Annotated in this window: 44 protein-coding genes and 1 other RNA gene (2 of these 45 cut by a window edge); 24 read left to right on the forward strand and 21 right to left on the reverse strand. The window is 42.1% G+C overall.

The genetic code is table 11. From position 1 onward, the window contains the following. Positions 1-206, reverse strand: partial view of an alpha/beta hydrolase family protein gene (locus AC57BQ_RS06110; RefSeq protein ID WP_496405426.1) — the 5' end (the start) only. The gene continues 853 nt to the left of window position 1, outside the view; the window shows 206 of its 1,059 coding nt (coding positions 1-206); the start codon lies at positions 204-206; its stop codon lies beyond the left edge, outside the window. 329 nt (positions 207-535) lie between these two features. Here AC57BQ_RS06110 and AC57BQ_RS06115 point away from each other — a divergent pair, with 329 nt between their 5' ends. Continuing rightward, positions 536-3,721 carry a SusC/RagA family TonB-linked outer membrane protein gene (locus tag AC57BQ_RS06115; RefSeq protein WP_496405427.1) on the forward strand — a complete coding sequence of 1,062 codons (3,186 nt, stop codon included), beginning with the start codon at positions 536-538 and terminating at the stop codon, positions 3,719-3,721. An 11-nt stretch (positions 3,722-3,732) separates the two neighbouring features. Further along, the gene (locus AC57BQ_RS06120) at positions 3,733-5,157 is read left to right on the forward strand and encodes a SusD/RagB family nutrient-binding outer membrane lipoprotein (protein WP_496405428.1); all 1,425 of its coding nucleotides are present in this window, start codon (positions 3,733-3,735) and stop codon (positions 5,155-5,157) included. A 389-nt stretch (positions 5,158-5,546) separates the two neighbouring features. On the opposite strand, the gene AC57BQ_RS06125 is transcribed toward AC57BQ_RS06120, so the two are convergent. Further along, positions 5,547-5,735, reverse strand: a complete 189-nt coding sequence (locus tag AC57BQ_RS06125; protein WP_496405429.1) for a hypothetical protein — start codon at positions 5,733-5,735, stop codon at positions 5,547-5,549. 544 nt (positions 5,736-6,279) lie between these two features. Here AC57BQ_RS06125 and AC57BQ_RS06130 point away from each other — a divergent pair. The 9 genes from AC57BQ_RS06130 (at position 6,280) to AC57BQ_RS06170 (ending at position 22,622) form a co-directional block, all read left to right on the forward strand. After that, positions 6,280-6,795 carry an RNA polymerase sigma-70 factor gene (locus AC57BQ_RS06130; protein WP_496405430.1) on the forward strand — a complete coding sequence of 172 codons (516 nt, stop codon included), beginning with the start codon at positions 6,280-6,282 and terminating at the stop codon, positions 6,793-6,795. A gap of 171 nt (positions 6,796-6,966) precedes the next feature. Then, the gene (locus AC57BQ_RS06135) at positions 6,967-7,938 is read left to right on the forward strand and encodes a FecR family protein (protein ID WP_496405431.1); all 972 of its coding nucleotides are present in this window, start codon (positions 6,967-6,969) and stop codon (positions 7,936-7,938) included. A 240-nt stretch (positions 7,939-8,178) separates the two neighbouring features. Beyond that, a complete protein-coding gene (locus tag AC57BQ_RS06140; protein ID WP_496405432.1) occupies positions 8,179-11,751 on the forward strand; it encodes a SusC/RagA family TonB-linked outer membrane protein in 3,573 nt (1,190 codons plus the stop codon). A gap of 36 nt (positions 11,752-11,787) precedes the next feature. Next, entirely contained in the window at positions 11,788-13,386 is a 1,599-nt protein-coding gene (locus tag AC57BQ_RS06145; protein ID WP_496405433.1) for a SusD/RagB family nutrient-binding outer membrane lipoprotein, read from the forward strand. A 67-nt stretch (positions 13,387-13,453) separates the two neighbouring features. Then, positions 13,454-14,074 (forward strand): hypothetical protein, encoded by a 621-nt coding sequence (locus AC57BQ_RS06150; RefSeq protein ID WP_496405434.1) that lies wholly within the window; start codon positions 13,454-13,456, stop codon positions 14,072-14,074. Positions 14,075-14,119: 45 nt separating this feature from the next. Beyond that, complete coding sequence (locus tag AC57BQ_RS06155) at positions 14,120-15,457, forward strand: M20/M25/M40 family metallo-hydrolase (protein WP_496405435.1); 1,338 nt, start codon at positions 14,120-14,122, stop codon at positions 15,455-15,457. Positions 15,458-15,493: 36 nt separating this feature from the next. Beyond that, complete coding sequence (locus tag AC57BQ_RS06160; protein WP_496405436.1) at positions 15,494-18,271, forward strand: M14 family metallopeptidase; 2,778 nt, start codon at positions 15,494-15,496, stop codon at positions 18,269-18,271. Between the two features lie 49 nt (positions 18,272-18,320). Beyond that, positions 18,321-19,769 carry an amidohydrolase gene (locus tag AC57BQ_RS06165; RefSeq protein WP_496405437.1) on the forward strand — a complete coding sequence of 483 codons (1,449 nt, stop codon included), beginning with the start codon at positions 18,321-18,323 and terminating at the stop codon, positions 19,767-19,769. Between the two features lie 48 nt (positions 19,770-19,817). Further along, on the forward strand, positions 19,818-22,622 hold the full coding sequence (locus tag AC57BQ_RS06170) for a M14 family metallopeptidase (RefSeq protein ID WP_496405438.1): 2,805 nt from the start codon (positions 19,818-19,820) through the stop codon (positions 22,620-22,622). A 248-nt stretch (positions 22,623-22,870) separates the two neighbouring features. Here AC57BQ_RS06170 and AC57BQ_RS06175 read toward each other — a convergent pair whose 3' ends face one another. After that, positions 22,871-23,791: an NADP-dependent oxidoreductase gene (locus AC57BQ_RS06175; protein ID WP_496405439.1), complete on the reverse strand. Its 921-nt coding sequence runs from the start codon at positions 23,789-23,791 to the stop codon at positions 22,871-22,873. 272 nt (positions 23,792-24,063) lie between these two features. Between AC57BQ_RS06175 and AC57BQ_RS06180 the strand changes: the two genes are divergently transcribed. Beyond that, a complete protein-coding gene (locus tag AC57BQ_RS06180) occupies positions 24,064-26,463 on the forward strand; it encodes an ABC transporter permease (protein ID WP_496405440.1) in 2,400 nt (799 codons plus the stop codon). Between the two features lie 77 nt (positions 26,464-26,540). Here AC57BQ_RS06180 and AC57BQ_RS06185 read toward each other — a convergent pair whose 3' ends face one another. Beyond that, positions 26,541-27,293 (reverse strand): SDR family NAD(P)-dependent oxidoreductase, encoded by a 753-nt coding sequence (locus tag AC57BQ_RS06185; RefSeq protein ID WP_496405441.1) that lies wholly within the window; start codon positions 27,291-27,293, stop codon positions 26,541-26,543. 109 nt (positions 27,294-27,402) lie between these two features. On the opposite strand from AC57BQ_RS06185, the gene AC57BQ_RS06190 reads away from it, so the two are divergent. The 3 genes from AC57BQ_RS06190 (at position 27,403) to ssrA (ending at position 29,390) form a co-directional block, all read left to right on the forward strand. Beyond that, positions 27,403-27,765, forward strand: a complete 363-nt coding sequence (locus AC57BQ_RS06190) for a winged helix-turn-helix transcriptional regulator (RefSeq protein ID WP_496405442.1) — start codon at positions 27,403-27,405, stop codon at positions 27,763-27,765. 106 nt (positions 27,766-27,871) lie between these two features. Then, positions 27,872-28,933 carry an acyltransferase gene (locus AC57BQ_RS06195; RefSeq protein ID WP_496405443.1) on the forward strand — a complete coding sequence of 354 codons (1,062 nt, stop codon included), beginning with the start codon at positions 27,872-27,874 and terminating at the stop codon, positions 28,931-28,933. A gap of 88 nt (positions 28,934-29,021) precedes the next feature. Further along, positions 29,022-29,390, forward strand: a transfer-messenger RNA (tmRNA) gene (gene ssrA / locus AC57BQ_RS06200). 80 nt (positions 29,391-29,470) lie between these two features. Here the strand turns inward: ssrA and AC57BQ_RS06205 are convergent. From AC57BQ_RS06205 to AC57BQ_RS06215, 3 genes are all read right to left on the reverse strand, one after another. Continuing rightward, the gene (locus AC57BQ_RS06205) at positions 29,471-30,364 is read right to left on the reverse strand and encodes a glycoside hydrolase family 16 protein (protein ID WP_496405444.1); all 894 of its coding nucleotides are present in this window, start codon (positions 30,362-30,364) and stop codon (positions 29,471-29,473) included. Between the two features lie 574 nt (positions 30,365-30,938). After that, entirely contained in the window at positions 30,939-31,853 is a 915-nt protein-coding gene (locus AC57BQ_RS06210; RefSeq protein WP_496405445.1) for a DMT family transporter, read from the reverse strand. A gap of 1 nt (position 31,854) precedes the next feature. Beyond that, a complete protein-coding gene (locus AC57BQ_RS06215) occupies positions 31,855-32,496 on the reverse strand; it encodes an FMN-dependent NADH-azoreductase (protein ID WP_496405446.1) in 642 nt (213 codons plus the stop codon). A 77-nt stretch (positions 32,497-32,573) separates the two neighbouring features. Here AC57BQ_RS06215 and pdxR point away from each other — a divergent pair, with 77 nt between their 5' ends. Both pdxR and AC57BQ_RS06225 read left to right on the forward strand, forming a co-directional pair. After that, the gene (gene pdxR, locus AC57BQ_RS06220; RefSeq protein ID WP_496405447.1) at positions 32,574-34,037 is read left to right on the forward strand and encodes a MocR-like pyridoxine biosynthesis transcription factor PdxR; all 1,464 of its coding nucleotides are present in this window, start codon (positions 32,574-32,576) and stop codon (positions 34,035-34,037) included. Positions 34,038-34,124: 87 nt separating this feature from the next. Beyond that, the gene (locus tag AC57BQ_RS06225; RefSeq protein WP_496405448.1) at positions 34,125-34,559 is read left to right on the forward strand and encodes a carboxymuconolactone decarboxylase family protein; all 435 of its coding nucleotides are present in this window, start codon (positions 34,125-34,127) and stop codon (positions 34,557-34,559) included. Between the two features lie 97 nt (positions 34,560-34,656). Here AC57BQ_RS06225 and AC57BQ_RS06230 read toward each other — a convergent pair whose 3' ends face one another. Together AC57BQ_RS06230 and AC57BQ_RS06235 are read right to left on the reverse strand one after the other, a co-directional pair. Continuing rightward, a complete protein-coding gene (locus tag AC57BQ_RS06230) occupies positions 34,657-35,883 on the reverse strand; it encodes a pyridoxal phosphate-dependent aminotransferase (RefSeq protein ID WP_496405449.1) in 1,227 nt (408 codons plus the stop codon). Between the two features lie 137 nt (positions 35,884-36,020). Beyond that, positions 36,021-36,419, reverse strand: a complete 399-nt coding sequence (locus tag AC57BQ_RS06235) for a DUF1573 domain-containing protein (protein WP_076370587.1) — start codon at positions 36,417-36,419, stop codon at positions 36,021-36,023. A gap of 133 nt (positions 36,420-36,552) precedes the next feature. Between AC57BQ_RS06235 and AC57BQ_RS06240 the strand changes: the two genes are divergently transcribed. The 3 genes from AC57BQ_RS06240 (at position 36,553) to AC57BQ_RS06250 (ending at position 40,914) form a co-directional block, all read left to right on the forward strand. Then, positions 36,553-38,985 (forward strand): alpha-ketoacid dehydrogenase subunit alpha/beta, encoded by a 2,433-nt coding sequence (locus tag AC57BQ_RS06240; RefSeq protein ID WP_496405450.1) that lies wholly within the window; start codon positions 36,553-36,555, stop codon positions 38,983-38,985. A gap of 174 nt (positions 38,986-39,159) precedes the next feature. Further along, complete coding sequence (locus AC57BQ_RS06245) at positions 39,160-39,741, forward strand: nitroreductase family protein (RefSeq protein ID WP_496405451.1); 582 nt, start codon at positions 39,160-39,162, stop codon at positions 39,739-39,741. Between the two features lie 387 nt (positions 39,742-40,128). Beyond that, positions 40,129-40,914, forward strand: coding sequence for a murein L,D-transpeptidase catalytic domain family protein (locus AC57BQ_RS06250; RefSeq protein WP_496405452.1), 786 nt, complete (start codon positions 40,129-40,131; stop codon positions 40,912-40,914). Between the two features lie 94 nt (positions 40,915-41,008). Here the strand turns inward: AC57BQ_RS06250 and AC57BQ_RS06255 are convergent, their stop codons facing one another. Beyond that, entirely contained in the window at positions 41,009-42,553 is a 1,545-nt protein-coding gene (locus AC57BQ_RS06255) for a L,D-transpeptidase family protein (RefSeq protein ID WP_496405453.1), read from the reverse strand. 74 nt (positions 42,554-42,627) lie between these two features. After that, a complete protein-coding gene (locus AC57BQ_RS06260) occupies positions 42,628-42,840 on the reverse strand; it encodes a hypothetical protein (RefSeq protein WP_496405454.1) in 213 nt (70 codons plus the stop codon). A gap of 22 nt (positions 42,841-42,862) precedes the next feature. Between AC57BQ_RS06260 and AC57BQ_RS06265 the strand changes: the two genes are divergently transcribed. Both AC57BQ_RS06265 and AC57BQ_RS06270 read left to right on the forward strand, forming a co-directional pair. Next, a complete protein-coding gene (locus AC57BQ_RS06265; protein WP_496405455.1) occupies positions 42,863-44,377 on the forward strand; it encodes an alpha/beta hydrolase-fold protein in 1,515 nt (504 codons plus the stop codon). A 555-nt stretch (positions 44,378-44,932) separates the two neighbouring features. Continuing rightward, on the forward strand, positions 44,933-45,451 hold the full coding sequence (locus tag AC57BQ_RS06270) for a DinB family protein (protein WP_496405456.1): 519 nt from the start codon (positions 44,933-44,935) through the stop codon (positions 45,449-45,451). Here AC57BQ_RS06270 and AC57BQ_RS06275 read toward each other — a convergent pair. The 9 genes from AC57BQ_RS06275 to AC57BQ_RS06315 form a co-directional block, all read right to left on the reverse strand. Further along, positions 45,448-46,074, reverse strand: a complete 627-nt coding sequence (locus AC57BQ_RS06275; RefSeq protein WP_496405457.1) for an HAD family hydrolase — start codon at positions 46,072-46,074, stop codon at positions 45,448-45,450. The genes AC57BQ_RS06270 and AC57BQ_RS06275 overlap by 4 nt on opposite strands. A gap of 7 nt (positions 46,075-46,081) precedes the next feature. After that, entirely contained in the window at positions 46,082-47,314 is a 1,233-nt protein-coding gene (locus AC57BQ_RS06280) for an MFS transporter (RefSeq protein ID WP_496405458.1), read from the reverse strand. 114 nt (positions 47,315-47,428) lie between these two features. Continuing rightward, a complete protein-coding gene (aroC, locus tag AC57BQ_RS06285) occupies positions 47,429-48,523 on the reverse strand; it encodes a chorismate synthase (RefSeq protein WP_496405459.1) in 1,095 nt (364 codons plus the stop codon). A gap of 168 nt (positions 48,524-48,691) precedes the next feature. Continuing rightward, a complete protein-coding gene (gene aroA / locus AC57BQ_RS06290) occupies positions 48,692-49,984 on the reverse strand; it encodes a 3-phosphoshikimate 1-carboxyvinyltransferase (protein WP_496409460.1) in 1,293 nt (430 codons plus the stop codon). 9 nt (positions 49,985-49,993) lie between these two features. Next, the gene (locus tag AC57BQ_RS06295) at positions 49,994-51,121 is read right to left on the reverse strand and encodes a chorismate mutase (protein ID WP_090470406.1); all 1,128 of its coding nucleotides are present in this window, start codon (positions 51,119-51,121) and stop codon (positions 49,994-49,996) included. Positions 51,122-51,196: 75 nt separating this feature from the next. Next, positions 51,197-52,099: a prephenate dehydratase gene (locus AC57BQ_RS06300; RefSeq protein ID WP_370997784.1), complete on the reverse strand. Its 903-nt coding sequence runs from the start codon at positions 52,097-52,099 to the stop codon at positions 51,197-51,199. A gap of 235 nt (positions 52,100-52,334) precedes the next feature. Continuing rightward, entirely contained in the window at positions 52,335-53,234 is a 900-nt protein-coding gene (locus tag AC57BQ_RS06305) for a sterol desaturase family protein (protein ID WP_496405460.1), read from the reverse strand. 1 nt (position 53,235) lies between these two features. Next, positions 53,236-54,294, reverse strand: a complete 1,059-nt coding sequence (aroB, locus tag AC57BQ_RS06310; protein ID WP_496405461.1) for a 3-dehydroquinate synthase — start codon at positions 54,292-54,294, stop codon at positions 53,236-53,238. Positions 54,295-54,296: 2 nt separating this feature from the next. Continuing rightward, a complete protein-coding gene (locus AC57BQ_RS06315) occupies positions 54,297-54,503 on the reverse strand; it encodes an RNA-binding S4 domain-containing protein (protein WP_496405462.1) in 207 nt (68 codons plus the stop codon). 58 nt (positions 54,504-54,561) lie between these two features. Here AC57BQ_RS06315 and AC57BQ_RS06320 point away from each other — a divergent pair, with 58 nt between their 5' ends. Beyond that, on the forward strand, positions 54,562-55,764 hold the full coding sequence (locus AC57BQ_RS06320; RefSeq protein WP_496405463.1) for a proline dehydrogenase family protein: 1,203 nt from the start codon (positions 54,562-54,564) through the stop codon (positions 55,762-55,764). A gap of 401 nt (positions 55,765-56,165) precedes the next feature. After that, positions 56,166-57,551, forward strand: coding sequence for a DNA/RNA non-specific endonuclease (locus AC57BQ_RS06325; RefSeq protein WP_496405464.1), 1,386 nt, complete (start codon positions 56,166-56,168; stop codon positions 57,549-57,551). Positions 57,552-57,582: 31 nt separating this feature from the next. Here the strand turns inward: AC57BQ_RS06325 and AC57BQ_RS06330 are convergent, their stop codons facing one another. Beyond that, a protein-coding gene (locus tag AC57BQ_RS06330; protein WP_496405465.1) for an alkaline phosphatase family protein crosses the window boundary here: on the reverse strand, positions 57,583-57,671 show its end. It continues 1,261 nt past the right edge of the window; the window shows 89 of its 1,350 coding nt (coding positions 1,262-1,350); its start codon lies beyond the right edge, outside the window; it ends in the stop codon at positions 57,583-57,585.

Consider the following 57,671-nt stretch of genomic DNA (forward strand, 5'->3'; position numbering starts at 1 on the left):
TAAATAAAACCATGTTCGATTATAGCCGAATCTGTTTTGGTTACTTCAAAAGAGGGGTTTAACGGAACGCGCGGCCTCTCCAGCAACTTTTTAAAATCGGCCGCCACCTGATCTGTGGAAGGATAATCTATTTGCTGTGCAGTTGAAAGCAGCGCGCATAGCGATAACAGCACGCTGCTGCAAAACACCTTGATCTTAAACAGCATATTAGTATGGATTTACTGGTACAAGGTATAAAACATAGCGCTTAATTATTGTAACAATATGAATATGACAAGGCGAGAATCAGCATGGCAAGATTTATCGAAAAGTCTGGACGATGGCGCCTAGGTAAATCGGGTGTTTTGATTTTTTAAAGGCAATGTCCCGGCAAAGTGGGGAACAAATGGACAAAGGTTACACATACATTAGAAGCGATAATGTAGATGTATTTTTCATTGATGCAATCAATGTGGAAAATTTATTTCTATAAAATTAATAAAGTAGTCATTGAATGTTAAACTTTTGTTAATTTCAATTCTAAAACCTACCACTTATGAAAAAAAACCTACAACTTTTAGGGATTCTGCTGTTTTTTTCTGCATCTAACTTGTTTGCACAACGCACAATTAAAGGGAATGTAACCGACTTCAGAGATAAACTCCCGATACCGGGTGTATCTGTTTCTTTGAAAGGCACAGCAACAGGCTCTATTACTAACAACAATGGCGATTTTAGTATTACAGTTAATGCTGATAACCCCATCTTAGTATTTAAATTCATTGGGTACCTGACACAGGAAGTGCCTCTGGGCCACGAATCTGTAATCAACATTCAGCTAAAGCAAGATAATAAACAGCTTAATGAAGTTGTTGTTACCGCGCTGGGTATCAAAAGAGATCAGAAATCTTTAGGATACTCCGCTCAACAAATAAAAGGGTCGGATCTTACTGTTACCAAAGATCAAAACGTCATCAATGATTTAGCCGGTAAAATTGCCGGTGCCCAGGTAACTGGTTCGTCCGGCGCGAATTTAGGTGGAACAGCCAAAATAAAGCTAAGGGGTATTAACTCGCTCAATGGTAGCGGTGCTCCATTAATGGTAGTAGACGGAACTCCCGTTGCACAGGATAACTTTGCCGATACAGAAAATGGCGTAGACCGGGGAAATATTTCACAGGATATCAATCCTGATGACATTGAAAGTGTAAGTGTTTTGAAAGGTCCTGCCGCATCAGCCCTTTATGGATTGCGCGGGCAATATGGCGCAATCCTTATCACCACTAAGAAAGGAATAAAGGGGGCCAAAAATGTATCGGTTTCGGTAAATAGTGCTTTTTCCCTTGAGCATATCGGTAACTTCTTACCCCTTCAAAATACTTATGGAGTAGGTAATAATCAAACTTTCTCCACACTGGCTAACGGCCAAAAGTATATTAATGGCAATGACGAAAGCTGGGGTCCTAAAATGGATGGAACTCCCGTTAGGATGTATTACAGTTTTTATCCCGAAGATCCGCAGTATGGTCAGCTAACTCCATTTGTGCCACATCCTGATAATATCAAAGACTACTACCAAACCGGGCAGAATATCAATAATGGCATTACTGTTACCGGAGGTAGCGAAAATGCCGCTTACAGATTCAGCTATAACAATAACTATATCAAGGGGACTATACCCAATACTTCGTTAAAGCGTAATAATTTGGGGTTAAGCACTTCTTTAAACTTAAACGCCAAATTAACCCTGGGCGCAAATGTTAGTTATGCCAATAACAGCGCCCAAAGACCTTCACAAGGTTACCAGGGATCATTTACCGGTGCCCAGCAATGGTTTCAGCGCAATTTGGATATCAACCGTTTGCGCAACTATAAATACCCCGATGGTACTATTATGAACTGGAACGTTAATCCCAATTCGGCTGGAGTAATAACTACCAATAAACCAAGTGATTGGGATAACCCGTTTTTTGATGCTTACGAAGTGCTTAATAATGATAGCAGGGATCGTGTTTTTGGGGATGTTAATTTGAGTTACCAGGTATTACCCGGACTGAAATTAAGCGGTTTTGCCCGCTCAGATTTTTATACCCAAAATATCACCAATAAAACCGCGTTGGGGGGGATCGCAGATGAGGGATATGCAGTCGGCAAATATCAGAACACAGAAAATAATTATGAGTTTTTAGGTCAGTATGATAAAAAATGGCATGATTTCTCGGCCAACTTCCTGTTAGGAGCCAACCTGCTTACGCAAAATTATTCCCAATTATATTCGGCTACGGTGGGCGGTTTATCCAGCCCTGGCGATTATACTATAGCAGCTTCCGCTAACAGGCCTTTAAGCACCTCCTATATCCGAAAAAAAGAGGTCAGGAGTGTGTATGCCACAGGATCATTTGGCTATAAGGAGATTTATTTTTTAGAAGCTTCGATACGTAATGATATATCATCGGCATTGCCTGCCAACAACAACTCTTATTGGTATCCATCTGTATCCGGTAGTTTTGTTTTTAGTGAACTGTTGAAATGGGAACCGCTATCATTCGGTAAAATAAGAGCGGGATATGCCATAGCAGGTTCTGACCTTGATCCATATCAAACAAGTTTCACTTATGCCCTGGGTACTGTTTATCCAACCGCAACATCAAGCATCAATCCCTTAACAGTTCCTGATTTACTTAAAAATCCTAATATTAAACCTTCATTTGCCAATTCATTTGAATTGGGTACCGATCTTAAATTCTTTAAGAATCGTTTCGGATTGGCGTTTACTTATTATAATCAACAAAATAAAAATCAAATCATCAACTTATCAGTTTCCGGGGCAAGCGGCTATAGTCAAACCGTGATTAATGCTGGTCTGATAGAAAACAAAGGCATAGAGCTTTCCTTAACCGGGCGCCCGGTACAGTCGAAGCTATTCAGCTGGGATGTTACATTTAACGCCGCCCATAACGAAAGTAAGGTTAAGTCGCTATATCCGGGTATCAATACCTACCAGTTGGCTGTGCAAACTTATTCAAGCGTGTCTGTTTACCTAAACTCCACTGTTAATCAGGGGTTCGGCAACATCGTAGGTCAGGGTTACCAGCGCGATCCTGCAACCGGAAAAATACTATTGGGTACAGATAATATGCCACTTTACGAAGCCAATCACAATTTTGGCAGTGTATTACCCAAATTTACCGGCGGTTTTCAGAACAATTTCAGGATATGGAAATTTAACCTGGCCGCCACGATCGATTTTCAGGATGGCGGGCAATTTTTCAGCTGGTCGCAAATGCTTGCTGTAAAATCTGGTCAGGCGGCAGAAACAGCCTCACAAAATGACAAAGGCTTTAATGTTCGCGACCCTTTAGCCAGTGGAGGTGGTGTTAAAATAACAGGCATCTCGAAGGCAACCGGCCAGGAAGTAACCGCATATGTAGATGCCAGGAGTTATTACAGGAACGTTTTGGGCACGCAGGTGACTGAAAACTGGATATACAGTGCATCTTATATTAAATTAAGAGAAGTAAGCCTGGGCTATACTTTTGATAAAAGTATACTGACAGGGTCTCCGTTTAAAGCGGCAAAAATAGCCTTTATCGCGCGTAACCCATGGATGATTTGGCAGAAAGCCCCAAAAGGGGTTGACCCTTCTGAACTATCTTCCGGCAGTAATTCTATCAGCTGGATTGAAAAAGGGGAACTGCCCACAGTACGTTCATATGGCCTTAACCTGAGTCTGACATTCTAAGAAATTACAATATGAAAAAGATATTTATACATAATTGCTTATTGCTATCTGTTATTTTGTTATTAAGCAACTGCAAAAAATTCAGTCAATCAATTACAACCGATCCTAACAATCCCACAAAGGCATCGGGCACGCAGCTGATCGCTAATGCTGAACTAACGCTGCCAACCCTTAGCTCATCACCTTATGGAGTGCATTACCCACAATACCTGTCCAATACATCATTTACAGATAACAGCAGGTATACTACAGTGAATTTTAATTTTTACAGTTTTTATACAGGTCCATTAAACGATCTGGAGAATGTGCTGCAAACTCAGCTTGATGCTAACCAGGGCCCGATAGCCAATCAAATAGCGGTAGCCAAAATCTTAAAAGCATACTTCTTTTGGCATATGACAGATCGCTGGGGGCCCCTGCCATACGCAGAAGCATTAAAGGGAAACGCTAACTTTACGCCGAAATACGACAGTCAGCAGGCCATTTATACCGCGGCGTTTAAATTGTTGGATGAAGCCAATGCCGGAATAGTTACCACAAATGGAACCATAAAAAATGACATTGTTTATAATGGCGATGTAACCAAGTGGAAAAAGCTGAGTAATACCATACATATGCTAATGGCCCTCCGGCTATCAAAAGTTGATCCGGCAACCGGGAGTACAGAGTTTAACAAAGCCCTCACCAATGGTATTATGACGGCTAACAGCGATAACCTTGCTTATCCATCTGCGGCAGATCCGAATAATGAAAATTATTGGTATACCTCATTTACCCGTTTGGGCAGAAGCTGGTTTGCTTTAAGCAAGCCCCTGGTTGATTATATGCTTCCCTTAAATGATCCCCGCCTGCCTGTGTTTGGTGATAAAAATAGCGCGGGGAATTACGTGGGACTGGAATATGGCAAAGCTGTTCCCAATTCCAACGATATTAATAATGTGTCATTATTAGGTTCATCCCTTCGCCTGCAAACTTCACCTGTTTACTTAGTTACTTATGCACAGGCTTTATTCGCTATGGCCGAAGCCGCCAAACTGGGGTGGATAGGTGGTGGGGATGTAGCCGCAAAAAACAATTACGAATTAGCTGTCCAAACTTCTATTGCGCAATGGACGGGCAGTACCACCGGAGCGACGGCATATCTGGCGCAAAGCCAGGTTCAATATAACCCGGGCACAGCAATAATGCAGATTGCTTACCAGCGTTGGGTACACCTGTTCTTGCACGGCTATGAGGGCTGGGCTGAATGGAGAAGAACCGGGTATCCTGTTTTGGTCGCAGCTCCTGGTGCAAACGGTGACCGCATACCCCGCCGGGAAGGTTATCCAACACAAGAACAAACAAATAATACAATTAACTACCACGCAGCCGTCGCCTCATTTCCATACGGTGGCAGTGACGATTTAAATGCCAGGCTGTGGTGGGATAAACAATAGGAATATCATCACGCTGTCATGAATTATTCTGAAAGCTAAATCCAAAAGGTAAGTATAAAAGCCGGTAATTGATCATGATTACTGGCTTTTTAGCGTTTTGAGGAAGTCATAGGAGAAGTTTGTTTAGACATCATCAAGGAGGCTTTGTTTTATTTTGCCTGAGTAATTTATTGATTACAGGAAATTCTGTTTTGCTGGAATGCAATAATGGTGAGTCAGTTATCAATCATCGCTTTTATTATTTACCTTTAATCAGAATCCCGGAAGTGTATTTCGTTTATTTTTAATTTTTATCTTTTGGGGATGTAATGATCATCATTTTAGCCATTCCTTTCCGTTTTAGCCGCTTCTCTTTTTAAACCGGCGTAATTGTACAATTTTCGTTTATATTATTCCTGTGTAATCAGCAAGGTTTGTTTGCTATTAATATCCGTTGGTTCAGCAGGATTACGACCTAAGGGCTTTAAGATAATGAAAAGAGGTAAGCGCTCAGTCAGAGCTGAAATTTCTCTTTTTCTCAAAAGAGAAATGAGTATTACTTTGGTGTTTTGGCTGATTGTTTTTTTAATAATGATCATCCTGAGCTTGTTTGGCTAAAACAGCTGCTTTGCTCAAATCGCCGTCTCTGAAGAGAGCCCCTCCTCATAAACACTGATTAAATCATCCCGCAAGCTTTCAGGGGTTTTCTGACCTTTCAGAGATTATTTACAAAGTGTTTAAATTCCATTGTCACGATCTTGAACACGGGGCCAAAACAGACAAATTACCAACATTTTCGATATATATTATCAGTTATTAACTGCTTGGTACATACAATCGAAGTTAAATAGAAAATCCCAATAGTTGTTTGCAGTAGATTAAGCGCTTTTTTAACAAAATTTAATGATCATTCCGCTATTTCATTCTGCTAATTGTGTTTATTATTTCTCTTTTAATTTAGATATGGTGGTTTTTTTCTAAGACTCGTAATAATCTTGTCTTAATTTTAACTTTAGTCAATATAAATTGTGAAAAATACAATTTATATTGACTAAAGTTTTTATATTTATCATGATTTTTCATAAAATATAAAAAATTATCAAAAAAGGGCTTAAATATGGCGAAGAAAATGTTGTTCTTTATTTGAAGAAGGGAAATATTGCTGCATTTGAGGAAATATATAAGCTCTATTGGTCTGAATTGTATAGTTATGCTTATAATATTCTAAGAAACAAGGTGGTCTGTGAAGAAATAGTACAGGAAATCTTTCTTTCATTATGGAATAAGCGGCACGCACTGGAAATAACCCATTCTTTTAAGGCCTATTTGTTCACTGCCATTAAATTTCAAACCCTGAATTATATCAAGTCTGAAAAAGTTAAAAAGCATTATGCCGAAAGTTACTCTAATTTTGAAAAGATCTTTTTTGATAATTCAAATGAAGAAAATATCTATCTCTCTGATTTAAAGTTGAAAGTGGAGAACGAAGTATCGAAACTTCCCGAAAAATGCCAGCAAATTTATAGGTTGAGTCGTGATGAACATCAATCTATAAAAAATATCGCCGATTTGCTGAATATCTCCCATAAAACTGTCGAAAATCAACTAACCAAAGCTTTAAAGTATTTACGATCATCGTTAGGTGATTTTTTGATCTGATCTCCCTCTCTTTTTTAAGTATTCTGTGATTTTGATAATTATTTTACGAAATCTCCAACTTTTTGATAGCTAATATTAAATTTCTATAAAAAAAATAAAAATAGGATAGGTGTTTAACCCTTCTTGGTTTACTTACATATAGAACGCTGCAATAAACTGTAGTAAAAATTGATGCAAGATAAAGAGTTTGAAAAATTAATTGATCTGTATTTAAAAGATCAGTTAAATATGGAGGAGAAATTCAGGGTTGAAGAGTGGCTTAGGCATATTACTGACGAGCAAGCATTTGATAGTTTAACAGCATCAGAAAAGCAGGACACTCAAAAAAGAACATACCATGAATTGATCAATAAGATAAAACCTGTGCAAAGCAAAAGGGGGGCTTTTATAGTGCGTATGCGGCCCTGGTTAAAGGTAGCATCCTGTATAGTTTTAATGGGAATCGTCATATTCGCTTTTAGCGGCAGATTTAAAGAGATTTTTGGCATACACCAATATACTTCAGTTTCCAATTCGACAGGACATATTACTAAAAGCATTCTTTCCGACGGAACCATAGTATGGTTAAAGGGAAACAGCAAATTAAGCTTTCCGGTGAGTTTTAAAGGTGATCTGCGCAAAGTTGATCTGGATGGTGAGGCCTTGTTTGAAGTGGCAAAAGACGCTAAGCATCCGTTTATTATTCATTGCGGTAATTTAACTACGCGGGTATTGGGTACAAGCTTTAACATAAAACGCACGAATAATAAAATAGAAGTTGATGTTTTAACCGGGCGTGTATTTTTAAGTTCGGCAAATGCGGCGGCTATCACGCTTCATCCGCATCAAAAAGGGGTGTACTTTGAATCGAAAAAAACAATAACGCAGGAAAGTCATCCGATTCAGGAAGTAGCATCACTTACAAAGGGCACAGAATATAATATGTTTTTTAATGATGCCACTATTGAAGATGTTTTGCAGCGCACCGAAAAAAAGTTTGAGGTAAAGATAACTTACAAAGTTTCGAGGGCGGGCAATACCCGTATAACTGCCGATTTTACAGATCAATCACTAATAAATACAATGAATATGATGTGCGAGGCGCTCAATCTTGACTATAAAATAAAGGAGCACTCTGTAACAGTAACAGATAAACTTAACTAAACAAAAACTATTACTTAAACCCTAAAAAGAAAGCGTATGATCAAATAAAAACTCTTCACATTAAAAAAGCAGAGATGTTGAAGCCACCCCTGCTCTAAATTTTCCCAAGTCTTTTTTTAATAAGATAACCCATTGCTGTGGGTAAGGGATTTTTTTGTCTCATTCTATTCAAAAATCAACAAAACAAACAAATGTATGCAAAAATGTAAGGAAAAGAAAAAGGTTCTTTTAATTAAGCTAATGCGAATATCAGTTTTACAATTTATGGTTGTGATCATGCTATCAGGCGTTGCATTCGCGAATCCTGATTATGCACAGGATATTTTAAATAAAAGGCTTTCGATCAACTTAAAGAATGTTAGCCTGGAAGAAGCACTCAATAGCATCAGGAATAAAGTTGAGGTTAAATTTGTTTACAGTTCAAGCATAATTCCGCTTAAAAGTAAGGTAAGCGTTAATGCCAGTCAGGAAAAGTTAAGTGATGTACTAAATAAGATACTGGTTAAATTGGATATAGATTACAGTGTTAATGAGCACAGCGGCTATATCATTTTAAAAAAAAATCCCGGCGTAGTTTTAAATAACATCGTGAAGGACAGCGGCAACTGGATGGCTGGTCAGGACCATATAGTTACCGGAAAGGTCACGGTTAAAGCCGACGGAACCACACTGCCGGGCGTAAGTATACTAATTAAGGGCACCAAGATTGGTACTGTTACCGATGCTGATGGTAATTATAAAATAACGGTCCCCAATAATTCAAGCATCCTTGTTTTTACCTATATCAGTTTTGATACTCAGGAGGTAACCGTGGGCGAATCAACCGTTATCAATGTTCAGCTTACCCAAAATTCCAAAACACTTAATGAGGTAGTAGTGACGGCTGCCGGTATCAGGCGTGAAAAATCGACATTAGGATATTCGGTAAGTACGGTAAACGCCGATAAGCTGGCTCAGAAATCAGAACCAGATCCCTTAAGGGCGTTAACAGGTAAGGTTGCAGGTGTAAATATCCAATCATCAGGTGGTGTTGCCGGTGGCGGTACCAATATTACCATACGCGGTAATTCCTCTTTAAATGGTAACAATCAGCCGTTATTTGTTGTAGATGGTGTTCCGTTTGATAACTCCAGCTTTACCAATGTTGGCGCTACCAGTGTTGGTGCATCGGGCGTTACCAACCGGGCTTTTGACCTTGATCCCAATAATATTCAAAGCATGACCGTGCTAAAAGGCGCCGCTGCGGCCGCCTTATATGGCTCAAGGGCAGCGAACGGCGCGGTTATTATCACCACCAAATCAGGAAAAAAACAAAGTCGTAAAGGTACCGAGATCTCCTATAGTACCTCTTATGCGTTTGAAAATGTGGCTGGCCTTCCTGATTATCAAACAAGCTACGGGCAGGGTACCAATAATGATTACAGGCAAGGTGTTTATGCCTCATGGGGACAGCCTTTTGCCGGCGTTCCAAGTATATTGCCAACCCGGTTAACTATCCCGCAGCAATTAACCAGGCAATTTAGTTCGGCCGTATTCCCTCAGTTTTATGAAGCCGATGGAATTACACCGATTCAGGTGCCCTATAAATCATACGCTAAAGAGAATGTAAAAAACTTTTTCCAAACAGGAAGTTTATATGAAAACGCGGTTAATATAACATCGGGAAGCGAAAAAGGAAATTTCACCGCTGGTATATCCAGAACAACCAACACCGGTGTGGTACCTAATAATGAAATTAACCGTACCTCCATAAATATAGGCGGCAATATTAAGCTTGAGAATAAATTTTATGCAAGCGGTTCCATCAATTATGTAACCACAAGGCAAAAAACACCACCCATAGGCGGTTCAACCGGCTCTATTATGTCGGCGCTGATGTACACACCCACGAGTTACGATTTAACACATTATCCGTATGAAAACCCTATTGATGGTACCAACGTGTACGATTATACAGGGGTTGATAATCCGTATTGGTCTGTTAAACACAGTGTGTCAACCAGCGATGTTGACAGGTACTATGGCAACCTGGTGTTAGGCTTTGATCCGCTACCCTGGCTTAATATCCAGAATACAGCCGGTTTTAATGCTTATACCGATAGAAGGGTAAATGTAAGAGGGAAAGGCTCATCATCATATCCTAACGGAAGTATAACCACCGATGACATTTACCGGCAGGAATTGGACAATACTTTATTGGTTACTGTTAATAAGGCTATAAACAATAACCTGACCTTAAAGTGGATCCTGGGTAATAATATTAATCAGCGTTTAACAAACCGTAAGGCCTTTTATGGTGATGGAATGATTGTGGCCGATTTAAATACCATTACTAACACCAGTTCAGTAACCCCGGTTCAATTGGTGAACAACCGTAATATCCTGGAGCAACGTTTTTATGCATTTTTTACAGACATCACCTTAGATTATAAAAACTACGCTTCATTAAATCTTGTTGGTCGCAATGATATATCTTCAACCTTGCCGCCAAATAACAGGAGCTATTTTTACGGCGGAGCCAACGGTTCATTGATATTTACAAGAGCGTTAAAAATACCTGATAATATCCTGAATTTTGGTAAAATTAGGGCTGGTTATACGCGTGTAGGTAATGAGGCCTCTGCTTATCAAACAGCCGAATTTTATCTCATCAATTCGCCATTGGGGGCATCTTCCGGTACGGGTTCCATCGGTACACCTTTTACTCCGGCGGGCGGCAGCACCTATAACTCTGTTACTCTGGCAAATTTGCTTACCAATGATAATTTAAAACCCGAATTTATCACGGAGCTGGAGTTAGGAACCGAGCTACAGTTTTTTGACAACCGCATTGGTTTGGATTTTACCTATTACAGCAAAAAAAGTACCTCGCAGATATTTGAAGTAACCGCGGCGCCTTCATCAGGTTTTACCACACAGATTTTGAATTTGGGCAGGGCAACTAATAAAGGTATTGAGGTAGGGCTTAATTTTTCACCATTCCGGTCTGCCAAGGGTTTCAACTGGGATGTGTCAACCGTATTTACCCGTAACCGCAATATCATCAATGATTTGGGTGGCTACAAGCAGTTTGTTTATGGCGGGGCCAGCGGCACCAGCAGCGTGCACATTGTTGGGCAGCCTTATGGTTTAATATATGGAACGGCTTATGCACGTGATGATACCGGTAATATCCTGATTGATCCTAATACTGGAAAACCTCTTATTTCGGGCTCACTACAAGCCATTGGTAACCCCAATCCCGATTTTATATTGGGTATTACCAACAACTTTACTTTTAAAAATTTCTCCTTAGGTATTTTGTTCGACTGGAAAAAGGGAGGAGATATATACTCCAATACTGTTGGGCAAATGATGTCGCGTGGGGTAACCAAAGATACGGAACATCGGGAAATAGCCATTGTATCGCCGGGTGTATTGGGTGACGTTTCCACTTTAAAACCGCTACGTGATGCTGCCGGTAAGGAGATCCCGAATAATGTGGCTATATCTTATGAAGATTATTTCTTTAACGGCGGATTAGGCCCCGGAGGTGTGGATGAAGGCTCCATATTTGATGCAACTGTGTTTCGCCTTCGGGAAATATCTCTTTCGTATCAATTACCAAAAAATATGCTGAAAGGTACACCATTTGGCTCAGCGTCTATTTCCGTGAGTGGGCGGAATCTTTGGTACTATGCGCCAAACTTTCCTAAATACACAAATTTTGATCCTGAAGTAAGTTCATTAGGTGTAGGGAATTCACAAGGGTATGATAACCTTGCCGTACCAACAACTAAACGATTTGGTATTAATCTCAGGGTCAGCTTTTAAGCATTAAAATTAAACGTATTTAAATTAGGTATTTTTATGAAACTCAGAAATAAAAGATACATTTTACTGCTAACGGGCATTTGGCTGATGAGCAGTTCCTGCAAGAAGTTTGTAGACATAAACGCCGATCCCAATAACCCTACCACAGCACAGTTAGCGCTTTTATTACCGTCTACCCAGATATCACTGGTTGGCAATATGTATCAGCTTAACAGTGGTACATCAACCTTTGTGCAGCAAACGATATTCTCCACAGGACAAAGCCGCTTTCAGCAGCAGGGTAGTGATTTTAACAATTCCTGGGATGGTTTTTACAGCCAGACCCTGAATGATCTGGAATCAGTTATCAGCACCGGTACAACACAGCAACAATGGGGCTATGTGGCTATTGCTAAATTTGAAAAGGCCTATTTGTATAGCTTGATGGTTGATATGTGGGGCGATATACCTTATACATCAGCAGAAAAGGGTCAGCAAAACACAAACCCCGGCTTGGATAAAGGGGCTGATATTTACGAGAAACTACTGGTTTTAATAGATGAGGGTATTGCCGACGCAGGCAAAATAACAACCACTACTTTAGTTCCGGCATCAGCAGATGTGTTTTATACGGGTACAAAGAACTCGTGGATCAGCATGGCCAATTCCTTAAAGCTAAAGCTGTACAATCAGATCCGTCTGGTAGATCCTGCCCGTTCAGCTACGGCTATCAAAGCATTACTCAGCAGCGGTGCTCCATTGATCAGCAGCAATGCAACGGACTTTACCTTTAAGTTTGGGTCAAATCAAAATCCCAATAACCGTCATCCATGGCACCGTTCCGACTATCAGGCGGGTAAAACCTTTTATGCAAGCCAATCATGGATGGATCTGCTATTTGATAGCGATGACCCCCGTTTGCGTTATTTTATCTTCAGACAAAATGCTACTGCCGGTTTAAATAACTCAACCAACAGCAATGGTTATTACGGCCGTAATCCGGGCGACGGCACTGCCGCTCCGGCAGATCAATCGCGCAGATCAGTTTTTGGGATCTATCCGGCCGGAGGTTTGTATGATAATAGCCCGATCAATAACCTGCCATCCACAAACCTTTACCTTACCAATACTGGCGCCACCGGAGCACCTAAAGTGGTGGCTGTTACTGATGGCACAGGTGCGGGAATTATGCCATTGATCACTAATGCTATGATTAAATTCACCAGGGCTGAAGCCGCGCTGACTTTAGCTACGGGTGATGATGCGCGCCAAAACTTTAGTGATGGAGTTACAGCGAATTTAAACAGTGTAAGCACTTACGCAGCAACCAATAATGGCGTGGCTCTGTCGGGATCATTGATAACCGGGTTTGTAAACAGATTGCTTGCTCTGTATGATGCTGCGGATGACAACGGAAAACTAAACCTGGTGATGACACAGAAATATATTGCCGATTACGGGAATGGTATGGAAGGATATAATGATTACCGGCGAACAGGTTTACCGGTTTTACGTACGCCATTATCTCCTTTAAATGTATTTCCGCTCCGGCTTTATTACTCTCAAACAGAACTTTCGGCCAATACATTTTTTAGCACTAATGGCAGTCAGCTTCAAATAGCACAGCAAACCACGCCTGTTTTTTGGGATAAATAATATGGTTGACTTATAATTTATGAAACCTAACTAAATAAACATGAAGTATTACCAAAACAAAATATATATGAAAAATCTTCTACTGGCCATGTCGTTGATCTTAGTGGGATTAGCTGCCTGTAAGAAAGTTCATTACGAATGGGAGGACTACACTTACACTTCCGTTCCGACAGTTACAATTGATACCGCAAAATCGGCTCTGCCCACCCGGCAAGCTGCCAAAGTGGTCTTTTTTAACCTGAAAGATCCTAATCTGGCAACCGAACAATTCTCTTACGTATTGAATTGGCAGGCGCTTGGAACCAGCGGTGTAAAATCAATAGAAGTTTATAACAGTTTTAACAGGGCCGAGCCAAGCGTTCCGGCTTATCCAATTGTTATATCTTCTCCCGGTAATCAATATCCCAATATTGCCCAGTTCCCCTTGCCAAGCATCGTTGGTGCTAATGATAAGCTCTATGAAACGGTTACCGAATTTCCTAAAACGTACACTTTTACTGCTGCCCAGCTGGCAGCTTTAAATGGGATCAGCCTGAGCGATGTAAAGGTAAATGATTACTTTTTGTTCAAATTTATTTTGAACCTGAATGATGGCAGCCGTATAGTTACCTTCTTTAATAATATTGTTGATGAAGCGCGTGGAGAACCGGGGGATTGCCGTACGGGTGCGAGGTTTAAAAGCCAGTAACAAGAGTTGCCGGGCAAAATAAATTTAACATATAAACCATCTAAAATGAATATTATCTATACGAGTTTGATAAGGGCAGCTGTGCTTTTGTCAATTACGACAGTAACGCTAAGATCATATGCTCAGGAAGATAACACTGCTGAAAAAAAAACAGTAGTTGCGGGTAAACAATACACCCAGGAGGTGAATACCTTAGCTAATAAAGCTCCTGTCAAAAAAGCGTTGCAAACCATTGTCGAACTGCAGCCACAAACGTTGGCAGACCATATCCTGCTTACGGAAATACCCGCTCCGCCCTACAAAGAAATGGTGAGGGCAAAAAAATATGCTGAATTGCTAAAAGCCGCCGGGGCTGATTCTGTTTGGACTGATAACGTGGGAAATGTAATAGCAAAAGTCAAAGGAAGAACAGGAAAAAAAACAGTAGTACTGGAAGGGCATATGGATACTGTTTTCCCTGAAGGGACGGATGTTAAAATAACCCACAAAGGGGATACGCTATATGCTCCAGGAGTATCTGATGATACCAGAGCCCTTGCTGTTGTTTTGACGGTACTTAAAGCTGTAAAAAAAGCAGATATAAAAACCGACGCAGATATGCTGTTTATTGGTGCGGTAGGCGAGGAAGGGCAGGGTGATCTGCGTGGTGTGAAAAACCTGTTTAGTGATAAAGGTCCCGGAAAGATAGATACTTATATCGCCGTTGATGGTACCGATATTAATATGATCGTACATCGCGGTTTAGGGTCACATCGGTACCGTATAACTTATAAAGGTCCGGGCGGGCACTCCTGGGGATCATTCGGTTTAGCCAATCCACATTATGCCTTAGCCGGCGCTATTCATTACTGGGTATTAGCTGCTGATCAATTCTCACACGAAAAAGGTGTACGTGTTTCCTATAATGTTGGTGTTACTGGTGGTGGCACCTCTGTTAATTCAATCCCTTTTGAATCATGGATGGAAGTGGATATGCGGTCAGAAAGCCCGGAACGTTTGGCCGGGATGGACAAGCTGCTGCAGGATGCTGTTCAGAAAGCTTTGAAGGAAGAAAATCAATTAAAACGGTTTGGGGCGGATCTTACCGTTGATGTAAAACTGATAGGCGACCGGCCTTCGGGTGTTGAAGATCCCGGTCTGCCATTTGTGCAGCGTGCCATTGCTACTGCAAGTTTTTTACATGCTGAACCTAAGTTGGGCGTGGAGTCAACCAATGCCAATATCCCTATTTCAAAGGGCGTTCCGGCGGTTACTATTGGGTGCGGCGGCGCGGCTGGTGGTTTTCATTCTTTGGGAGAATGGTGGCTGGATGATAAAAAAGCATACGTAGCCACACAACGTGCCTTATTACTATTACTGGCCGAAGCCGGCGTGTCAAAATAAATTGAAACTAAACCATAAATTATTAAACAATAGATCATGATCGGAAAACTTAACCGGATGTTTGTTTTACCCATGCTTTTTTTCGCATCGGTATCCCAGGCACAAACAGTTCCTTCACCAAAGGAGCACTTTGGTTTTACTATTGGGGATGATTATCAGTTGGCAAATTATACGCAAACGGAGGCGTATTTTAAAAAACTGGCAGCTTCTGACCGTGCCCGACTGGTAGATATTGGTATGACCGAAGAAGGAAGGCATCAATATATGCTCATCGTTTCATCCCCCGAAAATTTGAAGAAACTTGATCATTATAAAGATATTTCCAAAAAACTGGCCCACGCCGATGCGCTGACAGATGAGCAGGCCAAAAGCCTTGCTGCCGAGGGTAAATCAGTTATATGGATTGATGGTGGCCTGCATGCTACAGAAGTGGTTGGAGCGCATCAGCTAATTGAAACCATGTGGCAGCTGGTAAGCCGTAATGATGAGGAAACGCTGAACATTTTAAAAAATGATATTATCCTGCTGGCACACGCCAACCCGGATGGGCAGGAGCTGGTATCAAACTGGTATATGGGCGAAAAGGATCCTAAAAAACGCAACATGAATGTGCCCCGCTTATGGCAAAAATATGTTGGCCATGACAATAACCGGGATTTTTACATGATGAACATGAAGGAAAGTCAGAACATCAGTCGCCAGCTGTTTGTAGAGTGGATACCGCAGATCATGTACAACCATCACCAGCGCGGCCCTGCAGGTTCTGTATTGGCGGGGCCGCCTTACCGCGACCCCTTTAATTATGTATTTGACCCACTGATTGTGACCAGTATTGATGCGGTGGGGGCGGCGATGAATAACCGCTTAAATGTGGAAGGAAAACCTGGCTACACCCAGCGTGCTGGCTCTCAGTTTTCTACCTGGTGGAATGGCGGCCTGCGCACTACGCCTTACTTTCATAACATGGTTGGTTTGCTTACCGAGATCATCGGCAACCCAACTCCGGAGACTGTTGCTTTGGTTCCTGATCGCCTGATCCCCAATGGGGCAACACCTAACCCGGTTATACCTCAAAAATGGCATTTCCGTCAGTCTATTGACTATTCAGTTTCCCTGAACTACGCTGTGCTTGATTACGCTGCCCGTTACCGCAGTGAATTGCTGTATAATATTTACCGTATGGGCAAAAACTCTATAGAACGGGGCAGCGGCGACCATTGGACCTTTTATCCTAAATACATCGATTCCATAAAAGCGGTATATAAAAGAGAGAAAAAGCCAGTCAAAAAGGATAGCAGCAGCACTAATCAGTCAGGCGAATTTGCATTTGGCCGGGAAGGGGATATACCGGCTAAATACTATGATCAGGTATTAAAAGAGCCTAAAAACCGGGATGCACGGGGATATATTATCCCGGCAGATCAAACTGATTTCCCAACAGCTGTGAAATTTATCAATGCCTTGCTTTTATCCGGTATACAGGTTCAGAAAGCTACCTCAGATTTTACGGTAGCCGGAAAAAACTACCCGGGAGGTTCTTATATCGTTAAAACAGATCAGGCCTTTCGTCCGCATGTAATTGATATGTTTGAGCCACAAGATCACCCAAATGATTTCCAGTACGAAGGCGGGCCACCAATAAAACCTTATGATGCGGCCGGCTGGACACTGGCATTTCAAATGGGGGTAAAGTTTGACCGTATGGTTGAAGGTTTTGACGGGCCGTTTCAAAAAGTACCCTACGGCGATCTGCAATCGCCACCGACTTTAAGTCTTACAACTACTGCAAAGGCCGGTTACCTGATTAGCCCATCCATCAACAATGGCTTTATCGCGGTTAATGACCTGCTTAAGGCCGGTGTTAAAGTTTACCGTTTACCAAATGGCATAAGTGACAAGCCCGAAGACGGGCCGGGCACTTTTTATGTTCCGGTATCGGTAGAATCAAAAACTGTACTTGCAAAAGAAACCTCGGCCCTTGGACTTAAAGTTTCGGGTGTTGAGGAAACCCCTAAAGGCGCTGTTAAAATTTCGCCCATGCGCATTGGGATTTGGAATACCTACGGTGGTTCCATACCATCGGGTTGGGTACGCTGGCTGATGGAGCAATATCATTTCGATTACAAGATCATTTATCCACAGGAAATTGATGCCGGAGATCTCCGGAAAAAATATGATGTGCTGATATTTGTTACCGGCGCCATTCCGCCAGTTGGAAAGGCCGAGCGTAGTGAATACCCCGACAGGCAACCAAAACCTGATTCTGTGGCTGCGGAATTCCGCCCATGGCTTGGCAAAATCACGGCCGATAAATCTGTCCCTCAGCTTAAAAAATTCATGGAAAGCGGTGGTACAGTAGTAACTATCGGAACCAGCACCAATTTGGCTTACCATTTGGGTTTACCTGTTCACAATGCTTTGGTTGAGAAAGGAGCAAATGGAAAAGAACGTCCGATTTCGGCATTGAAATACTATATCCCCGGCAGCTTATTGCATACCCGTTTTGAAACAACAGAGCCAGCCAATTATGGTATGCCTGCTGAAAACGATGTTGATTTTGACAAGAGTCCCGTATTTAAACTGGATAGCGGTGCTGTAGAAAAAGGCATAAAACGGCTGGCCTGGTTTGATACTGATAAACCTTTGCACAGTGGCTGGGCCTGGGGACAGGCTTACCTGAAAGATGGTATTGCCGCCTTTGTTGCACCCGTGGGGGCTGGTAAACTATATGCTTTTGGCCCGGAGATCACTTTTCGTGGGCAATCGCAAAGTACGTTCAGGTTATTATTTAATCAGTTGTATTACAGTAAGTAATGTTGGGTTAATTGCATTGATTATTTAACAAAGTTTCAAAACATTTTTTATGTTTAAAAGAATCCTATTGCTTAATTTTTTCTCGGGTATTGTGCTTATGACCTATGCACAGAAAAACGCGGAGAAAGAAAAGATCATTGCTTCCATACAAGGTAAGGAAGCAAACTATGCCAAAATTGCCCACCAGATCTGGAACTATGCCGAGCCGGGCTACCTGGAAGTGAAAAGTTCTGCCTTATTGCAGGAAGAATTAAAAAATGCCGGTTTTGACGTAAAGGCAGGTGTTGCCGAAATTCCTACTGCATTTGTGGCTTCTTACGGAAGCGGTGAACCGGTTATTGGCATTCTGGCCGAATATGATGCCCTGCCCGGTTTATCAAACGTGGATGAGCCCGAGCAAAAGGTATTGGTCAGCGGGGCTGCGGGTCATGGTTGTGGTCATAATTTATTTGGCACCGCGTCTGTAGCGGCGGCCATTGCGGTTAAGGACTGGCTTAAAAATTCAGGTACAAAAGGAACTATCCGCTTATATGGCTGCCCTGCAGAAGAAGGTGGATCGGGCAAAGTATATATGGTAAGGGCCGGGCTTTTTAATGATGTAAATGCGGTGCTGCATTGGCATCCGGGTAATGAAAACTCAGCAGGCATTACACCCTGGCTGGCCAACAAAAATGCCAAATTCAGATTTTATGGGGTGGCTTCACACGCTTCTGCTGCGCCAGAGAAAGGGCGATCGGCTTTAGACGCTGTTGAAGCGATGGATAATATGGTGAACATGATGCGCGAACATATCCCCTTAGATACCCGGATCCATTATGTAATTACCCATGGGGGCGAAGCGCCTAATGTGGTACCTGCTTTTGCTGAGGTTTATTATTATGTACGGAACCCCCAGATGCAAACTGTTAAAGAGATCTGGGAAAGAGTCGTAAAAGCAGCCGAAGGCGCTGCCCTGGGTACCGGCACCCGGATGGATTATGAGGTGATTGGTGGTGTGTATAATATGCTGCCAAATTTAACCTTGGCCAGGGTGATGGATAATAATCTGCGGATTGTAAAAGGGTTTACTTATACTGAACCGGAAAAACAGTTTGCCGAAAAATTACAGACCACATTTATTGGTAATAGTAAACCGATTCCGTTTGTAGAAGCTACTGCAAATATCAAACCTTTCAGCATTTCAACCGAAGCAGGTGGAGCATCCTCTGATGTAGGCGATGTAAGCTGGACCGTCCCCACGGCGGGCATTATAACTGCAACATTTGTACCAGGTTCTTCGGGCCATAGCTGGCAAAACGTGGCTGCCGCGGGTACCAGTATCGGCACCAAAGGAATGATGGTAGCTGCTAAAACTATTGCGCTTTCTGCTTACGACCTGTTTAAAAATCCTGAACTGGTAAAGAAAGCCAATACCGAACTTGTTGACAAAAGGGGAGCTGATTTTAAGTATGATGCTATGTTGGGTAACAGGAAACCAGCATTGGATTACCGTAAATGATTTATTAAAAATGAATGATCAATATACTCTATAACCAAAACTTATCTTATGAAAATTAAAAGTTGTTATACCCTGATCGTACTGTTATGGTTGTGCATATCTGTTGCACCGGCGCAAACCATACCCTCGCCAAAAAGTTTTTTTGGCTTTAATATAGGCGATGATTATAAACTCATCAATTATACCAGTACCGCGGCATATTTTAAAAAATTAGCTGCTGTATCCAACCGTACAAAACTGGTGGATATTGGCCTTACCGAGGAGGGGCGTCATCAATATATGATGATCGTATCATCGCCGGGGAATATAAAGAACCTGAATAAGTACAAGGAGATATCTCAGAAACTTGCACGCGCCGAGGGTATTTCAGATCAACAGGCGCTTGCTATGGCAGCCAAAGGCAAAGCCGTGGTGTGGATTGACGGAGGTTTGCACGCTACGGAGGTTGTGGGTGCTCACCAGCTCATTGAAACCATGTACCAGCTCGTCAGCCGTAAAGATCCGGAGACTATGCGGATACTGGATAATGTAATTATCCTGATGACGCATGCCAACCCCGATGGTATGGAGCTGGTATCAAACTGGTACATGCAGGAGAGTGATCCTAAAAAGCGGAACCTGAATATCCCGCGCCTGTATGAAAAGTATATAGGGCATGATAATAACCGCGATTTTTATATGATGAACACAAAGGAAAGTACCAATATGAACAGGCAATTGTTCCTGGAATGGTTTCCGCAGATCATGTATAATCATCATCAACGGGGACCGGAAGGTTCTGTTCTGGCAGGGCCGCCTTACCGCGATCCGTTCAACTACGTGTTTGATCCCCTAATGATCACCGGGATAGATGCGCTCGGCGCAGCTATGTATAGCCGGCTTAATACAGAGAATAAGCCCGGGTATACCCGGTTAACGGGTTCCAGCTTTTCTACCTGGTACAATGGTGGTTTGCGTACCACCACACAATTTCACAACATGATAGGTTTGCTAACCGAGATCATCGGGAGTCCTACGCCCGAAAAGATCCCCGTTGTTCCGCAACGCCTGATCCCGAATGGTGCCACGCCAAATCCCGTTTTGCCACAGGATGTTTGGCATTTCCGGCAGTCGATAGATTACTCGGTTTCCCTGAACTATGCCGTGCTTGATTATGCGGCGCGCCAGCATGATGAGGTTCTTTTCAATATTTACCGGATGGGTAAAAATGCCATTAACCGGGGTAATAAAGATAACTGGACACTATCACCTAAACGATCTGATGCCATTACGCAGGCATATAAGGCTGATCAAAAAAGTGCAGAGAAACCCGACGCAGGCACAGCCGGCGGTGGTAACCCGGATGATCCTATGGGTTGGAGCACCAGGGGGAGTAACATCCCGATGAAATACTATGACGCGGTGCTGAAAAATCCCGCCCTTCGTGATCCGAGAGGGTATATCCTTCCGGCAGATCAGCCCGATTTTCCGACTGCAACAAAGTTCATCAATGCCCTGATCAAAGCAGGGATCCAGGTACAAAAAGCAACCGCTGATTTTACTGTTGCGGGGAAGAAATACCCGGCAGGTTCTTATATCGTAAAGACCAATCAGGCATTTCGCCCGCATGTGTTGGATATGTTTGAACCACAGGATCATCCTAATGATTTTCTTTATCCGGGTGGCCCGCCAATTAAACCTTATGATGCTGCCGGCTGGACACTTACATTTCAAATGGGCGTACATTTTGATCGTATACTTGATAGTTTCAATGGACCTTTTCAGCCCATTCCATATGGACAGATCCAGTTGCCACCAAAGCAAATCCTATCTGCAACCACGGGGGCTGGTTATCTTCTGAGTTCGCAGGTAAACAATGCTTTTATAGCCGTTAATAACTTACTTAAGGCCGGTGTCGAGGTTTATCGTTTGCCCAAAGGCATTGTGGGTATGCCGGAAACTGGCACCTTCTTTATCCCCGCAGGGGCAAATGCCAAATTGTTATTGGAAAAGGCGGCAGCCGATTTGGGTGTTAAAGCTACCACAATTGAACAGCGCCCGGCTGATGCGGTAAAAATATCATCCATGCGCATTGCCCTTTGGGACACCTATGGTGGTTCGATACCTTCGGGATGGGTACGCTGGCTTTTGGAGCAGTATCATTTCCCGTACGATATTATCTATCCGCAGGATATTGATGCCGGTAGTCTGCACAGCAAATACGATGTAATTATATTTGTAACGAGGGCAATCCCGCCGGTTGGTGGCGAAAGGGTCAACAGGGCAAGCTTATTTGCCGATCGTGAACCCAAACCGGAAGAAGTAACAGCAGAGTTTAAGAACCGACTGGGTAAAATAACGCCGGAAAAGTCGATCCCCCAACTCAAAACCTTCCTGGAAGATGGCGGATCTGTAGTTACTATAGGCAGCAGCACAAATCTTGCTTATCACCTTGGCCTTCCTGTACATAATGAGCTTGTTGAGAAGAACAGCAAAAACGAAGACAAGCCATTACCCGGGACAAAATATTATGTACCCGGAAGCATTCTGAGTGTTAGTGTTGATCCAAGCGTGCCGGCTGCATGGGGTATGGGCAATACAGCTGATATTGATTTTGACAATAGCCCTGTTTTTAAACTGGATAGCGGTGCTGTAGAGAAAGGAGTGAAGCCGATAGCATGGTTTTCAACTGATAAACCACTGAGAAGTGGCTGGGCATGGGGGCAGACTTATTTAAAGGATGGTGTTGCAGCCTTTGTGGCCCCGGTTGGCAAAGGAGTGTTGTATGCCTTTGGCCCCGAAATAACTTTCCGTGCACAATCACACGGCACATTTAAATTGCTTTTTAATCAATTATATGTTACCGGTAAATAGTTTTTAAAAACTTTGTTTATTTGATTGTTTAATGCCCGGCCCGTAAGCCGGGCATTTTTTGTCACCTTATATAGACTTCTTTAGACTGGAATTCATAAAAAAAACGCTATAAATGTTCAATTTATAGCGTTTTTACTCACTTAGACCTGTCTTAGTGGAGCCGGAGGAATTTTTCGCTCGCTTTGCCCAGGCACAATCCGCTCAAGATAAAGTTCGCCCCCCTCGTCCACTCAACATATTATTAAGTATTAACTTACCTGTAAGATCACTTTTCCATTAAGACCACCGGCTGTAACCAGGTCCTGTGCTTCAGCAGCAGCTTCCAGGTTCAATACTTTGACTATCTGCGGGGTAATTTTATTTTCCTCGACCATTTTTTTACCAAATGCTAATTTCTCAAGCTTTGGCGCAGAATTGATGAACTCGGCAGAGATGCCATATTTTTCCGCTTCTTCATTTGAAGTAGGCATAACAATACTGATTAATTTACCGCCCTTTTTTACCACAGCGTATGATTTCTGCAGTGTTTCACCTCCTACTCCGTCTACAACCAGGTCAACATCATGCACTATTTTGCTAAAGTCTTGTGATTTATAGTCGATCGCTTCGTCGGCACCTAATAATTTAATGAGATCCGTACCCTTTGCCGAAGCTGTGCCAATTACATAAGCACCCAATGCTTTAGCTAATTGAACCATCGCGATACCAACAGCACCCGCGGCTCCATGAATCAATACTTTTTGACCTGCTTGCAGATCTGCGCCTTCTATCAGTACGCTATAGGCTGTGTTCAGCGGAACAGCCAGGGCCGCAGCTTCATTCAGATTAACATTATCCGGGGTCAAAGAAACATTTTTTTCATCCATCACGATGTATTCAGCGTAGGTACCGCCAAATGTTGTGGCGAATACCTTGTCTCCCCTTTTTAACCGGGTTACATTTTCTCCGGTCTCCTCTACCGTTCCGGAGAAATCAGTGCCGGGGACGAAGGGAATCGGAATTGGTATAAATTGCTGCATTGCACCCGAGCGAATTTTCATATCAAACGGATTAATGGTTGTAGCCGCTATTTTAATCAGCACCTGGCCGGCTGCCGGTGTAGGCTTAGCTATATTTTCTATTTTCAAAACGGAAGAATCTCCGTACCCTGTCATTTGAATTGCTTTCATGTTTTTTATAGTTAGTTATATACAAATGTAACCGGTAGTATCCATTCAATATCTCTTGCAAGTAAATAAAAGTCAATCAGCATTTTTCAATAATGTAATGGTCTTTAAACTTGATCTATCCGTTTTTGATACACAACAAGTAATATTCGTTCGTTTCTGATACAGTACAATGATTTATTCTTTATTTAACTTATTAAAAATCAATACATTGAAAGCTTGGCACGCATTTTAGAAGATCATTTTAATTTCCTGACCCTTAGAATATTAAACCGATGATCAAGAACTACTTTAAAATAGCTTGGCGCAATATCTGGAAGAGCAAAGCTTTCTCGGCCATTAACATTATAGGTTTGGCTGTGGGCATGGCCGCTTTTATGGTGATCATGATGTTTGTTGCCTATGAGAAGAGTTTCGATAATTTTCATACCAAAAATATTTACCGTTTAAATGAGGTACAGACAGTCGGTCAGGAAGGTACAACCCAAAAAGTTGCATTATCTATGTTCCCTATGGGGCAGGCCTTAAAAATGAAGTACCCGGAAATAAAAAATTTCACGAAGATAAAGTGGAATGAAAAATACCAGGTAACCTATAGTAATGAGCGCATGTTTTTGCCACAAGCATTTGCTGTCGACTCCACCTTTTTCCAGATCTTTGATTTTAAACTGATCAGTGGCGATAAAAAAACCGCGCTCAGTAAGCCCAATAGCATTTTACTTACCGAAAAAGCGGCCAGAAAATTATTTGGTGATGCCAACCCTATCGGGAAAACCGTAACCCATTACGGTAGCGATACCGTTTCATTTGCCGTTACCGGTGTGCTTGCTGACGTGCCCCAAAATTCACAATTACAATTTGATGCCCTGTTCTCGTTCAGCAGTATTTATAAACCCTGGATGTTTAAAAATTGGGGCGGCAACTGGTTAAATACCTACCTTGAACTCGCACCCGGCACTAACCAGGCGCTGTTGGAAAAGAAATTCCCGGCCTTTATTACAGAGCATCTGGGCAAAGATGGCACCAAATATATGAAGCTGTTTCTTCTGCCTTTGAAGGACGTGCATGCCAACTCAGCGGATATCGGTTTGGATTATATCAACTATCAGAAATTTGATAAAAAATCAACCAACCTCTTTGCCATTATCGCGTTGATCGTACTGATCATAGCCTGCGTTAATTTTATTAATCTTTCAACAGCCCGCTCGGCAGAAAGGGCTAAGGAAGTAGGTATCCGCAAATCCATAGGTGCCCATCGTTTTCAATTGGCTTTTCAATTTTTGGGAGAAACCGTGCTGATCTCGTTTATCGCGCTGGTTCTTGCTATTGGCCTGGTTGAGCTGGCATTGCCCTATATTAATAACCTGAGCGATAGAAAAATAAACTTCAATGTATTTGGCAGTCTTGGTGCCATATCCTTTGTATTCGGGGGCACGATACTTATCGGCCTCATATCGGGCATTTATCCCGCCATTTATTTATCTTCGTTTCAGGCAGCCAAGGTTTTAAAGGGCTCTGTACAAGTTGGGAAAGATAAAGGCTTGCTCCGGAATATATTAGTTGTTACTCAATTTAGCAGCGCTATTTTCCTGATGATAGCCACTGTATTTGTGCTAAGGCAATTAAAATTCATGCAAAAACAGGATCCCGGGTACAATCGCGAGCAGATCGTCAACATACCGTTAGACAGGATCACTACCAAAAAATACGAACTTTTTAAGAATGAGCTATTAAACAGTACGCTGGTATCGGGTGTAACAGCCTCTCAGGATATTTTGGGAAGCCATTTAGATCAAACAGGGGTGTCATTCAAACCGGCCGACGGGCCGAAGCAGGACTTTGGCACAACCCTATTGGTAGTAGATGATAACTATCTTGATCTATATAAAATAAGACTGGCGGCCGGTAATAATTTCTCTACTGATAAAAAACTCAACGGCAGGGAATATATTGTTAACGAAGCCCTGGCAAAATCGCTGTTAAAAGATCATCCTAAAGCTCCCTTATCCTCATTGATAGGCTTGCAATTTGGCTTTGACTCATTAGGCACAATAAAAGGTGTTGCCAAAAACTTCAATTTCAACTCCCTGCAATACAAAATTGAACCCATGTTTATGGTATGCGCGCATGCCTGGGATTTTAGAAATATTTCTGTTAAGATCAATGGTAGCAATACTGCTGCTGCTATAGCATTTATCAAATCAAAATGGGATAGTTTATATCCTGATTATCCGTTTGAATACCAATTTCTGGATGATCATTTCAACGAGGTTTACAAAGCCGACAACCAGGTAAGCCAGATAGTCGGTATCCTTGCCGGGTTGGCTATTTTCATTTCCTGTTTGGGTTTATTTGGCCTGGCATCCCATTCTGCCGAAAAAAGAGTGAAAGAGATTGGGGTACGAAAAGTGCTTGGCGCATCAGTACAACGCATTGTACTATTGCTTTCGGGTAATTTCTTAAAACTGGTTCTGATAGCCAATATCATTGCATGGCCATTAGCCTGGTATGCGATGGACAGATGGCTAACGGGTTTTGCTTACCGCATCAGCGTCACCTGGATAACTTTTGCTATAGTAGCATTCATCTCGGTATTGATAGCCCTGGTTACCATAAGCTTTCAATCCATCAAAGCAGCAATTGCGAGCCCTGTAAAAAGTTTAAGGAGCGAGTAATCTTACTTATATAAGTTAAATCATAAGATCATCATACACAACGATGATGATCTTATAATTAGCTGGCAGTAACCGTGTCAGAAAGCATAATGACGCATTCCACCATCAACAATATTAACGGTACCGGTAATGTACTTAGCACGTGGCGATACCAGGAAAGTGGCCATATTGGCTATATCCTGCGGTTCACCAAAATCGCCCAGGGGTATTTCTCGGGAGGCAAATTCCTTTCGCCCTTCGGTAGTAAATATACGGCGTACATTCGCTGTATCGATAAGGCCAGGCTGCAGACAATTGATCCGGATACCATGCTTACCCAATTGCCCTGCCATCTGCTTTGACCACATCACTATGCTTGCTTTGGCAACCGCCGAAACATTGATCGAGCGCAGTTCATAAGTGCTGGTAATATTGAGGATGGAGCCTTGCCTACGCTCCATAAAATGAGGTAGTAATTGTTGTGTCAATTGCCGGTGACGATCAAAATCCATCGTCATAGACTCGTTCCAGGCCTCATCCGCTCCAATAACGTCCAGCGGCTGGCTGCGGCCTGTATTGTTGATCAGGATATCAACCTGCCCCAGGTTTAATAAAGCTGCCGTTGCAATTTTCTTTGGTGCATCGGGTGCAACAAAATCTTGTATAAATATAGCTGGTTCCACGCCCCCGGCTGCTACTACTTCTTCCTGAAGACTCTTTAGTAATTCCTCATTTCGGGCGGTAGCCAATACTTTTACCCCCTCTATAGCCAATTCCTTTGCAATTGCCCGCCCAAGTCCCTGGCTGGCTCCGGTCACTACCGCGGTTTTTCCTTTTAAATACAGATCCATAATTTTATACTATTATTTTTTTTCAAAAATTTCTTTGACAAAATTAGCGGGTAACCTTAAATTTACAGGGTATACAATTAATTGTGCGGTACTAACAAAAAAGTAACTAATGGCAGGCAGAAAGCAAAGCTCAACCTATACCCGTAACGAAATATGCATTATTGACTGTGATTTGACCTATGCTGTTCATAAGCTTGGAGGCCGATGGAAATTATTGATACTGGACAAGTTGTGCAAAAAGAAAATGAGATTTAACGAGATCAAAAAAGAATTTTCCTACATATCAGAACGCATGTTAACCCTGCAATTGCGGGCCCTGGAAGAGGACGGACTGATCATCCGAACCGTTTTTGCCGAGGTGCCACCAAGGGTTGAATATGAGCTTACCGAAATGGCACTGGAACTGGGACCCATCCTGAAACAACTCAGTGACTGGGGCGGCAAACAGCGGAGCTTAATAAAGAAAGACTAATTTCGCTCATATCACCTTTCATTTTATAATTGCTGTTTTTATATTTACCTGAATTAATAAAGAATAATGTGCCCAGCGCCTAAACCCGATATTGCAGTTCCGGCAGATGAAATTTAACCAGGATGGCGCACAGGATACGCCGCAAAACATAACCTGGATAAATAACTTACGACTAATAGCCATGTTTGCCGTAGTGGTATTGCACACGGCCTCCCCTTTACTTTTTTACCATAAAGGAATCGCTGCTCAGGACTGGCTGGTTGCGGATATTTACAATGCATTGGTGCGTTTTGCCGTACCTGTTTTTGTAATGATAAGCGGCGCATTGCTACTTCACCGCGATTATGAATTAGGCAGTTTTTTAAAGAAACGGCTTGGTCGGTTGATACTACCTTTCTTTTTCTGGAGCACGGTTTATGTACTTTACAGATGTTATAATGAGGAGTTTGTTTTTACCGATAATTTCTGGGTAAACACTAAACTGATCTTACTCCAGTTTCAAACGGGTGCGTATTATCATCTCTGGTATGTTTATTTACTGATAGGCTTGTACTTATTTATACCCATCATTGGCAAATTTGTGAAGCAAGCCTCAGAAAAAGAGTTGTTATACTTTCTGGCCATTTGGTTTTTAACAGTACTGGTCAGCAAACCCTATTTAAGCAGCTTCGATACAGCTATCGACCTACATAATTTCACCGGGTATATAGGATATCTGGTGCTGGGCTATTACCTGGCTTACAAAAAAATCCATATCCGCGGTTCAGTTTATATCTCGGCGACATCTTTCGTTATAACCTCATTAATCATTGTTGCGGGTACTCATTTCCTGCTGTTAAAGAACCATGAACTGAGCACTTTTTTTTATGAACCTATAAGCCCCTTTATTATTTTGCTTTCGGCGAGCGCGTTTTTGACGGCCAAGCATACCAAGGTTAAATTAAGTCCTGCTTTGAACAAAATAGCTCAAAATGCCGGAAAATTCACTCTGGGGATCTATTTCAGCCACGCGTTAATATTAACTCTTTTTGATCTGGCAGATATTAATTACGCTATTTTTACACCGTTACTAAGCATTCCTGTTATAGCTTTGTCATGTTTTTTACTATCATGGCTTTTAGTTTATGTGATGAGTAAAATACCCTTCATAAAACACCTTGTTGGATAGATGAGGTTCGTTAACTGCAAACTATTTTCCGTATATTTGTACCCTTAACTGCAAACTGCCCACCGGCTAATGCAACTCAAATAAAAATGGGGTCGACCGGAATTGACAGGATGGAGATAAGTAAGTAAGCATGCAGCGCGTTGGGTGAATTAGCGCTTAAATCTGAACGCTCAAACTTACAAATGGCGAAAATAACTACGCCTTAGCTGCTTAATTTAGAATTAACTAGCTTTTGTCCCGCCGGTTTTCCGTTCTGTTGAATCGGCAATCGGGGCATCGAAAAACGGAACTGGCCAGCTTAATGGTGTGCATAGCAGGCGAGATAAAGCACCTAAGGAAGACGGTACAGGTAAGCGACTGACCTTCCCCTTCCCTACAATTAAACAGAAGCTAAGCATGTAGAAAGCTTACCTTATACCATGTTTGGACGAGGGTTCGAATCCCTCCGGCTCCACTAAGACAGGTCGAAGTGAGTAAAAACGCTATAAATTGAACATTTATAGCGTTTTTTTATGAATAAGACGGCTTCTTTAAAATCTATTCCGCGGTATAAACTCTTACCCAATCCACATACATGGGTGAGGTTTGGATAGTAGCGTTATCAAAATCTTTTCCAAAGATATCACCGCCAACAGCCAGATTTAAGGCAATATGGTGGAGCTTACCATAGAAGGCGGGAATAAACTCACCGCCAGGAGAACTTGACAATTTCTCATCAACAACCTGACCGTCAAGAAGAAAAGTAAGCGAGTTCCTGGTCCAGATCACCTCATAAACATGATAATCGTTTGTTAGATCTGTTGGAGAAGTTATAGTTTTGACTGTCAATTCATCATTTGAATCTACAACGCCAATCTTGGTTCCATAGAAATAATCAGTTGTATATTTATATTGATCACCCAGGGCCTCCAGGATATCTATTTCACCTTCTGTGGGCCACTTAGCACCATAACTCCAGAAAGCCGGCCACATACCTGCACCATGGGGTAATTGGATCCGCGCGCTAATCCTGATCTTCGACGTTTGATCAGAGGGCGTATAAGTAAATTTAGATTCTATCCGGCCTGAGGTGTAACTAAAAGTCTTTGTTGTGGAGCTTTCTGGAAGGGCTTTACCGGTTACCTGTTCCTTAACCGGAGTAATAACCAGACTGCCGTTTTCCAGGCTGAGATTTTCATGCCGGTAAAGTTGTAACTCGTTATTATAGGCCCCGCCTTCCCAGGCATTCCAACGAGAAAGATCTGAAGAAAAAGTATCTTCAAATATTTTGGTGTATCCCTGACTAACCAATGACGAATCCTCCAGATCATATGCTTTCTTTTTGGTGTCTGTAGGTTGTTTTTTTTGTAAGGGCACATCCACCTGTCTCGAGCATCCACAGATAGACAGGAACAAAAGGGCTGGTAGAATTAGAAATGATTTTGCTTTCATGGTGTTTTTCATATAATTTGATAATTTGATGGATTACAATGATTTTACTTACATGGTATTTTCACATAATTTGATGGAATAATTAATTGCAACAAGAATGTTACAATTAATTATAGGCCAAAAAAAATCCAAACTGCAGAGAGCTTGGCTTTACCAGATAAATCAGTTTGCTGATTGTACGGTTGAACTTTCTTTTTTACAAGCTGTAGGCATTACAGCTGCAAGGAGTACCAAAAACACGTTTTTCATAGTTTGTAAATTAAATTGTTAAAAATTATATAGATAGTTTCGTGCTTTCGACATAACAATATGTTGTAAAGTTATCGTCGCTTAAAAACCTACTGCCTGGTATAAAAAATATGAGTCATATGTATTATAAATTGAAACTTTATTTACAAGTGCAGTAGATTATTCATTTTTACCAATATTTTCTTCAATAAATTTTACTTTTTAAGTCAAACCATATTATTATATACTTTAATAAGTAGCATGGTAATCCCTCCATCTAACAATTTTTATTCTTTGGTAGAGGTCATTGCGTTTCACAAGCCAATATTTAAAAAAGTTTAATTTTTTACATCAGCATAGCCGGGTTTTGCTGTTTTATATTTGATCCAATGTTCATCAACACTACTGCAAGCAGGATAAGTATAACGCCCAGCCATTGCAGCAAGCTCACGGGTTCTTTTAGCAGCAGGTTTGCCATTAATACAGAAACGGGTATTTCTATAGAGGCGATGATAGCTCCCAGTCCCATACCTGTAAGCGGCATTCCTCTCGTAAATAATAGTGGCGGAAGGATGGTTCCAAACAAGGAAAGGATAGGACCCCAGCGCAGAAATATTCCGTATGAAAAGTGTTGATTTAGAGATGAATGGAAAATAATCGCAATAATAATCAATCCGCCCAGGATCATGTAAAGGCTTCTTTTTAAGGGAGGAGAATGAAGTTCAACGTTGTGCGATGAATACATGGTTGCTGTATAACAAAGCGCGGCGAGGAGTCCCCAGCCAAAACCAGTCCAGTTAATAGTAACAGATTGTTTATATAAATTGGTAGCCAATACCGTCCCGGCTAAAATGATAAAAACAGATGCGATCTTGCGTAATCCGGGTGGTTTTTTATGTAGGATCATTTCCAGGATAACGCCCATCCACACCGTTTGCATTAACAACACAATGGCAACACTTACCGGGACGTACTGAACCGAGAAGTAGTAAAAAACACTGGTTAGCCCCAAAGATGTTCCCGCTATTATTAGCTTAAACAGGCCTTTAATACCTGATGTTTTTGTTGCTGGTACAGTCCCGCGTTTACGGAACAAGGTTAAAATAAACAATCCTGCAAATCCAATACAATACTGCGAAAGAGTTACTTCGGCGGTACTGAATCCTTCTTGATAAGCCATTTTTACAAAGGTTGCCAGCATCCCGTAGCTGGATGCTCCCAGCGCGATAAAGATGCTCCCTTTGAGTACATTGTTTTTCATGTTACACCAGTTCCCTCTCTATCAGGTCTCTTATATCCTGGTGCGATGTATCTATAGATTTTTTAAGTTTCTCCGGACCGTATGATAGTCCGCTAACAGTAATCACATGAATGTTGCTGAAACCTATAATATTAAATACGGTTTTTAAATAGGTGCTCTGGAAATCCATATGTTCGTTATAATCTCCTTTTTCATATCCCGGTTCACCTCTTGAAAGTAAAAGGAATAGCATTTTATTTTCAAGCAGCCCGGTGTATGGGTTCTGCACATCGGCCCGGTTAAACGTAAAAGTTTCGTTGACTCTCACAATTTGATCGATATAGGCTTTGAGCGCACTGGGAATCGACCAGTTGTACATGGGAGAACCAAGCACAATAACATCAGCTTCGTGTAGTTCGGCAATGTAAGCATCACTTAATTTTAAGGTCTCCATTTGCGCTGCAGACCTTGTTGCTTCTGGTGTGAAAGCGGCGGCGATCCAATCTTCGTTGATGTGTGGCACATTGGTATTTCCTAATTCCCGGGTATTGATAACGGCATCATTGTGGATACTTTTCCAGTGATCTATAAATACTTCTGTCAATTTTCTGCTTTGGGATTTAAGCGATCTTGCGCTTGAATTGATGACTAATACTTTTTTCATTTCGATAATTTTTATACAAAAGTATGGGGGCATTGGATTATATTTGTATACCAATTTTTATAAAAACTACAGCCCAGATGTTGCCTTATAAATCATTGATTCAGGTTGAACGAAATGCCTCTGTAGCGTTACATATCCAGGTGTGCAATAGCTTCATAGCCTTGATCACGAATGGTACACTACAGCCCGCCGACATATTGCCAAGTTCAAGGGTACTGGCAGAGTTGATTGGTATTAATAGAAACACGGTAAAGCTGGCTTATGAAGAACTCGTTAGCCAGGGTTGGGCAGAGTCGATAGAACGTAAAGGTGTATTTGTACTCTCCAAATTACCTATCCGCTCCAAAACAATATTGCCTGAGGCAGGCAAAAGCAATAGCCCGAAAGAGGCTTTTGTATGGACAAACAATTTTGAAAAGGCGGCTCCGAGCGATGATCTTCAAAAAACAGTTCTTGCTATTGATGATGGCTTCCCTGATGTGCGTTTAGCTCCGGTTGATGTGCTTATGCGCGAGTATCGAAGTCTTTCCAGGAGATTTCATGGCAGAAACTTTCTGAAATACGGTACTTCTATGGGATCAGAACATCTTCGTCTTTCTATTTGCAATTATCTTTCCCATAGCAGGGGTTTAGTAGTCGCTGCTGAAAATATACTCATTACAAAGGGCAGCCAGATGGGCATCTATTTAGCCGCGCAGCTGTTGCTCGATGCAGGGGATCATATAGCGGTTGGAATTTCAAATTACACTTCAGCAGATGATACTTTCAGGCATTCAGGTGCAAACCTGTTGCGGGTCCCGGTTGATGAAAATGGAATGGATGTAGATTATCTGGAGGAAACTTTACAGCATAAGAAAATAAAGGCGGTATATATTATACCTCACCACCACTTTCCTACAACCGTAACTATGAGTATGGAGCGCAGGTTAAAGCTATTAAACCTCGCTCAAGAATACCGTTTCGCGATCATTGAGGATGATTATGATTTTGATTTCCATTATGATAATAAGCCGTATCTGCCACTGGCAAGTATCGACCATAATCATAATGTAATTTATATAGGCTCCATCTCCAAAACTTTTGCCCCGGCTTTGCGGATCGGGTTTATGACAGGACCTTCGGCATTTGTAGGAGCCGCGTCTTCATTACGGCAGTTGATAGATAAACAGGGTGATACCTTGTTAGAAGAGGCATTCGCAGTGTTGTTTGATGACGGGGAGATGGAAAGGCATTTTAGGAAATCCTTAAAAATTTACAAGCAACGCAGGAATTTGTTCTGTGATATACTCAAATCCGACTTTAATGACGTGATAGAATTCAGGATCCCGGAAGGGGGACTTGGGGTTTGGACAAGCTTTGATAAAAAGATCGATTTAATAAAAATGGCGGAAGATGCCTCAAAAAAAGGGCTTTACATTGGCAATGGAAGTTTTTATAAAAATGAATCCTTTGTTACCAATGCGCTGAGAATGGGCTTTGCTTCATTAAATGAAAAGGAAATGACAGAAGCGCTGGGGATCCTGAAAAAGATAGTTCAATAGGTTCGCTGGGCTACCCTTTATCTGGTAACTGGCATATTTAACATCCATGTTATTGGGCTAATTTTGTATCAAATAAATCTTAAAGAAATGCAAACAAGAATTAAAATTGACAAAATAGCGCCCGAAGGATATAAAGCCGTACTTGGGCTGGAAAAATTCATTGAAAGCACATCGCTTACAAGAACGCATAAAGACCTGATTAAAATCAGATCTTCACAAATAAACGGATGTGCTTTTTGTATCAACATGCACACTTTAGACGCTCGTAAAGCCGGCGAAACAGAACAGCGTATCTATGCCCTGAACGCCTGGCGCGATACTCCGTTTTTTTCAGAAGAAGAACGGGCAATATTGGCCCTGACTGAAGAAGTTACTTTGATCAGCAATCATGTAAAGGATGAAACCTATGCGCAGGCAGCCAAAGTACTTGATGAAACTTATCTGGCACAAGTGATCTTAGCCATTATTACCATTAATGTATGGAACAGAATCGGCATTACCACCAACCTGATACCAGCATAAGGCTGATATTATAGATTGATTGTGAAGGTCGTCTTTTCAGTTAAAACAAGAAAACCCGGTTATTAGGCCGGGTTTTCTTGTTTTGTGTATATATCTTTTATCTGCTTTCGGCAAGTTGTTCACTGTTCACCACGCGGCCAGGGTAAACTTTCAGGGCTTCTTCCAGACAGATCATCGCGTTTTGCAGGTCTTCATTTTTTAACACGTAAGCCATGCGAACCTCGTTATATCCGGCTCCGGGGCTGCTGTAAAAACCGGTCGCGGGGGCCATCATAACCGTTTGGTTATTATAGCTAAAAGTTTCCAGCATCCATTGACAAAATTTGTCGGCATTATCAATGGGTAATTTGGCTACCACGTAAAAAGCGCCACCCGGATTAGGGCAATAAACGCCATCTATTTTGTTCAATGCACTCACCAGCGTATCCCGGCGACTGGTATATTCTTTATTTACGGCTTCAAAATAGCTGTCTGGGGTATCAACAGCTGCAGTACCTGCAATTTGTTCAACCATACCAGCACTCAGGCGGGCCTGGGCAAATTTTAAACCAGCGCTTAAAACCGCTTTGTTTTTAGTGATCAAACAACCCAAACGGGCGCCACAGGCACTGTAACGTTTGCTTACGGTATCCATCACAATCACATTTTCGTCCAGTCCATCCAGGTGCATGGGCGAAATAAAAGTGCGGCCGTCATAACAAAATTCACGGTATGCTTCGTCCGAAAATAGGTACAGATCATATTTCAGGGCCAGTTCTTTCAACGCATCCAGCTCCTCTTTGGAATATAAATAACCCGTAGGATTGTTGGGATTACAGATGATGATAGCCTTGGTTTTATCGGTTATCAGTTTTTCAAACTCACTGATAGGGGGCAGAGCAAAACCGTTATCAATAAAAGAAAGTATTGGTTTTACCACAATATCGCTCTGGCTGGCAAAGCCGTTGTAATTGGCATAAAAAGGCTCCGGGATAATCACCTCATCACCGGGATCAAGACAGGCCATCATGGATATGGTAATGGCTTCGGAACCACCGGTAGTTACAATGATATTGTCGGGCGTAATATTGTAACCCAGCTTGTTATAATACTCTGTAAGCTTTTTTCGGTAGGTGAGTGTACCTTCAGATGGGGTATAGGCCCAAACCTTAAAATCAATATTTTTAATGGCATTCAACATGCCTTCGGGAGTTTCAATATCGGGCTGGCCAATGTTCAGGTGGTAAACTTTTTTACCATCCAGCTTAGCTTTATCAGCATAAGGTGTTAGCTTACGTATAGGCGATGCGGGCATTCGCTGCCCTTTATGAGATATTTTTGGCATGTGCAAAATTAATAAAAAAGAAAGTATTGTTGTTGCATACTTCCTTAAACGAAAAAAGACCCTCGAAAAGGGTCTTTTTTTTAATATTTTTTTGATCCCCTTGTTCAGCAAGGGGCATTGTCGGCAACTTGCTTTGCTTATTTGCTCGACGCTGGTTTGGCCACAACCTCACCAATAATGTTCAGATACTTTTCTGGCGTAACTGCATTTGATTTTACAACAATGGTTTTGTTGAAAGGTGCAGCAGCAGCAGCATTGTAAGTGATCTTGATGGTACCTTTTTCACCACCTTTTACAGGAGTTTTGGTGTAATCGGCAATTGTACAACCGCAAGTTGGTCTTACTTCTGTCAAAATAAGAGGCTCTTTACCAACGTTGGTAAATTCAAAAACGGTGGTTACAGGAGTACCCTGAGGTATTTTGCCAAAGTCGTGTTTTTCTTCATTGAATTTAAACTCAGCTTTTTGGCTATCCTGTGCCGATGCAGTAAAGGCAAAACCTAAAACTACTGCGCAAATCATTAGTATCTGTTTCATATGTTGTTTGATTAATACAAATATATAAGGTTTAACCCAAATTAAAAACTATTAGTTAAACTCCATGTTTTATTGTCAGTATGCAAAATACAGAATAGAATTTTATAATTTTACCGTCTAAACGAAATTATATATGCCCGAATCTACCTTACGTGCAACCAGTAAATTTAATACTGCAGAACTGAGTTTTGATGATTTCAAGAAAATTGTGATTGACGATTATCGTATTGGTTACGAAAGTCGCCAGGCAAGTTTAATAGGCAGGAGAGAAGTTTTAACGGGTAAAGCTAAGTTTGGCATTTTTGGTGATGGTAAGGAAGTTGCCCAGTTAGCCATGGCCAAAGCTTTCCGCGCGGGCGACTGGCGCGCCGGATATTACCGCGATCAAACTTTTATGTTCGCTACCGGCATGAGCAATCTCAAAGAGTTTTTTGCCCAGCTTTATGCCAACCCCGATATTGAAAAAGATCCCGCATCTGGCGGCAGGCAAATGAATTGTCACTATGCCACACGTTTTGTTAACGCCGATGGCAGCTGGGTTAACCAGGCCGAAACCATGAACTGCTCATCAGACATTTCAACAACCGGCGGCCATATGCCCCGTTTGCTGGGTTTGGCTTACGCTTCAAAATTATATCGTCAGAATAAAGAGCTGGAATACCTGAAACAGTTTTCTGTGGGCGGTAACGAGGTTGCCTTTGGAACCATAGGCAATGGCTCCACATCCGAAGGCTTGTTTTTTGAAACCTTTAACGCGGCAGGCGTACTACAGGTACCCATGGCCATTTCGGTTTGGGACGATGCTTATGCTATCTCCGTTCCGGCTAAACTGCAAACTACCAAAGAAGATATTTCTGAAATACTGAAAGGCTTTCAGCGCGAAAACGGCTCCAACGGCTATGAGATATTTAAAGTAAGGGGTTGGGATTATATCGCCCTTTGCGAAACTTACGAACGTGCCATTACCATATGCCGCGAGCAGCATGTGCCCGTATTGATTCACGTGGTAGAGATGACACAGCCGCAAGGCCACTCTACCTCGGGCTCACATGAGCGTTATAAATCAAAAGATCGCCTCACCTGGGAAGAGGAGCACGATTGCCTCCTGAAAATGCGCGAGTGGATGATATCTTCGGCTATTGCTAACGAAGCTGAGTTGGACGAACTCGAAACCGAAGCCAAAAAATATGTGCGGGAATGCCAGCGCGAAGCCGCCGCCGAACTAGGTGATATCATCAAAAACGAGCTGGAAGAAACTGCCCGTTTAATTGATAATCTGGCTTATAATGTAGCCGCTCAGGAAGAGCTGGCTGAGATCGCTTCGGCATTGCGTTCAAGCTATGATGCCGGACGTAAAGACACTGTGGGTTCTGTGCGTAAAGCCTTACGGCTTACTGTACATGAAACGGTAGCCGAAAGACAAGTATTGTTAAACTGGCTAAGTGCCGAGACTATCAAAAATAACGAGCGCTTTAACTCTAAATTATTTTCAGGAACTCCACAATCTCCTTTAAATGTGCCTGTTGTGCCTGTTATATATAGTGAAGATGCACGCCTATTAGATGGTCGTGAGATCTTGAATGCCTGTTTCGACGCCAATTTCGACCGGGATAAAAGCATTGTGGCTTTTGGTGAAGACGTAGGCGCTATTGGTGATGTTAACCAGGGATTTGCCGGTTTGCAAAGCAAATACGGCGATCTGCGCATTACCGATACCGGCATCCGTGAAACTACCATTATAGGGCAGGGTATGGGCTTGGCTATGCGTGGTTTACGCCCAATTGCCGAGATCCAATACCTGGATTACCTCATATACGCCATGACCGTTTTGTGCGACGATATAGCCAGCTTAAGCTATCGTACCAAAGGCGGCCAAAAAGCACCGCTGATCATCCGTACACGTGGCCACAGGCTCGAAGGGATCTGGCACTCAGGTTCACCAATGGGATTGATCGTGAACTCGATGCGTGGTTTTCATCTTTGCGTACCCCGCAACATGACCCAGGCTGCGGGTTTGTATAACACGCTGCTAAGAGGGGATGAGCCTGCTATTGTGATCGAAAGTTTGAATGGTTATCGTTTAAAAGAAAAACTTCCTGAAAACGTAGGCGAATTCACCGTTCCGCTGGGTAAGGCTGAGATATTGAAAGAGGGGGGAGACATCACCGTTGTTTCCTACGGGTCAACCCTGCGTATCGTGCAGGAAGCTGCGGTTGAGCTTGACAAAATGGGTATCCATATCGAAATTATAGACCCGCAAACACTGTATCCTTTTGATATCGACAATGTTTGTGGTACTTCTTTAAAAAAGACCAGCAAATTATTGGTAATCGACGAAGATGTGCCGGGAGCTGCTTCAGCCTATATTGTTCAAAAGATAGTGGAAACCGAAAACGGTTACTACTCCCTTGATGCACAGCCTAGGACGTTAACGGCTAAAGAACATCGTCCGCCTTATGGCTCCGATGGCGATTATTTCAGCAAACCATCTGTTGATGATGTGATCGAAGCGGTTTATGCCATGATGAACGAAGCTAATCCCGCTAAATACCCAGCGATTTTTTAATTAGTGGATTATACTCCGCGCGTCATTGCGAGGTACGAAGCAATCCCCGATAAGCAGAGCCGCTCTGTAAGTAGGGGATTGCCACGCTGCGCTCGCAATGACGCTTTTTTCATCACCTCCATTCAATTCTGCGCTTAAATCTTTAAGTTTGCGGCCATTCTATACATACAAATCATGAATTCAACAACATTTACCACTATATCAAACATCATTAAAACACGCCGTTCTGTAAAGCCGGCTGCCATGAACGGACAAAAAATACCCAATGAGGAGGTAGCTGCTTTATTGGAATTGGCCGACTGGGCGCCAACGCATGGTTATACCGAGCCATGGCGCTTTATCGTATACGAAAACCCTGCCGATTTTTGCCGGGAACATGCCGAAATATACAAACAAGGCGTTGATGCTGAAAGTTTTAACGAGCTTACCTATAGTAATCTGCAACACCAGGGCGATAAGGTTTCACACGTGATCATCGTAACCATGAAACGTGGCGATCTGCCTAAAATACCTCCCTTTGAAGAGATCGCGGCCGTATCAAGCGCCATCCAAAACATATTGCTTGGTGCTACGGCCCTTAACGCAGCCTCCTTCTGGAGCACTGGCGGCGCTATTTTAAAACCAGGCATGAAGGAATTTTTACAACTGCGCGAAGAGGATAACGTACTTGGCGTACTGTACCTGGGCTACGCCGATCAATATCCCGAAGGCCGAAGAAACACTCCGCTTGAGGAAAAGATCAACTGGGTTAAATAAAGCCATATTGGGTGTCACCCTGAGTCTGTCGAAGGGCGCGCGCAGAAGCCTGCCCACCATGCTTCGACAGGCTCAGCATGACATCCTTGACTTCATTATCCATCATTCAAAATTCAGTGTTGGGTATTTTCAATTCTCCCTTATCTAATCACTTATTTTCCCCTTCGCAACAATATCTCTAACCTTTTACCGTTTTTCTCCGTATAAATTGAGGCTTAATTGCTTTATCTTAAATTTATTTTCATTTTAGTAAAAAAATATCCTAAAATGATTTTGACTTAAGTAAAAAATTATACATTTGTAATTGGCCGGTTCCTAATCCGGTCAGTTACCGACTTAACCTGTTGCTAATTTAAATTATTGTTTAAAATTAAACTCAACACAAGTATGAGGAAACACTTATGGTGTGTCACATTCTCGGTTCTATTTTTAGCTACAACAATTATCAGCTGGAGATCCGAAGGTGCGAACAAATCAGACAGAAAAGTAAATTCAACTCTAAATGCAAAGGAACTATTTAATCAGTATGTAAATAGTTTATACCAAACGGCCAGCTTACAGCAAACCGGTTTGGCATTTGATGTATTTGAAAAAGCGGTTACAGGTTATACCAATTTAAAGCTCAATCATCTATTACCACAAAGCAGTTCTGTATTAACTGTGGTCGATTTTACAAAATCGAGCCGTGAAAAACGTATGTGGATCATTGATTTGTTTAGCAAGCAATTGTTACTCAATACCTGGGTGGCCCACGGACAGGGGAGTGGCGATGAAATGGCGACCAGTTTTTCCGACAGGAACGATTCGCATCAAAGCAGTCTGGGCTTTTACCTTACTGATAATGTTTACATGGGCAAACATGGCCGTTCTTTACATTTAGATGGCCTTGATGAAGGGTTTAACAGCAACGCCCGTATGCGCGATATTGTGATTCACGGAGCCAACTATGTAAGTCAGTCCGCTATTAACCATAAAGGGTACGTAGGTCGCAGTTTTGGCTGCCCGGCAGTATCGCCCAGGGTTATTGATAAGGTGATCAATACCATCAAAGGTAAAACAGTATTGTTTATCAATGGTAGCGACGACAACTACAGCTCCAAATATCTTGACGAAAGCGGTCCGCTGAATTTTATATCGGCAGATTCAACCACTTTTGATTTAGCCAGACTATAGATTTGGTATCAAGTAGTTAGTATCAAGTATCAAGATTTTTCCGAATGCTATAAAAGATGCATCTGTCGTGATACTTGATACTAACTACTTGATACTAATTAACGTTCATCAGTGGTTTTAAATGATCATACAGTACAATATCTAGCCCGTACACATCCTGGCGGTGTTGTAATACACCGGCATCATCTGTCCAGCAGGTAACGTAGGTAATGTATATAGGTGTTTTTTTAGGCAGGCCGATATTGGTGGGTTCGGGGTTATCCTCGCTCATATCTTTGGCAATGGTATCGTAGTCCTCGCCCTCACCAAAAAGGTTCTTAGCAAGCCCCTGAGGGTCGCCCAGGCGTACACAACCATGGCTCACCGCACGCATCGCTTTTCTGAAGGCCGATTTTGCAGGGGTATCATGCAGATACACGCTGCTCCTGTTTTTGAACAGGAATTTTATTTTCCCTAACGAATTATCCTCGCCCGGGCGTTGCTTAAAATCATATTGCAGGTTATCCGCGGTCACGGTCGACCAATCTATCGACTCCGGATCTTCAATTTTTATCCCATCCTTATAAACGTCTATGTTCTTGTTTGATAAGTAGTAGGGGTCTTCGGCAGCCTCGATGATGATCTCTTTGGTGGCTATACTTCGCGGGATGTTCCAGGTTGGGTTTACCTCAACGCTATGGATCACGCTGCTCAGCTGCGGTGTTTCACGCGGGAAAGGTTTGTCATACCGGTCACTGTCGACATAGGAGATCAGGCTGGCGTGGGCATCCATGTTACGACCCTGGCCCACGCAAACCTTCATGTTTAAAACCGATTTGCCGCCTTCCATCACATCCAGTTTAAAATCGGGGATGTTCACGATCACGTATTTTTGTTCCGTAGGCTTGTTTTTCCAGCGCAAGCGTTCCATGTTCACCAGAAAATACCGTTTGGATTCCTCTGCAGAGAGGCCGTCTATCACAGTGCCATTCAGGAAAGCCTTTTGCAGGATCTTATACTGAGGATCGGCCGGTTGTATGCTGTCGAGGTAAGTTTTTAAATCTTTTACCAGCAGTACATTTTTCATGCTGATGCTATCCGGTCGTTTGGTTGCGGTAAAATACCGGGAAAATATTTTCCGGGGATTCACCACCCCATATTGCATGGCATTGGAATATTTGATCAGCGAACTTGCGGTAAGCAATTCAAGCCTGGCAAGTTCATGGTAGGCTTCATCAGTTGTCAGGATGCCATTTTTGTCATGAAATTTGGCTACAAGGGCTCTGATGGCTGTAATATGGTAGGGCTTTTTGCTCAATCCGTGTTCGGTGATCTTGTCAAAATAATCGGGCAGTATATCCAGGTCACCGTTAAAAAAATGGTTCATCACTAAAACGGGCTGATAATCATTCCCCTTTATAAAGGCTTCGATCACAGGCTCGTTCGCGATTTTTGATTTCTGACTTTCGATCTCTTTTTTCAACGCCGCAGCCAATGTATCGGGGTCAACATCCTCGTATACTTTATTTTGGGTTACTTTAAAAAGTTGATCGGCTATGGCTGAGTGCTTTTTCTTGCAGCTTTGAAAAGCAAACAGGGATACAAAAAGACCCAATATCAGCAGGTAAACAGAGGTCTTTTTTGAGAAGGCAAAAATCATGATAAAAGTTGTAGTTAATTATTCTTGTGACAGCAATAGCCATACCACAAAGCAAAATGACAACGATTAATTTTTTAAAACCGCTGTTTTATATCAAAACGGCAGAACCCTGGCGTATGCTTATTGGTGTATAAACCATAAGGTGTACCATCTGGAGCCACCATTTCTATATTTCCATACAAAGATACGGTAAAGAGGGAAAGTTCCTGCGATACGGAGTAAGCTAAATGATCTTTTAGCTGTAACGTTTGGTGACTGGGCGTAGTCTCAATTATGGCTACCTTCATAGCTGTCCCTTAATATATCTATATGAAAAAAACTGTTATCCTGTTCTCTGTCTTGTTGGTTTGTTTAACAAGCAGCGCTTTGGCGCAATTGAAACCGTTAAATATTATCCGCGATACTATTTACTCCAATGTACTCAAAGAAAAGCGGGCGATTGAGATTGTACTGCCGGATGGTTACAGTGATACCTCCGCTACCAAATACGATGTTACCTATATCACCGATGGAGAATGGAATACACAGATAGTAAGCAGCATCGAGCAGTTTTTAGAGATCCAGTTTATACCGGCTAATATTGTAGTGAGCCTGCCCAATACCATGCTGCAGGGCCAAAATATGCGCGGGCGCGATCTTACGCCTACCCGCGCAGACGGTGACCCGCAAACTGGCGGAGCTGCCCGCTACCTTGCCTTTATCAAAACCGAGCTGATGCCTTACATTAACAAAAAATACCACACTACCGGCATGAATACTTATCACGGCGGCTCGTATGGCGGTGTGTTTGGTATGTATGCGCTGATGAAGGAGCCCCGGCTTTTTCAATCGTACCTGCTGGCCGACCCAAGCTTTTGGTGGGACAAGGATTATCTGCCCAAACTGGTAAGGGATAGCATAGGTAAGATCGACTTAAACAATACCACTTTATTAATTACCGGGCGCGATGGAGAGCCGGCCAAAGAACAGCGGATAAACGCCATGGATTCGATAATAATAAAAAAGGCGGCTCCTGCCGGTTTTCATTATAAACTGATGTTGTATAATGACGAAACACATAACAGTATGATCTTCCGTACGGTATATGATGGTTTAAAGCTAACCTATCACGGATACAATAAGCAGGATTTAAATTTTTATCCCATGGGTGGCGTATTACTAAAGGATAAGCCTTTTAAAATGCGTTTTCAGGGTGATTTTGTGAAAGAGCTGCATTATACTACCGATGGCAGTGCGCCTACTATGGCATCGCCCAGGATGGAGGGTAATGAATTGATGCTCCATAACACTACACAATTGAATTTGAAAGAGCTTACCTATCGCCCGGGGTACGAGCAGCAAGCGAGCGCTAATTTTAGTATAGGTAATACCCTGCCCGCCGGCCCGCAAATCAAAAATTTTAGCCCCGGCGGTTGGAACTATGCTTACTATGAAGGTAACTGGAACACCCTGCCCAACTTTAAAAACCTAAAGCCGCTTAAAAAAGGCTGGGCGGGTAAAAACTTCGACCTCAACAAACTGCCCAAACAGCAAAACTTCGCGTGTGTGTTTAACGGGCAATTGGAAATAACGCAAACCGGCTATTACATTTTTGGGCTACGCGGCGACTGTGAATCTAAGATGTACATCAATAACGAATTGATACTTACCCAGCAAACGGCAGGTATTAAATCGTACCTGCTGCCCTTACAAAAAGGGTTTTACACCATCAGGGTTGAATACCTGGAGAAGCAAGGCAAACCATCGCTGGATATCCTCTACGCCCCTGAAAACGGCAACGGTGGCATCATACCCATGGAGCTGCGTTATGGGGATGCGAAATAACTGACTGCCGGGAGAAAAAATACCCATCTATCAAAAAAAGCTTGTCATTTCGACAAACAGCGATGGACAAAGTGGTGGGGTGAGGAGAAATCTTCTGCTTGATGCAAGGTTTCGGTTGCAAATCGCAGAAGATTTCTCCTCGTACCTCGTTCGAAATGACAACCTTTTTATTCCCTCCGAATACCTCTAAGTCTTGGGTTGACCTCCTTAAAATCCGTGACTCAGAACTTGAGACTCCCAACCTAAATGTGTATATTTGTATATATCAACAGCCCGGTTTTCTTTTTCAAGAGAAAACCGGGCTGTTTAGTTAAGGGAAAAAGGGAGCAAAAATCGACCGTTTTTTATATAGTTATTTGAATGTCAGTTATTTAATACTTTTTAAACCTTTCAAAACCCATCAAAAATTTGTTAAAAAGTGTTAAAATGGCGTTAAAACTTTGTTAAAATGGGCAATAATCACGCTTTTTTATCCTGTTTTGACTAAAAAATTGTTAAAATTAAAGGTTTAAAAAGTTTTTGGGGGCTTAAAACCGAACCAATTTTCTGAAAACGATGACAGCAAAAAACAAAACCGAAGTTTGGCTCCGCGGGTCTTTGGATGAGGTGCCCGAACTGCTCCAGCCTATAGCCCAGGCCCTGCTCCAGGCCCGGGAAGAACTGCATGAACTGATGGCTGATTTCCCGGATAGCTTATTGTGGCAAAAGGTGGCAGGCATGGCATCCCCGGGTTTTCACCTGCAGCACTTAACAGGGGTACTAAACAGGCTTTTTACATATGCCAGGGGAGAAGCGCTTACGGTAGAGCAATTGGATTACCTCTCGGCTGAAGGGAAGGTGTCCGAAAATATAACTGTAATTGATCTGGTAGAACAGTTTGATCATGAGGTTGATAAAGCTATTAGTCAATTGATTACAACTGATGAGCAAACCTTGAAAGAGTTTCGCGGGGTAGGCCGGGCTCAATTGCCGTCAACCGTAATGGGTTTGTATATACATACCGCGGAACATACCATGCGGCATCTGGGACAGCTTTTGGTCACGGTTAAAGTGCTGAAAAATAGCAAGGTTTAAGAAAATATAGCGACTGCATCTTTAAGGCTGTTTGAAACATGGGTCACAGTTGCATTGGGATATCTGTTTTCCGGATCAAATAAAAATGTATCAATACCTAAGGTTGTAGCAGCTTTTATTTCTGATTCGGGATCATCGCCGACAATCAACAAGTCTTCGGGCTGGTACCCATAAGTATCCATGATCAGGAGGAAAACTTCTTTTTTTGTTTCAGATGAAATTTCCGGATCAACTATGTATATAGCTTTAAAATCATTTCCTATGCCCAAAAGCCGGATCTTACTCCATTGTAGTTTAGTAAACCCTGTAGTAACCAGAAATTTATCCGTTTTTGTATCGCTAATAAATTTGTAATCGACATATGGCTGCATTGGCAAATCATGTTCCAGGTTTCTGAGTAATTCAAGTCCCTTCAATTTGGCCGTTTCACTGAAGTTATACTTATCTGCCACCTGTTGATATGGCTTTCTTTTCATTTCTTCTTTGGCCAGATTTATTTGATCAACAGTTAATTCATTAGCCAGGCTATCTAAAAAACCGTACACTTTGGTAAATAGGTATTCGGCGATGGAACTTACCGGATATATAGTATTATCCAAATCTAGTATAATGGCTTTTTTCATTTATAAATTAATCAACTATGATTATTGTCGGTTTATTATGGGGAGTTAACCTTTTTAGTACAAAAAAGCCAGTTGAGGAGAGCAGGCATACCGAACCTAATACCCACCAAAGCATCGTAAAACCGCCATGAGCGATGATCTGGCTGCCAACCGCAGGGGCAATGATCTGCGCCGCCGACCATGACATACTGTACAAAGCGGCATATTCGCCACGGTTGTTGTTGGTAGTACGGTTTATCCAGTAGGCATTCATAAAAGGCATACTCATGATCTCGCCCAGGGTGATCATCACAACTACCAAAATGGCCACCCATGCGGCATGAGGCAATAAATTTAACAAGGCAAAGCTGGTACCAGCTATAATAATACCTGCACTGATATAGGTAAGCGGGTTTCTTTTGCCCTCCAATTTATGGATCAATACCATCTCGATCAGTACGATGAGTATGCCATTTAAAGCCAGCAGAAAGCCTATAAAACGCTCATTAAAATGCCATTGGATCTTATAAAACACCGGCTGCATAATAAAGAACTGAAAAAAGCAGGTGGCGAACAAAGTACACAATAAGATAAATACCAGGTAAATGCCGTCTTTATAAGCTGACGTGGATGCTATGGCTTTATCTGCCAGATCTTTAACCGTTTTCCGGATCGTTGCGCGAGGCATCAGTTTCAATAGTAAAAGCGCGGCAAAAATATTAGTGCAGCCATCCACCCAAAAAAGCAAATGGTAGTTGAATGAAGCCAGGAAACCGCCCAATCCACCGCCAAAGGCCCAACCAAGGTTGGTTGCCAGCCGGTTAAGTGAGTAGGAGCGGGTTTTGTTCTCATCGTTACTGTAATGAGCAATAGCTGTGGAGTTTGCCGGGCGAAATGACTCGTTACAGATACTGAGTATAAAAGTACCGATGCTTACGCTTAAAAAAGTACGCTGATAGCCTAATACCAGGAATAATATACCACCAATAAGCAAGGCGCCTACCTGGATATCATAAAAGCCGATCTTATCGGTTAGCCTGCCACCTATAAACGCGCCTGATATGGCTCCTATACCAAAAAATGCCATTACCCAACCCGATTGTACGATGGTAAAATGCAGCTGCTGAATGGTATAAATGCTCATAAACGGCACCACCATAGTTCCGCTCCGGTTGATGAACATTACTATGCTCAGGTACCAGCTGTTTTTAGATAGTCCGCTATAAGCTTGTTTGTATAATTGGATGACAGAGGTTAACATAGGTTTACAAAGGTAATTATAAGCAGAAAGCTTAAAGCGAAAAGCCCAAAGCTTTTTGTCGGCTTCGGGCTTTTTGAACTATTTAAGTGGCTTTAGGCTTTATGCCTTGAATTTTCAGCTTAAAATAGAGTTCCGGTTCCTGAGCCAGTGATCAGCCAAAACCAGTGCGGCCATAGCTTCAACAATAGGGACGGCGCGCGGTACCACACAAGGATCATGACGGCCTTTGCCCGATATTTCGGCGGCATTGCCTTCACTGTCAATAGTCGCCTGGTTTTTCATAATGGTGGCCACCGGTTTAAAAGCAACTTTAAACTCGATAGGCATTCCGTTGCTGATACCGCCTTGTATACCACCAGAGAAGTTGGTAATGGTGCTGATATCGCCTAAATGTGATTTTACAAAGATGTCGTTATGTTCCGATCCGCGCATTTCGCTGCCGGCAAAGCCTGAGCCGAATTCAAAACCATGAACCGCGTTAATGCTCAGCATGGCTTTACCCAGATCGGCATGAAGCTTATCAAAAACCGGGTCTCCAAGGCCTACAGGGCAGTTTTTTATATGGCAGCTGATCTTGCCGCCAACGGTATCTCCATCTTTACGTACACTGTCAATAAAAGCGATCATTTCCTCGGCGGTGGCCGGATCGGCACAGCGTACGATGTTTTTTTCGCGTTCGTCAATAAACTCCTGTACACTGTCGATACTTACATTAGGCGCGTTGATGGTTCCCACGCTGCTTACGTGGGCCGCTATCTCAATACCCTGGCTTTTTAGTAAAAGCTTGGCTAAGGCCCCTGCAGCAACGCGTGCGGCGGTTTCGCGGGCGGATGAGCGACCACCACCACGATGATCTCGAATACCATATTTGGTTTGGTAAGTATAGTCGGCATGGGAGGGGCGGAATACGTCCACATTATGACTATAATCTTTGGAGCGCTGATCTTCATTTGGGATCAGCATTGCTATAGGTGTCCCTGTGGTTTTACCTTCAAATACACCTGAAAGGATCTTTACAGTGTCACTTTCTTTACGTTGTGTGGTTATTTTTGACTGACCGGGTTTGCGTTTATCCAGTTCGCCCTGAATGTAGTCCAGGTCGACCGGTAATTGCGCGGGGCATCCATCAATAATTACCCCGATAGCTTCGCCATGCGATTCGCCAAAGGTGGTTATCCTGAATATTTGCCCGAATGAATTGCCTGCCATGGTATTAGATATGTGATGTTAGATATGAGATTTGAGACGGTTCATCGCAAATCTATTTATTTAAATCGTCATTGCGAGGTACGAAGCAATCCCCAATTAGCAAAGCTGCTCTGTATGTCGGGGATTGCCACGCTATCGCTCGCAATGACGCTTAGTAGTTATTTAACCTTATCCTTCTACTTCCTGTACCTTAAAGCCAAGTTTGGCCAGGTCGGTCCAGAATGCAGGGTATGATTTATCAACTACTGGTCCGTTCTCAAACTCCAATTGTGGAATGATCAGGGCAAGCGGTGCAAATGCCATAGCCATACGATGATCATGATAGGTATTGATAAACATGCGCTCAGGAATAAACTTTTCGCTGCAATCCAATTGATATACTTCGTTGTTCTCAATCAGTTTTACGCCCATTTTGGCCAGTTCGGTTTGCAAAGCTAAGATACGGTCGGTTTCCTTTATTTTTAAAGTTTCCAGACCCGTGAATGCTGCTTCATGACCTAAGGCGGCACACACCACAATAATAGTTTGTGCCAGGTCGGGACATTCCTTCAGATCGAATACTTTATGACTAAACGGTTTATGCTCCTTGGTTAGCTGAACACCGCCATCTTTGAATTGCGAAGTGATACCAAAATTAGCCATGATCTCGGTGATCACACTGTCGCCTTGTAAGCTGTACGGTGTTAGTCCGGTTAAAAATAATTCCGCCTGATCTGCCAGTGCCGCTATGGCGTACCAGTATGATGCCGCGCTCCAGTCTGGTTCAACATGTAATGAAGTGGTAGTAAACTCCTGATTGGTTATGGCAATAACGTTATCTTTCCATTGATGTTGAATACCTGCTGTTTCCAGCATGGCAAGCGTCATTTCTACATATGGGCGAGAGGTTAACTCACCTTCAATATGGAGCTCCAAACCAAAAGGCAGCCGTGCAGCGATGAGCAACAAGGCAGTAATGTACTGACTGCTGATGTTACCTTTAATACTGATCTTACTAGTTAGCTGCCCGAAACTGCCTTTTAGTTTTATAGGGGGATAACCCTCTTTTTCTTCATAATCAATATGGGCACCTAACTCTCTCAGCGCGTCGACCAATATGCCTATCGGTCTTTCCTTCATCCTTTGGCTGCCGGTTAATATTACTTCATTATCCTGTATGGCAAAATAAGCGGTTAAAAAACGCATGGCAGTACCGGCAGGGCCGATGTCAACAGTTTGTGGTCCATGGTCTATAGTCGATGGATCATGGGCAGTAGCTAACTGCTCACTGCCCACTGCCGACCGTAATATACCGGCCAGCAATACTGCGTCGGCGGCGTCTGATACGTTCTCTACCTTCACTTTACCATTGCTCAGAGCCTCTATAACCAATGCACGGTTGCACTCGCTTTTTGATCCGGTAAGATGTACCGTGCCGTTTATTTGCTTATTACTTTTTTTCAGGATGACGTTTTGCATCAGTATATGATATTATACGTGGGTAAGTTTTTCTGCTGCTTGTCCGGCTTCATTGGTGTTCATGATCTCGGTTTGCCTGCGGATCGACTCGCTGTGTAAAAGCTCTAATAACTTCTCGGTAAATTCAGAACCTAACTTTAACGCTTTTGCATAATTGGTACGTTTCTGAACGATCTCATCCCAACGACCTACTTGTAAAATGGTAATGTTGTTGTCTTTTTTGTAGTTACCTATCTTCTCGGCAATTTGCATACGTTCTGCAATTTTCTGAATAACCAGGTCGTCAATTTTATCGATTTGGTTACGCAGCTCAGCAAGCTTGTCGCTTAATTCTGCATTGCGGATCTCCGGTTTACGTAAAGCCAGGTGATCAATAATATCAGCTAAGGCAGCAGGAGTAACTTGTTGTTTAGCATCTGTCCACGCTACGCTTGGGTCGATATGTGATTCGATCATTAAGCCTTGCATATCCAAATCAAGCGCTTTTTGTGAGATGTAACCGATCAGATCACGGTTGCCTGAAATGTGGCTTGGGTCGTTAATAATAGGCAGCTCAGGAGCCAGTGTTTTTAAGTTGATGGCGATATCCCACATTGGCTCATTACGGAAAGCTGACTTTTCGTAAGATGAAAACCCACGGTGAATAGCAGCCAGTTTGGTGATGCCCGCGTTGTTGATACGCTCCAAAGCACCTATCCATAAAGAAAGATCAGGGTTTACCGGGTTTTTAACCATTACCGGTACGTCAACACCACGTAAGGCATCAGCAATTTCCTGTACAGTAAAAGGGTTAACGGTTGAACGCGCGCCTACCCATAAAATGTCAACACCTGCTTTTAACGCTTCTTCTACGTGTTTAGCAGTTGCCACTTCCACAGCTGTAGGTAATCCGGTTTCTTCTTTTGCGCGTTTAAGCCATTCCAGGCCTATGCTGCCAATACCTTCAAATTCACCCGGACGGGTACGTGGTTTCCAGATACCTGCACGTAATGCAGAGATGCGGCCGGTTTGCGCTAATAAATGAGCTGTAGCTACTAATTGATCTTCAGTTTCTGCACTGCAGGGGCCTGCTATTACCAATGGTTCTTTTCCGGTTTTGATCCAGGTGTGAAGCGGCTGTATGTTTAAATTCAGTTTCATTGTTTTGTTATTTGTCCGGCATTTACCGGTGTGTTTTTATATTTTGTTTAAATCTTCAATTATTAATTACAGGTCTTATATATTTCTGCGGATATTGATATACTTCCGTATCCGATCATTTTTTTGAGGTTTGGGAGTTGTTAATTCATCGTCATGTCTTTCATATTCACCAAGGATGTTAAAGTTATGCGTGTATTTAAGTATCTGTCTTATGGATACGTCGTATTGTTTTGGCTCGTCCCATTCAATATCTACGTAAAAGTTATATTCATTGCGTTTACCAAGGATAGGCATAGATTGTATTTTGCTCATATTCACACCCTCTTCGGCAAAAATATTAAGCACTTTGGCCAATGCGCCCACTTTGTTACTTACTTGAAAGCAAAGCGAAGCTTTATTAGAATTCTTCTTTTCCACGTTATCGTGGTGGGTAAGGATCAGGAAACGGGTAAAGTTCTTTTTGTTTGACTCTATCCGGCGTTCCAGTACATCCAATCCATAAAGTTTAGCAGCCAGCGAGTTTGCAATGGCAACCGTGTCGGTTAATTGTTCCTCTCTGATGCGTTTGGCGCAAGCTGCCGTATCATTACTTTCCACAATTTTAAGATGAGGGTATTCATCAAAAAAATCAACACACTGGCGTAAAGCGATAGGATGGGAGGTTACATATTTGATATCCTCGAACTTTACACCAGGTAATGCCATTAAGTGTAATTGAATAGGCAGATAAATTTCGCCCACTACCGGAAAACCATAATCAAGCAATAAGGTATAATTAGGCAAGATACTTCCGGCAATACTGTTTTCAATAGCCATCACCACGTAATCTGCCTCCCTGTTTTTTAGGGTTTCAAAAGTTTGCTTAAATGTATTGCATTCAATGGTTTGCGTGTTTTCACCAAAGTACCGTAAAGCAGCTTCCTCGTGAAAAGAAGCACGTATTCCCTGGATTGCAACTCTTGGTCTTTCTATCTTCATAACCCCTATTAAAGCAAAAAGTCCCGGCATTTTGTGCCGGGACTTTTTAAGTTCTTTATGTGTGTGTTAAGTACATATTAGTCCCGGCTCTCACTGTTAAAGTAAAAGTAGTAACCGAAATAGTATGCGCTTGTAAATTTCATTTGTTTTTTATTACGTTGTAAATGTACGGTAAAAAATGTTTTTGTCAATAGGAAATTTTATTTTTTGTAAAATAAACAAGCTGAACAGAATTTTATTTGCCTAAAGCTTGTTTTTCGTATTCCCGTTGCAGCACACGGGCTGTTTGCGTGCTGCCATCGTGGCTCCATCCCGGTGGGTTTAACAGGTATCCTAATTTGTTCCTGAAACCAGGGGCCTGTTTAACATCATGCAACAAGGCTTTCCATTCATGAAAAATAATATTCACCGGACCCATATCTTCTGGTTGTTTAGTAAGCCCGTATTTAACCGGTTCAGACAGATCTTCGTCTCTGAAAGTTCCGAACAGCCTGTCCCATAGGATAAGCATCATACCCATGTTTTTATCCAGATAAGGAATGTTCGAAGCATGATGCACCCGATGATGTGCCGGTGTTACAAAAAGCCATCCGTACCATTTAGGGAGCGCTACTTTATATTGTGTATGTACTATATTCCCGTAAAGCTGAGTAATGAGATAGGCATATAAAATATCAATCGCATTAAATCCCATCAACGCGAGGGGTAAATAAAAAAAAGTACGGTAAAATGGTTCAAAAACTGTTGACCGGAAACCTGTGGTTAAATTAAAATGCTCTGAGGAGTGGTGTGTTACATGCATTGCCCAAAAAAACCTGCAATAATGCCCGGTATAATGTAGCACCCAGTACAAAAAATCCTGTACCACAACCAGTACAAACCAATACAGAAAAACGTTGTGTATTTGAAAAACCCTGAACTGATAGGCAAAACTCAGCATGAAAAAAGTACTGGTCTTAACTAAAAGGTTGGTAACTACCGCAATTGAGGTAAGGTAGATATTGACAAAAGTATCGCGTTTTTCATAATACTTACGGTTTTCCCAGTAACTTAAACCCATTTCAACCAGGGTTAATATAACCAGCAAAGCCATCAGTACCAATGCGGCCCTATTCCGGGGATCTAACTCAGACATCTTACAAATGAATGTAATACATTAAACTTTCACGAAGTTCGGCTTCTGTACAGATATTATCAATATTGCACTGCCCAATTTTGGTAAGCAAAGTGCAATTTATTTTATTATCCTGGTTCTTTTTGTCCTTTTGCATGATAGCAAACAGGGTTTCAAAGTCATTCTCTTTGATTGTATATCTTGGATAAAGGTCGCTGAATACTTTGGTGATCTCGCTTAGTTCATCAACACTCAACCCTGTTTTTTTGTGTGCAAGATATGATTCGCAGATCATGCCGATAGCTATAGCTTCGCCATGTGATAGTGGGTCTTTATCGTTGATCAAAGAATTGGTTTCAACTGCATGACCAATGGTATGACCAAAATTTAAAGCTTTCCTGATGCCTTTTTCTGTAGGATCTTCAATGGTGATTACATTTTTTATTTCTACAGAACGATAAACCAGTTGAATTGCAGGGTTTTTTAGATCGCTTGTTTTAAGTTCATTCCAATAAGCGGCATCGGCTATCAGGCCATGTTTAAGCATTTCTGCAAGACCCGAAAGTATTTGTCGTGGAGGGAGGCTTTTTAAAAAATCGTATTCAATAAATACAGCTTTGGGCTGGGTAAAGGTACCTATGATGTTTTTGATACTATCAATATCAATACCAGTTTTGCCGCCAACTGAGGCATCTACCTGTGATAGCAGGGTAGTAGGTACATGCACAAAATCAATTCCTCTTTTGAAGGTTGAGGCGACAAAGCCCCCCAAATCGGTCACAACGCCACCGCCGAGGTTTATCATTAAGCTTTTGCGGTCGGCACCAAAATCTATCAGCATTTTCCATACGCCTATGCAAAAATCGATGTCCTTGCTCTCCTCGCCGGCATTTATCTCGATAAGGTCGTAGTCACCAAGCTCATCTAACTTACTTTTTACAAGCGGCAAGCAATGAACGCCGGTATTTTCGTCAGTTAAAATAAAGAATTTAGAATAAGCTCCTTTTTTTACAAAGTTAACCAGTTCGTCAACGCTGTTATTAAAATATATAGGGTAGTTGTCGCTTTGAATGGTATCCATTATCATATTACCAAGATTTTATTTCCCCTGAATTCAACGATGTCTCCGCGTTTAACTTTAAGGCGTTTTCGATAGTCAACCTCTCCATTATATTTCACTTCTCCTTCACTTACAACTATTTGCGCTTCTCCGCCTGTTGATACCAGGTGGGCAGCTTTTAGCAGTTGTATCATCGGAATATGGTCGCCTATTAATTTAAATTCTGTCATGGAGCGGCAAAAATAAACTATTCATGGAATATTGAGATATCATTTTATAATTTTGCAGATGCTTTCTAACCAAACGAACAATAAAACTCAACAGGTTAAGCCCTCTTTTGAAAATACAGAAATCGCTTTCCGTCACTCATCCAATGCTGATCTTAACCGGGCTTACTGGTTATTCAGGATAATCAATGTTAACTTTTTAGTAAAGATAGGGCCTCCGGTAACCAACTTTGCTATTAAAATAGGATTACCTATCAAAAGCCTGATCAAGGCAACCATATTTAAACACTTTTGTGGTGGCGAAACCATTACTGAGTGTAATAATACCATTAAGAATTTGAATAGTGGTGGAGTAGGCACCATATTGGATTATTCCATAGAAGGGGAGGATGACGAAGCTGTTTTTGACAGTACCCGTGATGAGATCATCCGTACCATAGAACGTGCAACTTCGGACAAGGCTGTACCGCTTACTGTTTTTAAGGTAACAGGTGTTGGCCGGTTTGCGTTGCTGGAAAAATTGGATGCTAAATTGGCCCTTAACGCAGAGGAAGAAAAGGAATGGCAAAGGGTACAGAATCGTGTACTGGCCATATGCGATAAAGCCCATGCCAATAACGTACCCGTGATGATTGATGCAGAGGAAAGCTGGATACAGGAAACCATTGATCTTTTGGCCCTGACCATGATGAGCCGCTTTAATACTAAAGCGGCAATAGTTTATAATACCTATCAAATGTACAGGCATGATAAGCTGGCGTCTATATTAAACGACCATGAAATTGCACTTAGTGAAGGATTTATTTTGGGAGCCAAAATTGTTCGCGGCGCCTATATGGAAAAAGAACGCAGACGTGCAGCAGAAAATGGTTACCCGTCACCAATACAACTGGATAAAAAAGCTACCGATCTGGATTATGATTCTGCATTGGATTACTGTACCACCCATATCGATAAAATTGCTTTTATTGCAGGTACCCACAATGAAGAAAGCTGCCGTTTACTGGCCGAGCTTTTAGATACCAAAGGAATTGATCATAAACACCCTCACGTGTATTTTTCGCAACTATTAGGGATGAGCGATAACCTGAGCTTTAACCTGGCAGATGCCCAGTACAATGTAGCTAAATACGTTCCCTACGGCCCAATAAAGGCTGTATTGCCCTACTTATTCAGGCGTGCGCAGGAAAACACAGCTATAGCCGGCCAAATGAGCCGCGAGCTGAGTTTAATTGTGAAAGAACGGAAAAGACGGAAACAGTAACCATATATTACAACAATATCAAAAAAGGCCATTTCTTTAAAAGGGAATGGCTTTTTAATTATCCTTAAAAGCTATTTAATCAATACCCCATTAACAAAAATTGGGTTTACATGGTTTACACTTTTTATGATTAAAATATATTTAAATTTCTGTTAATCAATTAGTTATTTTTATTTTACAGTAAAAACACGGTTTACAGTGTAAACCATGTTTTTGCATAAATATTTTTTTGCTAAACGTCAACTCAGCAATGATACAACATGATGAGCGCTTGTCGAATTGAATTGAAGTAGTTTATTGGGGTATTCTTCTATTTTCTTAATAATTAAAGAACAATCATTTAATCAAGGGCTAATATTGCCTGACTTAATTTTATTGCATTATAAACTAAAATAAATATTATGCAATTAAAACGGTCCTCATTTGTTCTCCTTATCTCATCACTGCTACTGATATCCTGCCAGAAATCATTAGTAAGCCCAATTCCAACAGATCCTGCAACGATCAGTACCAAAGCAAAAACTCAGGCTGTGGTACAAACTTTTGATGAAGATTTTGAGTCCGGATCAAAGACCGGGTATGCGGCAGCCGATGTCGCATTGAACAGCGGTTCCTGGAATCTAGATGACGCTTTGATCGGAACCAGTACCTCTGATCGGAAAAACGGTAGCCGCTCTGTTCGTATCCGTAATACCGGGACCTTAAGTATGAACTTTGATGTCAGTACAGGTGCTTCGACCGTTACTATGAATTACGCGGTTTATGGTACCGACGGATCTTCAGCATTTCAGTTATGGGTTTCCTCAAACGGAGGAAGCAGTTATACACAAGTGGGATCTATTGAGATAACCGCATCAAGCACCACTTTAAACACGGCTACTTTTAATGTTAACCAATCCGGTTCTTTACGTTTTCAATTGAGAAAGACTTCCGGTGGCGCTAACCGAATTAACATTGATGATTTTACCATCAATAGCTTTGACTCGGGTTCAGGTGGTGGAACCGGTGGAGGATCTGGAAGTTCAATCGCTGATAATACCAACCTGTTGTTAGGTAATCCAAGCGCTGCCACAAGCAGTACTGCTAATGCGGATAATTACCTGATCGATCAAACCTATTTTATCGAGAGTTACAATCGTGATAAAGGCGTACCCAACTGGGTAAGCTGGTATGTAGGTAGTACGTCATTAGGTTCTATTGATCGTTCTAATGATTTCCGGGCGGATACCAATTTACCTGCCGGCTGGTATGAAGTGTCAAATACCAGTTATTCGGGTTCTGGCTTTGACCGGGGGCATAACTGCCCGAGCGCCGACCGGACTTCTACCACAGCGGCTAATCAAGCCACTTTTTTAATGGATAATATGATTCCGCAGGCCCCAAACAATAATGAGCACACCTGGGCTAACCTGGAAGCTTATGGGCGAACTTTAGTAACCGCAGGTAATGAGATCTATGTAGTTATGGGGAGTTATGGTTCGGGTGGTACCGGCTCTGCTGGTTCAGCTACCACTGTTGACGGTGGACATGTGGTTGTGCCATCCAACATCTGGAAGGTGATTGTAGTTATACCCAACGGAAATAACGACCTGAGTCGTATTACCACTGACACACGCGTGATAGCTGTAAATACACCTAATATCAACACTCTCAGCACAGACTGGACTCAATATATTACTACGGTAAAAGATATTGAAAATGCTACCGGTTATACCTTATTCTCTAATTTGCCCGCCAGTATACGCACCGCGCTGGAAACAAAGCGAGACGCTGGTACGGCTAACTAATAATCTGATTTAAGCAGGTGCAATATCCTGATTAATGCAGATGCTGCCATATGATATCAAAAACATCAGTCGCGTTGATGTTTTTGATATCATTACTTTCATTGGTAATGATAATAGGTT

The organism is Mucilaginibacter sp. BGA-UO-ETr-C110 (assembly GCF_059567985.1).

What these genes read in the sequence shown, in the direction of transcription:
- AC57BQ_RS06240 (WP_496405450.1), top strand. Translation starts at nt 36,553, where the DNA reads ATGCCCGAATCTACCTTACGTGCAACCAGTAAATTTAATACTGCAGAA.
- AC57BQ_RS06160 (WP_496405436.1), top strand. Translation starts at nt 15,494, where the DNA reads ATGATCGGAAAACTTAACCGGATGTTTGTTTTACCCATGCTTTTTTTC.
- AC57BQ_RS06115 (WP_496405427.1), top strand. Translation starts at nt 536, where the DNA reads ATGAAAAAAAACCTACAACTTTTAGGGATTCTGCTGTTTTTTTCTGCA.
- AC57BQ_RS06260 (WP_496405454.1), bottom strand. Translation starts at nt 42,840, where the DNA reads ATGAAGGTAGCCATAATTGAGACTACGCCCAGTCACCAAACGTTACAG.
- AC57BQ_RS06125 (WP_496405429.1), bottom strand. Translation starts at nt 5,735, where the DNA reads ATGATCATTATTAAAAAAACAATCAGCCAAAACACCAAAGTAATACTC.
- AC57BQ_RS06225 (WP_496405448.1), top strand. Translation starts at nt 34,125, where the DNA reads ATGCAAACAAGAATTAAAATTGACAAAATAGCGCCCGAAGGATATAAA.
- AC57BQ_RS06210 (WP_496405445.1), bottom strand. Translation starts at nt 31,853, where the DNA reads ATGAAAAACAATGTACTCAAAGGGAGCATCTTTATCGCGCTGGGAGCA.
- AC57BQ_RS06280 (WP_496405458.1), bottom strand. Translation starts at nt 47,314, where the DNA reads ATGTTAACCTCTGTCATCCAATTATACAAACAAGCTTATAGCGGACTA.
- AC57BQ_RS06245 (WP_496405451.1), top strand. Translation starts at nt 39,160, where the DNA reads ATGAATTCAACAACATTTACCACTATATCAAACATCATTAAAACACGC.
- AC57BQ_RS06165 (WP_496405437.1), top strand. Translation starts at nt 18,321, where the DNA reads ATGTTTAAAAGAATCCTATTGCTTAATTTTTTCTCGGGTATTGTGCTT.
- AC57BQ_RS06140 (WP_496405432.1), top strand. Translation starts at nt 8,179, where the DNA reads ATGCGAATATCAGTTTTACAATTTATGGTTGTGATCATGCTATCAGGC.
- AC57BQ_RS06180 (WP_496405440.1), top strand. Translation starts at nt 24,064, where the DNA reads ATGATCAAGAACTACTTTAAAATAGCTTGGCGCAATATCTGGAAGAGC.
- AC57BQ_RS06265 (WP_496405455.1), top strand. Translation starts at nt 42,863, where the DNA reads ATGAAAAAAACTGTTATCCTGTTCTCTGTCTTGTTGGTTTGTTTAACA.
- AC57BQ_RS06215 (WP_496405446.1), bottom strand. Translation starts at nt 32,496, where the DNA reads ATGAAAAAAGTATTAGTCATCAATTCAAGCGCAAGATCGCTTAAATCC.
- AC57BQ_RS06295 (WP_090470406.1), bottom strand. Translation starts at nt 51,121, where the DNA reads ATGAAACTGAATTTAAACATACAGCCGCTTCACACCTGGATCAAAACC.
- AC57BQ_RS06175 (WP_496405439.1), bottom strand. Translation starts at nt 23,791, where the DNA reads ATGAAAGCAATTCAAATGACAGGGTACGGAGATTCTTCCGTTTTGAAA.
- AC57BQ_RS06320 (WP_496405463.1), top strand. Translation starts at nt 54,562, where the DNA reads ATGCTTTCTAACCAAACGAACAATAAAACTCAACAGGTTAAGCCCTCT.
- AC57BQ_RS06135 (WP_496405431.1), top strand. Translation starts at nt 6,967, where the DNA reads ATGCAAGATAAAGAGTTTGAAAAATTAATTGATCTGTATTTAAAAGAT.
- AC57BQ_RS06255 (WP_496405453.1), bottom strand. Translation starts at nt 42,553, where the DNA reads ATGATTTTTGCCTTCTCAAAAAAGACCTCTGTTTACCTGCTGATATTG.
- AC57BQ_RS06170 (WP_496405438.1), top strand. Translation starts at nt 19,818, where the DNA reads ATGAAAATTAAAAGTTGTTATACCCTGATCGTACTGTTATGGTTGTGC.
- AC57BQ_RS06300 (WP_370997784.1), bottom strand. Translation starts at nt 52,099, where the DNA reads ATGAAGATAGAAAGACCAAGAGTTGCAATCCAGGGAATACGTGCTTCT.
- AC57BQ_RS06275 (WP_496405457.1), bottom strand. Translation starts at nt 46,074, where the DNA reads ATGAAAAAAGCCATTATACTAGATTTGGATAATACTATATATCCGGTA.
- AC57BQ_RS06270 (WP_496405456.1), top strand. Translation starts at nt 44,933, where the DNA reads ATGACAGCAAAAAACAAAACCGAAGTTTGGCTCCGCGGGTCTTTGGAT.
- AC57BQ_RS06155 (WP_496405435.1), top strand. Translation starts at nt 14,120, where the DNA reads ATGAATATTATCTATACGAGTTTGATAAGGGCAGCTGTGCTTTTGTCA.
- AC57BQ_RS06120 (WP_496405428.1), top strand. Translation starts at nt 3,733, where the DNA reads ATGAAAAAGATATTTATACATAATTGCTTATTGCTATCTGTTATTTTG.
- aroC (WP_496405459.1), bottom strand. Translation starts at nt 48,523, where the DNA reads ATGGCAGGCAATTCATTCGGGCAAATATTCAGGATAACCACCTTTGGC.
- AC57BQ_RS06195 (WP_496405443.1), top strand. Translation starts at nt 27,872, where the DNA reads ATGAAATTTAACCAGGATGGCGCACAGGATACGCCGCAAAACATAACC.
- AC57BQ_RS06235 (WP_076370587.1), bottom strand. Translation starts at nt 36,419, where the DNA reads ATGAAACAGATACTAATGATTTGCGCAGTAGTTTTAGGTTTTGCCTTT.
- AC57BQ_RS06205 (WP_496405444.1), bottom strand. Translation starts at nt 30,364, where the DNA reads ATGAAAGCAAAATCATTTCTAATTCTACCAGCCCTTTTGTTCCTGTCT.
- AC57BQ_RS06315 (WP_496405462.1), bottom strand. Translation starts at nt 54,503, where the DNA reads ATGACAGAATTTAAATTAATAGGCGACCATATTCCGATGATACAACTG.
- pdxR (WP_496405447.1), top strand. Translation starts at nt 32,574, where the DNA reads ATGTTGCCTTATAAATCATTGATTCAGGTTGAACGAAATGCCTCTGTA.
- AC57BQ_RS06185 (WP_496405441.1), bottom strand. Translation starts at nt 27,293, where the DNA reads ATGGATCTGTATTTAAAAGGAAAAACCGCGGTAGTGACCGGAGCCAGC.
- AC57BQ_RS06190 (WP_496405442.1), top strand. Translation starts at nt 27,403, where the DNA reads ATGGCAGGCAGAAAGCAAAGCTCAACCTATACCCGTAACGAAATATGC.
- AC57BQ_RS06145 (WP_496405433.1), top strand. Translation starts at nt 11,788, where the DNA reads ATGAAACTCAGAAATAAAAGATACATTTTACTGCTAACGGGCATTTGG.
- AC57BQ_RS06230 (WP_496405449.1), bottom strand. Translation starts at nt 35,883, where the DNA reads ATGCCAAAAATATCTCATAAAGGGCAGCGAATGCCCGCATCGCCTATA.
- AC57BQ_RS06305 (WP_496405460.1), bottom strand. Translation starts at nt 53,234, where the DNA reads ATGTCTGAGTTAGATCCCCGGAATAGGGCCGCATTGGTACTGATGGCT.
- AC57BQ_RS06325 (WP_496405464.1), top strand. Translation starts at nt 56,166, where the DNA reads ATGCAATTAAAACGGTCCTCATTTGTTCTCCTTATCTCATCACTGCTA.
- aroB (WP_496405461.1), bottom strand. Translation starts at nt 54,294, where the DNA reads ATGGATACCATTCAAAGCGACAACTACCCTATATATTTTAATAACAGC.
- AC57BQ_RS06250 (WP_496405452.1), top strand. Translation starts at nt 40,129, where the DNA reads ATGAGGAAACACTTATGGTGTGTCACATTCTCGGTTCTATTTTTAGCT.
- AC57BQ_RS06150 (WP_496405434.1), top strand. Translation starts at nt 13,454, where the DNA reads ATGAAAAATCTTCTACTGGCCATGTCGTTGATCTTAGTGGGATTAGCT.